50 protein-coding genes and 1 pseudogene are annotated in these 56675 nt (G+C 73.4%); 28 read left to right on the top strand and 23 right to left on the bottom strand.

The annotated features are described in order from the left end of the window. From ABEA77_RS23760 to hmgA, 3 genes are all read right to left on the bottom strand, one after another. On the bottom strand, positions 1-968 hold a 968-nt coding region (locus ABEA77_RS23760), incomplete at its 3' end, for a type ISP restriction/modification enzyme (protein ID WP_345651316.1). Positions 969-1109: 141 nt separating this feature from the next. Continuing rightward, positions 1110-1895, bottom strand: a complete 786-nt coding sequence (locus ABEA77_RS23765; protein WP_345651180.1) for a GntR family transcriptional regulator — start codon at positions 1893-1895, stop codon at positions 1110-1112. Further along, the gene (gene hmgA, locus ABEA77_RS23770; RefSeq protein WP_345651182.1) at positions 1892-3268 is read right to left on the bottom strand and encodes a homogentisate 1,2-dioxygenase; all 1377 of its coding nucleotides are present in this window, start codon (positions 3266-3268) and stop codon (positions 1892-1894) included. Before hmgA ends, ABEA77_RS23765 begins: the two co-directional genes overlap by 4 nt. A 290-nt stretch (positions 3269-3558) precedes the next feature. Between hmgA and ABEA77_RS23775 the strand changes: the two genes are divergently transcribed. After that, entirely contained in the window at positions 3559-4971 is a 1413-nt protein-coding gene (locus ABEA77_RS23775) for an aldehyde dehydrogenase family protein (RefSeq protein WP_345651319.1), read from the top strand. Between the two features lie 41 nt (positions 4972-5012). Here ABEA77_RS23775 and ABEA77_RS23780 read toward each other — a convergent pair whose 3' ends face one another. Continuing rightward, positions 5013-5432 (bottom strand): hypothetical protein, encoded by a 420-nt coding sequence (locus tag ABEA77_RS23780; protein WP_425588373.1) that lies wholly within the window; start codon positions 5430-5432, stop codon positions 5013-5015. Here ABEA77_RS23780 and ABEA77_RS23785 point away from each other — a divergent pair. After that, positions 5332-5922 (top strand): annotated as a pseudogene (locus ABEA77_RS23785) (acyl-CoA dehydrogenase family protein); the annotation flags it as partial. The gene ABEA77_RS23780 and the pseudogene ABEA77_RS23785 overlap by 101 nt on opposite strands. A gap of 74 nt (positions 5923-5996) precedes the next feature. Here the strand turns inward: ABEA77_RS23785 and ABEA77_RS23790 are convergent. Then, entirely contained in the window at positions 5997-6617 is a 621-nt protein-coding gene (locus ABEA77_RS23790; RefSeq protein ID WP_345651185.1) for an acetate uptake transporter, read from the bottom strand. 365 nt (positions 6618-6982) lie between these two features. On the opposite strand from ABEA77_RS23790, the gene ABEA77_RS23795 reads away from it, so the two are divergent. After that, a complete protein-coding gene (locus tag ABEA77_RS23795) occupies positions 6983-7612 on the top strand; it encodes a TetR/AcrR family transcriptional regulator (RefSeq protein ID WP_345651188.1) in 630 nt (209 codons plus the stop codon). Between the two features lie 18 nt (positions 7613-7630). On the opposite strand, the gene hypB is transcribed toward ABEA77_RS23795, so the two are convergent. Then, on the bottom strand, positions 7631-8464 hold the full coding sequence (hypB, locus tag ABEA77_RS23800) for a hydrogenase nickel incorporation protein HypB (protein ID WP_345651191.1): 834 nt from the start codon (positions 8462-8464) through the stop codon (positions 7631-7633). 65 nt (positions 8465-8529) lie between these two features. Further along, positions 8530-8859 (bottom strand): hydrogenase maturation nickel metallochaperone HypA/HybF, encoded by a 330-nt coding sequence (locus ABEA77_RS23805; protein WP_345651193.1) that lies wholly within the window; start codon positions 8857-8859, stop codon positions 8530-8532. A gap of 354 nt (positions 8860-9213) precedes the next feature. Between ABEA77_RS23805 and ABEA77_RS23810 the strand changes: the two genes are divergently transcribed. The 13 genes from ABEA77_RS23810 (at position 9214) to ABEA77_RS23865 (ending at position 23050) form a co-directional block, all read left to right on the top strand. After that, on the top strand, positions 9214-10269 hold the full coding sequence (locus ABEA77_RS23810; protein WP_345651195.1) for an NADH-quinone oxidoreductase subunit B family protein: 1056 nt from the start codon (positions 9214-9216) through the stop codon (positions 10267-10269). 125 nt (positions 10270-10394) lie between these two features. Beyond that, complete coding sequence (locus ABEA77_RS23815; RefSeq protein ID WP_345651198.1) at positions 10395-12167, top strand: nickel-dependent hydrogenase large subunit; 1773 nt, start codon at positions 10395-10397, stop codon at positions 12165-12167. Position 12168: 1 nt separating this feature from the next. Continuing rightward, the gene (locus ABEA77_RS23820) at positions 12169-13119 is read left to right on the top strand and encodes a NifU family protein (protein WP_345651200.1); all 951 of its coding nucleotides are present in this window, start codon (positions 12169-12171) and stop codon (positions 13117-13119) included. Then, a complete protein-coding gene (locus tag ABEA77_RS23825) occupies positions 13116-13769 on the top strand; it encodes a DUF5947 family protein (RefSeq protein WP_345651202.1) in 654 nt (217 codons plus the stop codon). The genes ABEA77_RS23820 and ABEA77_RS23825 overlap by 4 nt, the downstream gene beginning before the upstream one ends. Further along, complete coding sequence (locus ABEA77_RS23830; RefSeq protein ID WP_345651205.1) at positions 13766-14428, top strand: DUF6084 family protein; 663 nt, start codon at positions 13766-13768, stop codon at positions 14426-14428. The genes ABEA77_RS23825 and ABEA77_RS23830 overlap by 4 nt, the downstream gene beginning before the upstream one ends. Further along, complete coding sequence (locus ABEA77_RS23835) at positions 14425-16023, top strand: hypothetical protein (protein ID WP_345651207.1); 1599 nt, start codon at positions 14425-14427, stop codon at positions 16021-16023. The genes ABEA77_RS23830 and ABEA77_RS23835 overlap by 4 nt, the downstream gene beginning before the upstream one ends. Then, positions 16020-16139, top strand: coding sequence for a DUF6893 family small protein (locus ABEA77_RS34030; protein WP_425588374.1), 120 nt, complete (start codon positions 16020-16022; stop codon positions 16137-16139). Before ABEA77_RS23835 ends, ABEA77_RS34030 begins: the two co-directional genes overlap by 4 nt. Further along, the gene (locus ABEA77_RS23840) at positions 16136-16750 is read left to right on the top strand and encodes a hydrogenase maturation protease (RefSeq protein ID WP_345651210.1); all 615 of its coding nucleotides are present in this window, start codon (positions 16136-16138) and stop codon (positions 16748-16750) included. Before ABEA77_RS34030 ends, ABEA77_RS23840 begins: the two co-directional genes overlap by 4 nt. A gap of 3 nt (positions 16751-16753) precedes the next feature. Continuing rightward, complete coding sequence (gene hypF / locus ABEA77_RS23845; protein WP_345651213.1) at positions 16754-19591, top strand: carbamoyltransferase HypF; 2838 nt, start codon at positions 16754-16756, stop codon at positions 19589-19591. Positions 19592-19772: 181 nt separating this feature from the next. Next, the gene (locus ABEA77_RS23850; RefSeq protein WP_345651216.1) at positions 19773-20108 is read left to right on the top strand and encodes a HypC/HybG/HupF family hydrogenase formation chaperone; all 336 of its coding nucleotides are present in this window, start codon (positions 19773-19775) and stop codon (positions 20106-20108) included. Then, entirely contained in the window at positions 20105-21208 is a 1104-nt protein-coding gene (gene hypD, locus ABEA77_RS23855; RefSeq protein WP_345651219.1) for a hydrogenase formation protein HypD, read from the top strand. The genes ABEA77_RS23850 and hypD overlap by 4 nt, the downstream gene beginning before the upstream one ends. Further along, a complete protein-coding gene (gene hypE, locus ABEA77_RS23860) occupies positions 21205-22326 on the top strand; it encodes a hydrogenase expression/formation protein HypE (RefSeq protein WP_345651223.1) in 1122 nt (373 codons plus the stop codon). Before hypD ends, hypE begins: the two co-directional genes overlap by 4 nt. Before the next feature lies 1 nt (position 22327). Continuing rightward, on the top strand, positions 22328-23050 hold the full coding sequence (locus ABEA77_RS23865; protein WP_345651226.1) for a DUF6390 family protein: 723 nt from the start codon (positions 22328-22330) through the stop codon (positions 23048-23050). Positions 23051-23166: 116 nt separating this feature from the next. On the opposite strand, the gene ABEA77_RS23870 is transcribed toward ABEA77_RS23865, so the two are convergent. From ABEA77_RS23870 to ABEA77_RS23880, 3 genes are all read right to left on the bottom strand, one after another. Beyond that, positions 23167-23631: a MaoC family dehydratase gene (locus tag ABEA77_RS23870; protein WP_345651229.1), complete on the bottom strand. Its 465-nt coding sequence runs from the start codon at positions 23629-23631 to the stop codon at positions 23167-23169. A 283-nt stretch (positions 23632-23914) separates the two neighbouring features. Further along, the gene (locus ABEA77_RS23875) at positions 23915-24526 is read right to left on the bottom strand and encodes a hypothetical protein (RefSeq protein WP_345651232.1); all 612 of its coding nucleotides are present in this window, start codon (positions 24524-24526) and stop codon (positions 23915-23917) included. A gap of 265 nt (positions 24527-24791) precedes the next feature. Next, positions 24792-26057, bottom strand: a complete 1266-nt coding sequence (locus ABEA77_RS23880; protein ID WP_345651234.1) for an exo-beta-N-acetylmuramidase NamZ family protein — start codon at positions 26055-26057, stop codon at positions 24792-24794. A 197-nt stretch (positions 26058-26254) separates the two neighbouring features. Between ABEA77_RS23880 and ABEA77_RS23885 the strand changes: the two genes are divergently transcribed. From ABEA77_RS23885 to ABEA77_RS23900, 4 genes are all read left to right on the top strand, one after another. After that, the gene (locus ABEA77_RS23885; protein ID WP_345651237.1) at positions 26255-27028 is read left to right on the top strand and encodes an SDR family oxidoreductase; all 774 of its coding nucleotides are present in this window, start codon (positions 26255-26257) and stop codon (positions 27026-27028) included. Continuing rightward, complete coding sequence (locus ABEA77_RS23890; protein ID WP_345651240.1) at positions 27025-28686, top strand: class I adenylate-forming enzyme family protein; 1662 nt, start codon at positions 27025-27027, stop codon at positions 28684-28686. Before ABEA77_RS23885 ends, ABEA77_RS23890 begins: the two co-directional genes overlap by 4 nt. A gap of 30 nt (positions 28687-28716) precedes the next feature. Next, positions 28717-29313, top strand: coding sequence for a TetR/AcrR family transcriptional regulator (locus ABEA77_RS23895; protein ID WP_345651243.1), 597 nt, complete (start codon positions 28717-28719; stop codon positions 29311-29313). A 144-nt stretch (positions 29314-29457) separates the two neighbouring features. Further along, positions 29458-30249 carry a hypothetical protein gene (locus ABEA77_RS23900; RefSeq protein WP_345651246.1) on the top strand — a complete coding sequence of 264 codons (792 nt, stop codon included), beginning with the start codon at positions 29458-29460 and terminating at the stop codon, positions 30247-30249. Positions 30250-30312: 63 nt separating this feature from the next. Here ABEA77_RS23900 and ABEA77_RS23905 read toward each other — a convergent pair whose 3' ends face one another. Together ABEA77_RS23905 and ABEA77_RS23910 are read right to left on the bottom strand one after the other, a co-directional pair. Beyond that, positions 30313-31527, bottom strand: a complete 1215-nt coding sequence (locus tag ABEA77_RS23905) for an acyl-CoA dehydrogenase family protein (protein ID WP_345651248.1) — start codon at positions 31525-31527, stop codon at positions 30313-30315. A gap of 6 nt (positions 31528-31533) precedes the next feature. After that, entirely contained in the window at positions 31534-32571 is a 1038-nt protein-coding gene (locus ABEA77_RS23910) for a phosphotransferase family protein (protein ID WP_345651251.1), read from the bottom strand. Between the two features lie 131 nt (positions 32572-32702). Between ABEA77_RS23910 and ABEA77_RS23915 the strand changes: the two genes are divergently transcribed. After that, a complete protein-coding gene (locus tag ABEA77_RS23915; protein ID WP_345651254.1) occupies positions 32703-34007 on the top strand; it encodes a glucarate dehydratase family protein in 1305 nt (434 codons plus the stop codon). Positions 34008-34058: 51 nt separating this feature from the next. Here ABEA77_RS23915 and ABEA77_RS23920 read toward each other — a convergent pair whose 3' ends face one another. Further along, positions 34059-34970 carry an MBL fold metallo-hydrolase gene (locus ABEA77_RS23920; protein ID WP_345651257.1) on the bottom strand — a complete coding sequence of 304 codons (912 nt, stop codon included), beginning with the start codon at positions 34968-34970 and terminating at the stop codon, positions 34059-34061. A gap of 173 nt (positions 34971-35143) precedes the next feature. Then, positions 35144-35701 (bottom strand): NUDIX hydrolase, encoded by a 558-nt coding sequence (locus ABEA77_RS23925; protein ID WP_345651260.1) that lies wholly within the window; start codon positions 35699-35701, stop codon positions 35144-35146. A 121-nt stretch (positions 35702-35822) separates the two neighbouring features. Here ABEA77_RS23925 and ABEA77_RS23930 point away from each other — a divergent pair, with 121 nt between their 5' ends. The 3 genes from ABEA77_RS23930 (at position 35823) to ABEA77_RS23940 (ending at position 38996) form a co-directional block, all read left to right on the top strand. Next, a complete protein-coding gene (locus ABEA77_RS23930; protein ID WP_345651263.1) occupies positions 35823-37478 on the top strand; it encodes an FAD-binding dehydrogenase in 1656 nt (551 codons plus the stop codon). Between the two features lie 179 nt (positions 37479-37657). Next, positions 37658-38347: a molybdopterin-dependent oxidoreductase gene (locus tag ABEA77_RS23935; protein ID WP_345651322.1), complete on the top strand. Its 690-nt coding sequence runs from the start codon at positions 37658-37660 to the stop codon at positions 38345-38347. Beyond that, positions 38289-38996, top strand: a complete 708-nt coding sequence (locus tag ABEA77_RS23940) for a cytochrome b/b6 domain-containing protein (protein ID WP_345651266.1) — start codon at positions 38289-38291, stop codon at positions 38994-38996. The genes ABEA77_RS23935 and ABEA77_RS23940 overlap by 59 nt, the downstream gene beginning before the upstream one ends. Before the next feature lie 101 nt (positions 38997-39097). Here the strand turns inward: ABEA77_RS23940 and ABEA77_RS23945 are convergent, their stop codons facing one another. Both ABEA77_RS23945 and ABEA77_RS23950 read right to left on the bottom strand, forming a co-directional pair. Next, positions 39098-40495 carry a GntT/GntP/DsdX family permease gene (locus ABEA77_RS23945; protein WP_345651269.1) on the bottom strand — a complete coding sequence of 466 codons (1398 nt, stop codon included), beginning with the start codon at positions 40493-40495 and terminating at the stop codon, positions 39098-39100. Between the two features lie 12 nt (positions 40496-40507). Then, positions 40508-41020, bottom strand: coding sequence for a gluconokinase (locus ABEA77_RS23950; RefSeq protein ID WP_345651272.1), 513 nt, complete (start codon positions 41018-41020; stop codon positions 40508-40510). A gap of 140 nt (positions 41021-41160) precedes the next feature. Here ABEA77_RS23950 and ABEA77_RS23955 point away from each other — a divergent pair, with 140 nt between their 5' ends. From ABEA77_RS23955 to ABEA77_RS23965, 3 genes are all read left to right on the top strand, one after another. Next, positions 41161-41862 (top strand): FadR/GntR family transcriptional regulator, encoded by a 702-nt coding sequence (locus ABEA77_RS23955; RefSeq protein ID WP_345651275.1) that lies wholly within the window; start codon positions 41161-41163, stop codon positions 41860-41862. Positions 41863-41950: 88 nt separating this feature from the next. Further along, on the top strand, positions 41951-43036 hold the full coding sequence (locus ABEA77_RS23960; RefSeq protein WP_345651277.1) for an S-(hydroxymethyl)mycothiol dehydrogenase: 1086 nt from the start codon (positions 41951-41953) through the stop codon (positions 43034-43036). Continuing rightward, on the top strand, positions 43036-43665 hold the full coding sequence (locus tag ABEA77_RS23965) for an MBL fold metallo-hydrolase (protein ID WP_345651280.1): 630 nt from the start codon (positions 43036-43038) through the stop codon (positions 43663-43665). The genes ABEA77_RS23960 and ABEA77_RS23965 overlap by 1 nt, the downstream gene beginning before the upstream one ends. 54 nt (positions 43666-43719) lie before the next feature. Here ABEA77_RS23965 and ABEA77_RS23970 read toward each other — a convergent pair whose 3' ends face one another. Continuing rightward, entirely contained in the window at positions 43720-44679 is a 960-nt protein-coding gene (locus ABEA77_RS23970) for a pseudouridine synthase (RefSeq protein WP_345651283.1), read from the bottom strand. A gap of 114 nt (positions 44680-44793) precedes the next feature. Here ABEA77_RS23970 and ABEA77_RS23975 point away from each other — a divergent pair, with 114 nt between their 5' ends. Continuing rightward, the gene (locus ABEA77_RS23975; RefSeq protein ID WP_345651286.1) at positions 44794-45666 is read left to right on the top strand and encodes a DMT family transporter; all 873 of its coding nucleotides are present in this window, start codon (positions 44794-44796) and stop codon (positions 45664-45666) included. 58 nt (positions 45667-45724) lie between these two features. Here the strand turns inward: ABEA77_RS23975 and ABEA77_RS23980 are convergent, their stop codons facing one another. The 6 genes from ABEA77_RS23980 to aroA form a co-directional block, all read right to left on the bottom strand. Further along, positions 45725-47410, bottom strand: a complete 1686-nt coding sequence (locus tag ABEA77_RS23980) for a class I adenylate-forming enzyme family protein (RefSeq protein ID WP_345651288.1) — start codon at positions 47408-47410, stop codon at positions 45725-45727. A gap of 43 nt (positions 47411-47453) precedes the next feature. Further along, positions 47454-48695, bottom strand: coding sequence for a beta-ketoacyl-ACP synthase II (gene fabF, locus ABEA77_RS23985; RefSeq protein WP_425588375.1), 1242 nt, complete (start codon positions 48693-48695; stop codon positions 47454-47456). Positions 48696-48815: 120 nt separating this feature from the next. After that, positions 48816-51035: an oxidoreductase gene (locus ABEA77_RS23990; RefSeq protein ID WP_345651293.1), complete on the bottom strand. Its 2220-nt coding sequence runs from the start codon at positions 51033-51035 to the stop codon at positions 48816-48818. A 35-nt stretch (positions 51036-51070) separates the two neighbouring features. After that, positions 51071-51907 carry a 1-cyclohexenylcarbonyl-CoA reductase gene (gene chcA, locus ABEA77_RS23995; RefSeq protein WP_345651296.1) on the bottom strand — a complete coding sequence of 279 codons (837 nt, stop codon included), beginning with the start codon at positions 51905-51907 and terminating at the stop codon, positions 51071-51073. Continuing rightward, the gene (locus ABEA77_RS24000) at positions 51904-53079 is read right to left on the bottom strand and encodes an acyl-CoA dehydrogenase family protein (protein ID WP_345651299.1); all 1176 of its coding nucleotides are present in this window, start codon (positions 53077-53079) and stop codon (positions 51904-51906) included. The genes chcA and ABEA77_RS24000 overlap by 4 nt, the downstream gene beginning before the upstream one ends. Positions 53080-53229: 150 nt before the next feature. Further along, a complete protein-coding gene (gene aroA / locus ABEA77_RS24005; protein ID WP_345651302.1) occupies positions 53230-56223 on the bottom strand; it encodes a 3-phosphoshikimate 1-carboxyvinyltransferase in 2994 nt (997 codons plus the stop codon). Between the last annotated feature and the right edge of the window lie 452 nt (positions 56224-56675).

Here is a 56675-nt window from a genome sequence, read left to right on the forward strand (position 1 = left end):
TCGAGCAGTTCGGACGTCCAGGTCTGCGGCCACACCGCGGGCCCGATCGCCGCCAGCGTCCCGTCCTCGGCGTGCACGGCCCGCCGCTCGAACCACAGCTCCAGCATCCGCACCCCGCCGACCCGGTACTCCCACGCCCCCTCGGGCACCGGCGCGACCCGGCCCGCCTCGCCCAGGCGCAGCGTCTCGTCCTTCGCCGTGTAGGCGATCGTGCCGGGGCGCGCGGGCAGCGCGGCGCGGACATAGGGCCTGCGGCCGCCCGGCAGCCGCGGCCGCCCGCCACCGCGCGCGCCGCGCAGCTGGATCCGCACCAGTTCGCCCCCGAGCGCCACGCCCTCCGCCCACAGCGCCGGGTCGGCGGGCAGCGGCACGGCGCAGCCGGCCGCTCCGCTCGCGGCCGCCGCCGCGGCCGAGGCCAGCACCTCGTCGGGGCCGACCTCCTGCCCGTAGCGCGCGGACAGCAGGCCCGTGAGGCCGGGGGCGAGGTTCGGCTCGGCGCCGCCCGGCCTGCGGTACAGCGGCCGTACGCGCCCCGGGCGGCCCGCGGGGGAGTGGCCGTCCGGCAGCGGCGCCGAGACGAGCAGCGCGGGGCCCGCGGCGCCCGGCACATGTCCCTGCTCGACCGCGAAGACCTGCGCCGCGTCCGCGACCCGCCACAGCTCGGGGCGTGCCGCGTCGATCAGCCGGTGGTCGGGGATCAGCCACTGCTCGTCGAACGGGCCGTGTGCCACCCGCCGCGGCTCGGGGCAGGGCCCGTCCTCCCGGGCGAAGCGCGCGGTGCCGCCGGCGCCGCCGGGCAGCGCCGCCACCGCCGTGTGCTGGGTACGGGCCCTGGTCGGCGCGAACAGGGCGTCGCGCTCGGCGCCCTCGGCCCGTACGAGCCGGTCCCAGCGGGCCGTGAGCGAGGCCGCGTCGGGAGCGAGGACCCACTCCCTGCCCAGCCGCAGCGGCGCGACCGACCACGGCATCAGGTCGGCGAGCAGCGGAGTCCCGGCGGGCGCGGCGGTCGTCTCGGCCACCCCGTACCCCCTCCTCGTCGGTAGCTTCCGCGGGCGGTGACGTCCTCGCGTCCCCCGAAAAGCGTAACGACCCGGGCCCCGCGCCGTTCCTCACGCCTCCACGGAGACCGAGAAGGCGAACCGGTCGCCGCGGTAGCGGATGCGCGCCACGTCCACGACCCTGCCCCGCCCGTCGTACGTCACGCCCGTGTAGTGCAGCACCGGGCTGAGCAGCGGCACCGCGAGCAGCTCGGCCGTCGCCGGATCGGCCAGCGTGGCGCGCACGGTGTCGGTGATCCGCCCGATCGCGACCCCCGCCGTGTCCCGCAGCAGCTTCGTCATCGGCGCCCCTTCGAGCGCCGCGGGAGCGATGCGCGCCGCGACCTCGGGGCGTACGGCGTTCTCCGCCCAGCTGACCGGCTCGCCGCTCTCCCGGTCCCTGCGGAGCCGCGTGTAGGAGACGATCTCGGCCAGATCGGGGAAGTATTCGGCCAACTCGGCGGTGACTTCGGCGGGCCCGTGGCCGAGGACCTCCGTCAGGTCCCCCGACTGCTGTGCCACCACCGCGTCCACCGAGCCGAGCAGCCGCCGCGGGGCGCCGCGCCCCGCCCCCGGCTCGATGAAGGTGCCGTGCCGCCGCCGCCTGCTGATCAGTCCCTCGGCCGCCAGCTCCTTCAGCGCCCTGCGCATCGTCAGGACGCCCACGCCGTAGTGGGCTGCCAGGTCCTCCTCGGTCGGCAGGCGCAGCGGGGCGCCGGGGTGGCGGCCGAGTATCGAGGCGCGCAGCGACTGCGAGACCTGGTACCACAACGGCAGCCAGCGGTGGCGGGTGAGTGGCGCGGGCGCGAAGGCGGGGGCCCGTCCGCCGCCGTCCGCCGCCCCTGGGCCGGCGCTCATGCCGGGAAGTGGCGTTCGAGGCCCTGCCACACGCGGTCGTAGTCCCGCTGGAGGTGGCCGGCGCCCGCCGCCTGCGCGGTCGCAGTGACCGGCCACCGGGTCTCGAACATGAACGCGAGCCCGTCGTCGACCTTCTGCGGCCGCAGCTCGGCGGTGCTGGCCCGCTCGTAGGTGGCGCGGTCCGGTCCGTGCGCCGACATCATGTTGTGCAGCGAGCCGCCGCCCGGCACGAAGCCGCCCTCGCCCGCCCGCTTGGCGTCGTACGCGCCCTCCACGAGGCCCATGTACTCGCTCATCACATTGCGGTGGAAGTACGGCGGGCGGAACGTGTCCTCGCCGACCAGCCAGCGCGGCGCGAACACCACGAAGTCCACGCCCGCGAGGCCCGGCGTGTCGGAGGGCGAGGTGAGCACGGTGAAGATCGACGGATCCGGGTGGTCATAGCTGATCGACCCGATGACATTGAAGCGCCGCAGGTCGTAGACGTACGGCAGGTGGTTGCCGTGCCAGGCGACGACGTCGAGGGGCGAGTGGCCGAGCTCGGCGGCCCAGAGGTTCCCGCAGAACTTGTGCACCACCGTCACCGGGCCCGCCGTGTCCTCGAAGGCCGCGACCGGTGCCCTGAAGTCCCGTGCGTTCGCCAGGCCGTTGGCGCCGATCGGCCCCAACTCCGGTAGCTCGAACGGGCGTCCGTAGTTCTCGCAGACGTACCCCTTCACCACCGCGTCCAGCGGCTCGACCCGGAAGCGCACCCCGCGCGGGATCAGCGCCACCTCGCCGGGGGCCGCCGCGAGCAGCCCGAACTCGGTGCGCAACAGCAGCCCGCCCTGCTGCGGCACGATCAGCAGTTCGCCGTCCGCGTCGCCGAACACCCGGTCGGACATGGGAGCGTCGGCGGCGTAGAGATGAATCGCCATGCCGACCCGCTGCGCCGTGTCGCCGTTGCCGCCGAGCGTCCACAGCCCGGCGAGGAAGTCCGTTCCGGGCGCCGGGTCGGGCAGCGGGTCCCAGCGCAGCCGGTTGGGGTCGGGCACCGTCTCGGTGAACGGGGCGCCGCGCAGGCTCCCGTTGTCGATCCTGGTGTACGCGGGGTGCGCGGCGGACGGGCGGATGCGGTAGAGCCAGGAGCGGCGGTTGCGGGCACGCGGCTCGGTGAAGGCGGTGCCGCTGAGCTGCTCCGCGTAGAGCCCGAGCGGCGCGCGCTGGGGCGAGTTGCGCCCGTCGGGCAGAGCGCCGGGTACCGCCTCCGAGCTGTGCTCGTTGCCGAAGCCGCGCAGCTCGGCGAGGCCCGCCGCGGCCTTCCTCGCCCGGTCGGTCGCGCCGTCCGCGCCGTCCGTGCCGCCTGCGCCGGTGCTGGTCGTCCTGCCGCTCATCGCCACTCCCTCGTGAGGATCTCCGGTCCCGCGTCTTCAATCCTATGGTTGACCGAAGGAATGAGCCCGTCAACGGGGGCGGGGAACCGGGCGTCCGTCCCGCCTGGCGTGCGAAGAGGGCCGCAAACGGGCCGGAAATCCCTGAAAGGGGCTCGAAAATGCTCCCTTTTGTGCCGACTTGATGCTTGGCGCGGCAAATCCCCCTCGCTAGTTTGTCCAGACACGATGTGTGCGGACGACGCGCGTCCGCGCGTCGTCAAGCCGCACCGGCTGTCCTGGAGAGGATGTCGATGAAGGCACACGACGGTATGTACATCGGCGGGCAGTGGCGCCCCGCCGCCGCGGCGGAGACCATCGCCGTGGTCAACCCGGCGGACGAGCGGATCATCGCCGAGGTCCCCGCGGGTGTGGAGGAGGACGTCGACGCGGCCGTACGGGCCGCCCGCGCCGCGCTCCCCGGCTGGGCCACGACCCCGCCCGCGGCGCGCGGCTGGTCGCTGCGCGTCCTGCACGACGAACTGGCCGCCCGCAAGGAGGAGATCACCGCGACCCTCGTAGCGGAGCTCGGCGCGCCCGCGCGGTTCGCCGCGGCGGTGCAGACGGCCGCGCCCATCGCGGCTCTTGAGGCGTACGCGGAGCTGGCGGGCACCCACCCGTTCGAGGAGCGGATCGCCAACTCGACGGTCCTGCTCGAACCGGTCGGCGTGGTCGCCGCCATCACCCCCTGGAACTACCCGCTCTCGATGATCGTCAGCAAGGTGGCGCCCGCCCTCGCGGCCGGCTGCACCCTCGTGCTCAAGCCCGCCGAGGACACGCCGCTGACCGCGCAGCTGTTCGCGGAGTGCGTGGACGCCGCGGGGCTGCCCGCCGGCGTCCTCAACGTCGTGACGGGGTACGGGCACGCCGCGGGCCGGGCGCTCGCCGCGCACCCCGGCGTCGACCATGTGTCCTTCACCGGCTCGACCGAGGTGGGCCGCAGGATCGGCGCCCTCGCGGGCGGCGCGGTCAAGAGCGTCTCCCTCGAACTCGGCGGCAAGTCGGCCAATGTGATCCTGCCGGGTGCCGACCTGCCCCGCGCGGTCGCCGCGGGCGTCGGCCATGTGATGGCCAACTCCGGTCAGACCTGCTATGCGTGGACGCGCATGCTGGTCCAGGAGGACCAGTACGAGGAGGCCGTCGGCCTCGCGCGCGAGGCGCTCTGCGAGTACGTCGTCGGCGATCCGGCCGCCGACGCCACCCGGGTCGGGCCCGTCGTCAGCGCCAAGCAGCGCGAGCGCGTGCGCGGTTACATCGCCCAGGGCGTCGCGGAGGGCGCGCGGCTTGTCGCGGGCGGCACCGAAGCGCCGCGCGCCACCGGCTACTTCGTGGAGCCGACCCTCTTCGCCGACGTCACGACGGACATGACCATCGCGCAGGAGGAGATCTTCGGCCCGGTGCTCGGCATCCTGCGGTACGAGGACGAGGAGGACGCCGTACGCATCGCCAACGACACCGTCTACGGCCTGCACGGCGGGGTGTGGGCGGCCACCGCGCAGGAGGCGGTCGCCTTCGCGCGCCGGATGGACACCGGCCGCGTCGACATCAACGGCGCCGCCTTCAACACCCTTGCCCCCTTCGGTGGTTACAAGCAGTCGGGGGTGGGCAGGGAGATGGGCGCGTACGGCCTGCGGGAGTACCTGCAGACGAAGTCGATCCAGCTCTGATCCCGTGAACGCCACTGCTTCACAAGGGCACTGACGTACCGTCAGGAGCCGTGAGCAGGGCCGCCGCGCGCCGTCCCGCCGAGGCCGCGGCGGCCGTACTCCAGGCCGAGTCCTTCGAGCAGGGCGCGCAGGCCCGTCTCGAAGGCGCCCTCGTCGACCCGCCGCCGGTGCTCCGCGAGCAGATGGGCCTGGCCCAGGTGCGGGTAGTCGGCCGGGTCGTAGGTCTCGCGGTCGTCCACGAACCCGCGGGCGAAGGACGACAGTGCGGAACCCGTGACGAAGTAGCGCATCAGCGCGCCGATCCTGGTCGCCTGCGCGGGCGGCCAGCCCGCCCTGACCATCGCGCCGAAGACGGCGTCCGCCGACGCGCCTGGTCTGACCCGCCGCACCCTCCACGGCAAGCTGGGGCTGCGCGGCCAGGCCACCGCGGAACTCTCCTTCGACGGGGTCAGGGTGCCCACGGGCGCGCTGCTCGGCCCCGAGGGCAAGGGCTTCTCCGTCGCCATGTCCGCGCTCGCGAAGGGGCGGATGGCGGTCGCGGCGGGCAGCGTCGGCGTCGCGCAGCCCGCGCTCGACGCCGCCGTCGGATACGCGGCCGAGCGCGAGCAGTTCGGCACCACCATCGCCCATCACCAGCTGGTGCAGGAGCTGATCAGCGACATCGCCGTGGACGTGGAGGCGGCCCGGCTGCTGACCTGGCGGGTGGCTGATCTCATCGACCGGGGCCGGGAGTTCGCCACCGCAGCGTCCCAGGCCAAGCTGTTCGCCTCGGAGGCCGCCGTGCGGGCCGCCAACAACGCGGTCCAGGTGTTCGGCGGCTACGGCTACATCGACGAGTACCCCGTCGGCAAACTCCTGAGCGACGCCCGGGTGACGACCCTGTACGAGGGCACGAGCCAGATCCAGAAACTGCTCATCGGCCGTGCCCTGACCGGGGTCTCGGCCTTCTGACGGACCCCGCCCGCACGGGCGGGTGCCCCGCCGCGCGGCGGGGCACCCGTGGTGTGAGGGGGAGGGCGGCGCGCTCAGGCCAGCGGCCACACCGGCAGGACGACCCTCTTCCATGTGCTGTTGGCGGCCGTCGCGCACGACGCGTACCAGGCGGCCGCCGCGGTCACGTACCCGGTCCAGCCGCCGACCTTGTCGATGCCCGTCGACTGCGCGAACGCCCCGATGGTCAGCAGGATGAAGGTGACGGACAACAGCACGATCACCGCGAGGACGGCCCCGCTGGTGCGCAGCGCGGGGATGATCATGTACGTGGTGAAGACGGCCCAGGCGAGCAGGAACAGCCCGGTGGCCTGGTAGGCGTGGGCCGGCGGGAGCTTCGGCGCGATGTGGGAGATGTAGTAGGCGAAGGCGAGCCAGAAGGCGCCGTACGAGCTGAACGCCGTGGCGGCGAAGGTGTTGGCCCTGCGGAACTCCCACATTCCGGCGAGGAGTTGGGCGAGCCCGCCGTAGAACAGGGCGAGCGGGAGTACCACGGTCTCCAGGGTGTCGCTGAGCAGCCCGGTGTTGAAGGTGCTCAGGACGAAGGTGGTCATCGCGAACCCGGCGAGCCCGAGGGCGCCAGGATCGGCGATGCTCGCGGCCGGTGAGGCGGTGGGTTCGATGGGCGCCGCGCTGTTCGGTTCTGCTGTTGCCACGGGTGGGTCCTCTCCGCGAGATGCGCCTGACGGTCACCGGCGCGTCCCTGGCGGCGGAGGAGCCCCGCCAGGGTGTGCCGGCCGCGGGGTGGGGAAGTCGGAACGGTCCGTGGTCGGCACTGCGCTCCGGGTGAAGGATCATCATCTTGGCCCCGTGTCATGAAGCGGTCAAGGAGCCCGGAGCCATTCGTTGCACCTTCGAATCCCGCGTTCGAAATCCGGTGCCGCCCGAGGTCGCCGCGGGTGTGCCCGGCGGTAACCCCGGAGCCCTCCCGCCGGACTTCCTAAGCGCTTGCTCACCTTCGGAGGTATGGTGTTCGTCCTGCCCTGCGGCAGTTCACCACCCGGACGGAAGGGGCGCATCCATGGCTACGGCCGAATCGGTCGGCGACGGCGGGAGCGGCGCGGCATGGGCCGGGGTCGCCCCCGAGGCCGCGCGGCGGCTGCTGGTGGCGGCCGTCGACGCGTTCGCCGAGCGCGGCTACCACGCCACCACCACCCGGGACATCGCGGGCCGCGCCGGCATGAGCCCCGCCGCCCTCTACATCCACTACAAGACCAAGGAAGAACTCCTCCACCGGATCAGCAGGCTCGGCCACGACCGTGCGCTCGACATCCTGCGGCGCGCCGAGTCCGGCGCCGGCACCTCGGCCGAGCGGCTCGCCGAGGTGGTCAGGGCGTTCGTGCACTGGCACGCGGAACAGCACACCACCGCACGGGTGGTGCAGTACGAACTCGACTCTCTGGCACCCGAACACCGCGCCGAGATCGTCGCGTTGCGCCGGCAGAGCGACGCGGTGGTCCGCAGGATCCTGGAGGACGGCGTCCGGGACGGCGAGTTCGACGTGTCGGACATCGGGGGCACCACCCTCGCCGTGCTCTCGCTCTGCATCGACGTGGCCCGCTGGTTCAACGAGGAGGGCAGCAGGTCTCCCGACGAGGTGGGCGACCTGTACGCGGGCCTGGTCCTGCGGATGGTGCGGGCCGGAGCCTGACGGGAGCGGGCCGGGGCCTCAGCGGGCCGCGGCGGAGACCGCGGCGTCCGGCCCGTACTGCCGCGCGACCCAGGCGTACCACTCCGCCATCCCCTCGCCCGTCGTCGCGGAGACCGGCAGCACCCGCACGCCGGGGCTGACCGACCGCGCGTGCTCCGCGCACCGGTCGAGGTCGAAGTCGACATACGGCAGCAGGTCCACCTTGTTGACCAGCACCAGGTCGGCCGCGGCGAACATGTACGGGTACTTCAGCGGCTTGTCCGTGCCCTCGGTGACCGAGATGATCACCACCCTGCTGCGCTCGCCCAGGTCGAAGAGGGCCGGGCAGACCAGGTTCCCCACATTCTCGACCAGGACCAACGAGCCCTCGCCAGGGGCGAGTTCGGTGAGCGCGTCGCGCATCATCGCCGCGTCGAGGTGGCAGCCGGCGCCCGTGTTGACCTGGACCACCGCGCACCCCGCACGCTGGATGCGGTCGGCGTCGAGCATCGTCTCCTGGTCGCCCTCCACGACGGCGACCTCCCGGCGCCCCGCGAGGTCCCGCACGGTCCGCTCCAGCAGGGTCGTCTTGCCCGCGCCGGGAGAGCTCATCAGATTGACGGCGACGACGCCCCGCGCGGCGAGCCAGGACCTGTTCTCCTCCGCCAGCAGGTCGTTCTTGGCGAGGACCCGCTGCTCCAGCGTCACCGTCTCCCCGTCGTCCCCGGCCCTGCGGTGGTCGGGGTCGGGGACGTGGCCGTGCCCGGCGTCCTGATCCGCGTGGCCGTGACCGTGCGCGTGCCCGCCGGGCCTGTCGTGCGCGTGGTCCGGACGGCCGTACGGGTGGCCGTGTGCCCCCGCCCCGCCGGGCACGCCGACGCGCACCCCCCGACCGCCGTCCGCTCCGTCACCGCAACCGCAGGTTCCGCACATCCGGTTCAGCCCACTCTCATCGAGACGATCTGGAGTTCCCGCCCCGAGACGACCTGCACGTCGGCGCTGCCGCAGGGACACAGCAGCACCGGGCCGTCGAGCGGGAAGTCGGCGGCGCACGCGCGGCAGCGGGCCGCGCCCGCGGGCTGGTCGATCTCCAGCCGCGCGCCCTCCGCCACCGTGCCCGCGGTGACGAGGTCGAAGCAGAATCGCATGGCATCGGGGACCACGGCGGTGAGCACGCCGACGCGTACCGTCACCGCTTCCACATGGCGGCCCTCCGCCGCCTCGCAGACCGCGTCCACGACACCCTGCGTGAGGGCGAGCTCGTGCATCCCGTGCCTCCGGTCCTTTCGCCCGTCGCCGTAGGGCGCATCTATCCGGCAGGGGCCGCCCCGCGCCACGCACCGCCGCGGAGCGTCGGCCGCGGACCCGCCGGAATCACCCGGACGGAGCAGCCGGCGGGCTGCGGCGTCCACGACGGTATAGATGCTGTTCGGAGGCGCTTTGCGGGCACCGGGGGAGCGGTGCTGCCTTGGTGCCTTCCGGTGGCGCCCTGCGTTGCCGGACCGTCCAGGAGGCCGTCAGATGGTAGCAATGTGACCGGCGCCACACGTGTGGCGCGACCTCGTGCACCTGTGACGCTCCGGACACAGCCACACAGCCCCTCCTCGGAAGGCGGCAGAGCCATGCCGACAGAAGCCGCGGTCAAAGCGGAAGAAACGCTGATCCATGTCCTGTGGATCAACGCAGGCCTCAGCTGTGACGGCGACTCCGTGGCGCTGACGGCCGCCACGCAGCCGAGCATCGAGGAGATCGCCCTCGGCGCACTCCCCGGCCTGCCCCAGGTGGCCGTGCACTGGCCGCTCATCGACTACGAGTGCGGCCCGAACGGCGGCGCCGACGACTTCCTCGAATGGTTCTTCAAGGCGGACCGCGGGGAACTGGAGCCGTTCGTCCTGGTCGTGGAGGGCTCGATCCCCAACGAGCGGCTGCACGCCGAGGGTTACTGGTCGGGCTTCGGCAACAAGCCCGGCACCGACCAGCCGATGACCACGAGCGAGTGGCTCGACCGGCTCGCGCCGAAGGCCACCGCGATCGTCGCGGCCGGCACCTGCGCGACCTACGGCGGCATCCACGCCATGGCGGGCAACCCGACCGGCGCCATGGGCGTGCCCGACTACCTGGGCTGGGACTGGAAGTCCAAGGCGGGCATCCCCATCGTGTGCGTGCCGGGCTGCCCGATCCAGCCGGACAACCTCTCCGAGACGCTGACGTACCTGCTCTACATGGCCACCGACCAGGCCCCGATGATCCCCCTCGACGACGCGCTGCGCCCCACCTGGCTGTTCGGGCAGACCGTGCACGAGGGCTGCGACCGGGCCGGCTACTACGAGCAGGCCGACTTCGCGACCGAGTACGGGTCGCCCAAGTGCATCGTCAAGCTCGGCTGCTGGGGCCCCACGGTCAAGTGCAACGTCCCCAAGCGCGGCTGGATGAACGGCATCGGCGGCTGCCCCAACGTCGGCGGCATCTGCATCGGCTGCACCATGCCGGGCTTCCCCGACAAGTTCATGCCGTTCATGGACGAGCCCCCCGGCGCGAAGCTCTCCACCACCAGCGAGGGCCTCTACGGCGCGACGATGCGGCGCCTGCGGAAGATGACCACCCACACGCTCGACCGCGAGCCCCGCTGGCGCAGGCCGAGCACCGAGCTCACCACGGGCGCGAGCCGCACCTGGTGACGCGCGGGCCCGGCGCCCCCGCGGCGCCGGGCCCGTACCGCTGCACCCGCACTCCCACTCGTCGGCCGGCGCTGTCCTGCCGGTGACCCCTTCCCGACCCACACCGAGACAGATGAGGCGGCGCAATGACGGCGACGAGCCAGGGCAAGAGCGAACTGGTGGAGATGGCGTGGGACCCCATCACCCGCATCGTGGGCAGCCTGGGGATCTACACGAAGATCGACTTCAAGCAGAAGACCGTCGCCGAGTGCCACAGCACCAGCTCGATCTTCCGCGGCTACTCGGTCTTCATGAAGGGCAAGGACCCCCGGGACGCCCACTTCATCACCAGCCGCATCTGCGGCATCTGCGGCGACAACCACGCCACCTGCTCCTGCTACGCGCAGAACATGGCGTACGGGGTGAAGCCGCCGCACCTCGGCGAGTGGATCGTCAACCTCGGCGAGGCCGCGGAGTACATGTTCGACCACAACATCTTCCAGGAGAACCTGGTCGGGGTCGACTACTGCGAGAAGATGGTCGCCGAGACCAACCCCGGTGTGCTGGAGCGCGCGAACCGCACCGAGTCGCCGCACGCCGAGGCGCACGGCTACAAGACCATCGGCGACATCATGCGCTCGCTGAACCCCTTCACCGGCGAGTTCTACCGCGAGGCGCTCCAGGTCAGCCGCATGACCCGGGAGATGTTCTGCCTGATGGAGGGCAGGCACGTGCACCCGTCCACGCTCTACCCTGGCGGTGTCGGCACGGTCGCCACCGTCCAGCTGATGACGGACTACATCACCCGCCTCCAGCGCTACGTCGAGTTCATGAAGAAGGTCGTGCCCATGCACGACGACCTCTTCGACTTCTTCTACGAGGCGCTGCCCGGCTACGAGCAGGTCGGCAACCGCCGCATCCTGCTGGGCTGCTGGGGCTCCTTCCAGGACCCGGAGCACTGCAACTTCGAGTACAAGGACATGACCGGCTGGGGACGGAAGATGTACGTCACCCCCGGTGTGGTCGTGGACGGGAAACTCGTCACCACCGACCTGGTGAAGATCAACCTCGGCATCCGCATCCTCCTCGGCTCGTCGTACTACGGCGACTGGGAGGACCAGGAGATGTTCGTCACCCACGACCCGCTGGGCAACCCGGTCGACCGCAGGCACCCCTGGAACCAGCACACCAACCCCCGGCCGCAGAAGCGCGACCTGGAGGACAAGTACAGCTGGGTGATGTCGCCCCGCTGGTTCGACGGCAAGGACTACCTCGCGCTCGACACCGGCGGCGGCCCGCTCGCCCGGCTGTGGACCACCGCGCTCGCCGGCCTCGTCGACATCGGCTACGTGCAGGCCACCGGGCACAGCGTGAAGATCAACCTCCCGAAGACGGCGCTCAAGGGCCCCGTCGAGCTGGAGTGGCACGTCCCGAAGTGGAGCAACACCCTGGAGCGCAACCGCGCCCGCACCTACTTCCAGGCGTACGCGGCGGCCTGCGCCCTGCACTTCGCGGAGAAGGCCCTCGCCGAGATCCGCGCCGGACGCACCAAGACCTGGGAGAAGTTCGAGGTCCCCGAGGAGGGCGTCGGCTGCGGCTTCACCGAGGCCGTGCGCGGTGTGCTCTCGCACCACATGGTGATCAGGGACGGCAAGATCGCCAACTACCACCCGTACCCGCCGACTCCGTGGAACGCGAGCCCCCGCGACACCTTCGGCACACCGGGACCCTACGAGGACGCGGTGCAGGGCCAGCCGATCTTCGAGGAGAACGACCGGGAGCACTTCAAGGGCATCGACATCATGCGCACCGTGCGCAGCTTCGACCCCTGCCTGCCGTGCGGTGTGCACATGTACCTCGGCGGCGGCAAGAAGCTCGAACTGCTGCACTCCCCGACCCAGTCGGCGGGCAGTGAGTGACGTGACACAGCACACCGCACCACACTCCGAGGACCAGGGCATCGGGGACCCGCAGGACTGGCGCGACACCGGCGAGCGCGTCGAGGCGCTGATCGCCGCGAGCGCCGTCCACGGCACACCGGCCAGAGAGCGCAGCGAGGAACTCGTGCGCCTGATCACCGACTTCTACGGCGCGGGACTCGAACGCCTCCTCGGCCTCGTCCACGACCACGGCGCGCTCGACGACCGCCTCGCCGCCGCGCTCGCGGGCGACGACCTGGTCGCCAGCCTGCTGCTCGTGCACGGCCTGCACCCGTACGGCGTCGAGAGCCGCGTCGAGCGCGCGCTCGACGGCGTACGCCCCTACCTCGGCAGCCACGGCGGCGACGTCCAGCTCCTCGGCGTCACCGCGGAGGGCACCGTACGGCTGCGGCTCCTCGGCAGCTGCGACGGCTGCCCTTCCTCCGCGGCCACGCTCGAACTCGCCGTGCGCGGTGCCGTCGAGGCGGCCGCACCCGAGGTCACCGCCATCGAGGTGCAGGCCCCCGCGGCGGACGGCCCCGCCGCGGCGGTCGTGCCCGTCGACGCCCTGTTCTCCCGGGTGCACGAGGCGGAGCAGGCCGGCGGCTCCTGGGCGGCCGTGCCCGAACTCACCGCGCTGGAGCCCGGTGCCGTCACGGACCTCACCGTCGGCGGCACCCCGGTGCTCGCCTGCCGGATCGGCACCGACCTGTACGCCTTCCGGGACGCCTGCGGCCGGTGCGCCGCCCCGATGCGCGGCGCCACGCTCGCCAGGCGGCTCGGCGGTGCCCCGGGCGAGGGAGTGCTGCGCTGCCCGGCCTGCGGCGCCCACTACGACGTGCGGCGGGCCGGCGCCTGCCTCGACGAGGACGGCATCCACCTGGACCCGCTGCCGGTGCTCACCGAGGGCGCGGCCGTCTGCCTGGCGGTGCCCGCGGGAGCGGCGACATGACCCCGCAAGGCCGTACGGCGTCGCCCGCGGCGGCACTGCTCAGGCTCTCCCGCACCCGGCCGCAGGCACCGGCCGAGGAGCGCTGCGACCTGTGCGCCGCGCCCCTCGGCGACGAGCACCCGCACGTGGTGAACCTGGAGAGCCGGGGCCTGATGTGCAGCTGCCGCGCCTGCTATCTGCTGTTCACCGACGAGGCCGCCGACCTCCGCTTCCGGGCCGTGCCCGAGCGTTTCCTGAGCTTCGGGGGAGCGGTCCTCGACGCGCGCACCTGGGACGAGCTGCAGATCCCGGTCGGCCTCGCCTTCCTGTTCCACAACTCGGCACTGGGGCGCACCATCGCCTTCTACCCGGGTCCCGCGGGCGCCACCGAGTCCGAACTCCCGCTGGAAGCATGGCAGTCCGCCACCGAACGGCATCCGGAGCTCACCACCCCGCGCCCCGACGTGGAGGCTCTGCTCGTACGCCGCGCCGAGGACGGCGCGAACTCCTGCCACCTGGTGCCCATCGACGTCTGCTACGAACTCGTCGGCACCCTGAGGTCGGTGTGGCGCGGCTTCGACGGCGGGCGCGAGGCGCACGCCGCGATGGACGCGTTCTTCGCCCGTGTCGGCGGGCGCAGCAGGCCGTACACCGGGGACGGTGCGCCGTGACGGAACCCGCCGCCGCCCAACTCGCCTTCACCGTGCTGGACATCGCCGCCGACCCGTACAGCGCGGCGCCGCGGCTCACCGCGCGGCTGCGCGTCGAGGACACCAGCGGCGAGCGTGTCCACGCGATCGTGCTGCGCTGCCAGGTCCGGGTCGAGCCGCAGCGCCGCCCGTACGACGAGGCCGAACGCGACGGCCTGATCGGCGTGTTCGGCACCGGCGAGCGGTGGAGCGACACCCTGCGGCCGTTCCTGTGGATGCAGTGCGACACCACCGTGCAGGGCTTCACCGGCAGCACCGAGGCCGACCTCGCGCTGCCCTGCACCTACGACTTCGACGTCGTCGGCTCCCGCTACCTGCACGCGCTCGGTTCCGGCTCCGTACCGCTCGACCTGCTGTTCTCCGGCACGGTGTTCACCAGGGGAGCGGACGGCAGGGGTTTCGCGGTGCGGCAGGTGCCATGGGACTGCGAGGCACGGTACGCGATGCCCGTCGCCGTGTGGCGGCGGCTGATCGACGCGCACTTCCCGCACACCGGCTGGATCAGGCTCGACCGGGACACACTCGCCCGGCTCGCCGACGTCCGCGCCCGGCGCGGGCACATCAGCTGGGACGAGACGGTGGAGACGATGCTGGACGAGATCGGCCAGGTGGCACCGTGACCGGCGGGGCGGGGCTCGACCCCGTGCGCGCGATCGCCGACGCGGTGCTCTACGAGGGCTACCTGCTGTACCCCTACCGGGCCAGCTCCCACAAGAACCGCTCCCGCTTCCAGTTCGGCGTCCTCGGGCCGCCCGAGGCGGAGCCCGCGAGCTTCGCCGAGGACCCGCGCATGTCGGCGCAGGTCCTGCTCGACGCGCACGGGCAGGGCGCGCCGGCCCTCGACGCCCGCCTGCGCTTCCTCCAGCTCCAGGTGCGCGAGGTGCAGCGCAGGGATCCTGACGGCGGACACACCCCGGTCGGCGCGCTCACCGTCGACGGCGGCTCCGTGCTCAGCTGGGACGAGGCGGTGGAACACGAACTCGCCTTGCCGGCAGTCGACGTGACGGGACAGGTGGACGAGGTCCTGGAGGTCCCGGGCGGCGAGACGACCGAACCGCTCACCGACGCGGGCGGCGCACCGGTCGGGCGGATCGTCCGGCGCAGGACGCCGCTGACCGTCCGCGTGCGCCTGCGCATGGAGCCCGCGGACCGCGCGGAGGGGCCGCTCACCCGGCTCACGGTCGAGGTGGCGAACGAACACCCCGCGCGCGTCGCGGACAAGGACGCCGCGATCCGCGCCTCCCTCGTCGGGACCCACCTCCTGCTGCGGGCCGGGGGCGCCGGCTTCGTCTCCCTCGTCGATCCGCCACCGGCCGCCGCGAGCGCGGCGGCCGCGTGCCGCGGGCACCGCTGCTGGCCGGTCCTCGCGGGCCCGAAGGGCAGCGCGGACACCGTCCTGTGCGCGCCGATCATCCTCTACGACCACCCGGAGATCGCCGAGCAGAGCCCCGGCGCGCTCTTCGACTCCACCGAGATCGACGAGATCCTCACCCTTCGCGTGATGACCATGACGGAGGAGGAGAAGGCCGAGGCGCGGGCCACCGACCCGCGGGCCCGGGAGGTCATCGACCGCTGCGACGCCCTGTCCCCGGCCGAACTCCAGCGGCTGCACGGCCTGGTGCGCGAGCCGCACGCCCCCGCGGACCCGGGCGCGGGCCCGCGGCGGTCCGTTCCCGCCATGGACCCGTACGTGCCCGGCAGCGGGCCGTCCGGCCCCGCCGTGGACCTGTACGGCCTCGGCGCCCGGCCCTCAGGACCCGCCGTGGACCCGTACGGTCCCGGCGCGGGAGCACCCCTCCCAGGTGCCGGTGCCGGTGCCGGTGCCGACGCCGACGACGTGCGGAACCTGCCGGAGGCGCCGTTCGACACCGGCGGTGCCCCCTGGTGGGACCCGGCGGCCGACGCGGCCGTGCGGCCCGCGGCTGACGCCGTCGTCATCGACGGTGTCAGCGTCGCCAAGGGCAGCCTCGTGCGGGTCCGCCCGGCACGCCGCGCCGACGCGCAGGACCTCTTCTTCGCCGGGCGCGTCGCGCGGGTCACGGCCGTGGTGTCCGACGTCGACGGCGGTGTGCACGTGGCGCTTGTCCTCGTGGACGACCCCGCGGCCGACCTGCACGACTGGTACGGCCGGTACTTCTACTTCGCCCCCGACGAGCTCGAACCCCTGCCCGCAGGGGCGGACACCCACGAACACACTGAGGAGAGCCGATCGTGAAGACCCTGGGCATGATCACCGCGGGCTTCGCCGCCGCGCTCGCGGCGGTCGCCGTGGCCGCCGGAGTGCAGTCGATCCCCGACATCCGCAGGTACCTCAGGATGCGCTCGATGTGAACACCGGCGGCAACGAGACCATGCCCCCCGCGCCCGGTGGCCCGACAGCCGGCGGCCCGGGCGGCCGGGTGCTCGTCGCGGGCATCGGCAACCTCTTCCTCGGCGACGACGGCTTCGGCCCCGAGGTGGTGCGGCGGCTCGCGGACCCGGCGGGGCGTCCGCCGGGGGTCCGTGTCGTCGACTACGGCATCCGCGGCATGCACCTCGCCTACGACCTGCTCGACGGGTACGCGGCGCTTGTGCTGGTCGACGCCTGCCCCGGCGAGGGGCCGCCCGGCACCGTCACCGTGCTCGAAGTCGGCGCCGACGACCTCGGCGAGGGTGAATTCGACGCACACGGGATGAATCCCGTCGCAGTGCTGGCAAACCTGGGCCAACTGGGCGGTACGCTTCCCTCCACCTTCGTCGTCGGCTGCGTCCCCGCGGACCTCGGCGAGGGTATCGGTCTCAGCGCCGCGGTCGCCGCCGCGGTCCCCGAGGCCGCCGACGCGGTGCGCGCGCTGCTCGGCCGCATCCGGCAGGGCGGCGCCCCGCCGGGCGCCGGGCGCGTGTCCCCGCCCCCTTCCGCACCCGCGGCGCGGAGTGCGGCCAGCGAGCCCCGGAGGGCCTGAATCGTGTGTCTTGGCATCCCCGGTCGAGTGGTGGAGCTCGTCGACGGCTACGCGGGGCAGCTCGCCCTGGTGGACGTGGAGGGCGCACGGCGCCGCGTCAACGTCGGCATGCTCGACGCGCAGCCCGCCCCCGGCGACTGGGTGCTGCTGCACATGGGGTTCGCGGTCGAGCTCATCGACGAGGACAGGGCCGCGCAGGCGCTGTCCGGCCTCGAACTGATGGGGCGCGGGCGGGACGGGGACGACCCGGACGGCGCGGGGCCCGACGGTGACGCGGCCCGCTCCGCACGGTCCGGGCCTGATCCGGGCCCCGCGCCCGGCACCGGGCAGGCCGAACCGCCGTACGCCGCGGTGCCGCCCGTGTCCCCGCCCGCACTCCCGCCCGCAGGAACAGCGCCCGCGCCGGGGCAGGCAACCGCTCCATGGCCTGCTTCCGCGCCCGCGCCGGGCGGCGCGGCGGTGCTCGAAGCCGCGCCGCCGCGGGACGCGGCCGGAGGCGCGTGTCCGGCCGCCGCACCAGGCGTGGACGGCGCTCCGCGGGTCCGCCGCAGCTTCGAGGTGCGCGGGGTGGTCCAGGGGGTGGGCTTCCGGCCGTTCGTCCACGGCGCTGCGGGCGAACTCGCCCTGGCAGGCTCGGTGGTGAACACCGGTGAGGGAGTGGTCGCCGACGTGGAGGGCCCGGCGGGGGCGGTGGCCGAGTTCGGGCGCAGGCTGCGCACCGGGGCGCCGCCCCTCGCGGTGGTGGAGAGCGTCGAGGAGCGGGAGCACGCGCCGCGCGGCGGCAGCGGCTTCACCATCGGCGACTCGGAACCGGCGGGCCGGGCCCGCACCCTCGTCCCCCCGGACACCGCGACCTGCGCGGACTGCCTCGCCGACCTGGCGGACCCCGGCAACCGCAGATACCGGCACCCCTTCGTCTCGTGCACCCACTGCGGGCCCCGGTACACCGTCGTCACCGGACTGCCCTACGACCGGGCCACCACCACCATGGCCGGCTTCGCGATGTGCGCCGACTGCCGAGCCGAGTACGAGGACCCGCGCGACCGGCGCTTCCACGCTCAGCCCATCGCCTGCCACGCCTGCGGGCCTCGGCTCGAACTCGTCCTCCCCGGACGGCCGGACGGCGTCCCGGCCCCGCGCGACGGCGACGCGCTGCGGGCCGCGCGCGAGCTGATCGCCGCGGGCGCTGTCGTCGCGGTCAAGGGCCTCGGCGGCTACCACCTCGCCTGCGACGCGTACGACGCAGAGGCGGTCGCCGCGCTGCGGCGGCGCAAGCGGCGCGGCGGCAAGCCGTTCGCGGTGATGGCGAGGGACCTCGCCACGGCCCGGCGGCTCGCACCCGTGGGCGTGGCGGAGGAGCGGCTGCTCACCGGCGCCGCGCGGCCGATCGTGCTGCTGCCGCGCGACGGCGACACCCTGCCGGACGCCGTCGCCCCCGGCGCCCCCGACCTCGGGGTGCTGCTGCCCTACACCCCCCTGCACGTCCTGCTGTTCGGGCTCGAAGGCGACCCCGAGGGGCCCGACGCGCTCGTCATGACCTCGGGCAATCTCTCGGGCGCGCCGATCGTCACCGACGACGCGCGGGCGCTGACCGCGCTCGCGCCGCTCGCCGACGCCTGGCTGCGCCACGACCGGCCGATCCACCTGCCGTGCGACGACTCGGTGAGCCGGGTCGTCGCGGGCACGGAGCTCCCGCTCCGCAGGGCCAGAGGGCAGGTGCCGCTGCCACTCGCGCTGCCGTTCGACGTGCCCCCGCTGCTGGCCGCGGGCGGTGACCTGAAGAACACCTGCGCGCTCGGCGAGGGCCGGCGGGCGTGGGTCAGCCAGCACCTCGGTGACCTGGACGACCTGGCCACCCTCGACGCCCTCACCCGCACCGAGGCGCACCTCGAACTCCTCACCGGGGTCGCCCCCGAGCGCCTTGCGGCCGACCCGCACCCCGGCTACCGGTCAGGCGGCTGGGCGCGCGCGCGGGCCGGCGCGCGCCCCGTCGCCGCGGCGCAGCACCACCACGCCCATATCGCCTCGGTGATGGGGGAGCACGGCCTCGGCGGGGACGCCGAGGTCATCGGTTTCGCGTTCGACGGCACGGGCCACGGCTCCGACGGCGCGGTGTGGGGCGGGGAGGTGCTGCGCTGCGGCTACCGGTCCGCGCGGCGGCTGGCCCACCTCGGGTACGTCCCCCTCGCGGGCGGCGACGCCGCCGTGGCGCGCCCGTACCGGATGGCGCTCGCCCACCTGCACGCCGCCGGGGTCGGATGGGATCCGGAGCTGCCGCCGGTCGCCGCCTGCCCGCCAGCAGAACGCGCCGTGTTGCTGCGGCAGTTGACCACCGGCTTCGGCTGTGTGCCCACCTCGTCCATGGGCCGCCTCTTCGACGCGGTGGCCGCGCTCGCCGGGGTGCGCCAGGAGGCCGCGTACGAGGCGGAGGCGGCGATCGCCCTCGAAGGGGCGGCCCGCGGGGCGGTCCGGGGGGACGGCGCGGCCTACGCCTTCGGCCTGGTGCCCGCGTCGGACGGGCCGCTCGTCGCCGACCCGGGGCCGGTGATCCGCGCGGTCGCCGCGGACGTACGGGCCGGAGAGCCGGCCGGCGCGGTCGCGGCACGCTTCCACGCCGCCGTAGCCGCGCTCGTCGTGGAGCTCGCCGAGCGCTTCCGGGAGGCGACAGGGATCGGCGCGGTCGCGCTCGGCGGCGGGGTGTTCGGCAACGCCGTCCTGCTCGAAGCGGCCCAACAGGGCCTTGAAAAGCGGGGGTTCACCGTGCTGCGGCCGCGCGTGCTGCCACCGGGCGACGGAGGCCTCGCCCTCGGCCAGCTGTTGATCGCGGCCGCCTCCGGCTGAGGCGGACCCCGCGCCCGGCCCCGCCCGCCGCGCCGACGGCGCCGGAGGCCCCACCCCGGGAAGCCGCCCAGAAGCCCTCCGAAGCCGCGGGGACCCACAGCCCGCGGTCCTCCGAAGCTGCGGGAACCCGCAGCCCCGAGAACCCGCAGTGTCGCAGTGTCACAGAAAAGGAATGACGCCCATGTGTCTGGCAGTTCCGGGGCGGGTGCTCAGCACCGCCGAGAGGGACGGCACCGTGATGGCCGAGGTGGACTTCGGCGGGGTGCGCAAGGAGGTGTGCCTCCAGTACATCCCCGACGCCGCGGTCGGCGAGTACGTCATCGTGCACGTCGGCTTCGCGATCCAGCGCCTCGACGAGCGGTCGGCGCTCGACACCCTCGCCCACTTCGACCGGCTCGGCATGCTGGAGGAGGAGTTCGGCGACGGTTTCGAACAGGCCGCCCTCCAGGCGGGCGGCCCGCCGCGGGCCGCGGGCGGCGCACCGCGCGCACAGTCCCCGGGGGAGGCCGCCCGATGAAGTACCTCGACGAGTTCAGCGACCCCGCCCTGGCGCGCAAGCTGCTCGACCAGATCCACGCCACCGTCACCCGCCCCTGGGCGCTGATGGAGGTCTGCGGCGGCCAGACCCACTCGATCATCCGGCACGGGATCGACCAACTCCTGCCCGAGGGCGTGGAGATGATCCACGGCCCAGGCTGCCCGGTCTGCGTGACACCGCTGGAGACCATCGACAGGGCCCTCGCGATCGCCGCCCGACAGGGCGTGATCTTCTGCTCGTTCGGCGACATGCTGCGGGTGCCCGGCAGCGGCCGCGACCTGTTCTCCGTCAAGAGCGCGGGCGGCGACGTGCGGGTCGTGTACTCGCCGCTGGACGCGCTGCGGCTGGCGAGAGAGCATCCGGACCGCGAGGTCGTCTTCTTCGGCATCGGCTTCGAGACCACCGCGCCGGCCAACGCGATGGCGGTGCACCAGGCCGCGCGGCTCGGCGTGCGCAACTTCTCGCTGCTGGTCTCGCACGTCCTCGTGCCCCCGGCGATCGCCGCCATCATGGAGTCCGCCACCTGCCGGGTGCAGGGCTTCCTCGCCGCCGGCCATGTGTGCAGTGTGATGGGCACGGGCGAGTACCCGGCGCTCGCGGAGAGGTACCGGGTGCCGATCGTCGTCACCGGCTTCGAGCCGCTCGACATCCTCGAAGGGGTGCGGCGCACGGTCCTTCAACTCGAACAGGGCCGGCACGAGGTGGAGAACGCCTACCCGCGCGCCGTGCGCGACGAGGGCAACGCCCCCGCCATGGCGATGCTGCGCGACGTGTTCCAGGTCACCGACAGGACCTGGCGCGGCATCGGCCCCATCCCGCGCAGCGGCTGGCGGCTCGCCGACACGTACGCCGAGTTCGACGCCGAGCGGCGCTTCGACGTGACGGGCATCCGCACCGCGGAGTCCGCCCTGTGCCGCTCGGGCGACGTACTCCAGGGGCTGATCAAGCCCCACGAGTGCCCGGCCTTCGGCAAGGAGTGCACGCCGCGCAATCCGCTCGGCGCGACGATGGTCTCCTCCGAGGGCGCCTGCGCCGCCTACCACGCCTACCGCCGACTCGACCTCGTGGACGCCAAGTGACCGACACCACGCCCCTCGCCCCCGCCGCCGTCCCCGCGCCCGGAGCGGCACCGGCGCCCGCCGGGGGACTCGACTTCGAGAGCTGGACCTGCCCCGCGCCGCTGCGCGACACCCCGAACGTCGTGATGGGGCACGGCGGCGGCGGTGCCATGTCGGGCGAGCTCGTCGACCACCTGTTCCTGCCGGCCTACGGCGCCGCCGCGGCTGCGGAGCTGGGTGACTCCGCCGTCCTCGACGTCCCGGCCGGGGCCCGACTCGCCTTCTCCACCGACTCGTTCGTCGTGAAGCCGATGTTCTTCCCCGGCGGCTGCATCGGTGACCTCGCGGTCAACGGCACCGTCAACGACCTCGCCATGTCGGGCGCCGTACCGCTGTTCCTGTCGACGGCGTACATCCTCCAGGAGGGCACCTCGCTCGCCGCGCTCGACCGGATCGCCCAGGCGGTCGGCGCGGCGGCGCGCGCCGCCGGGGTGCGGCTCGTGACCGGTGACACCAAGGTCGTCGACAGCGCGGGCGGCGACGGCGTCTACGTCAACACCTCCGGCATCGGGGCGGTCCCCGAGGGCGTCGACATCGGCCCCCGCCGTGCCCGGCCGGGCGACGCCGTCCTCGTCAGCGGGGACATCGGGGTGCACGGCGTGGCCGTGCTCAGCTGCCGCGAGGGCCTGGAGTTCGGCACGACCGTCGAGAGCGACACCGCGGCCCTGCACGGCCTCGTGGCCGACATGGTCGCGACCGGCGCCGACCTGCACGTGCTGCGCGACCCCACCCGCGGTGGTGTCTCCGCCTCGCTCAACGAGATCGCGCGCGCCTCCGGCGTCGGCGTGGAGCTGGTGGAGCGCGACCTGCCGGTCCCCGAGACGGTGCGCGACGCGTGCAGCATGCTCGGCCTCGACCCTCTCCAGGTCGCCAACGAGGGCAAGCTCGTGGCCGTCGTGCCCGGCCAGGACGCGGAGGAGGTGCTCGCGGCGATGCGGGCGCACCCCCTCGGCGCGGGCGCCCGCCAGATCGGCACCTGCACGGCGGAACACCCGGGGACGGTCGTCGCGCTGACCGGCCTTGGCGGGACCCGGGTCGTGGGCCTGCCGATCGGCGAGCAGCTGCCGAGGATCTGCTGAGATGAGCGACGAGGGAGCCCTGCTGTTCGCGCGGTACGCCTACCCGCCCAACGAACTCGGCTACTGCGGGCCGCCCGACGCCTCCGCCCTGCTGCGGGCCGATGTGCCCGGCGGGATCGCGCGCAGGGCGAGGGAGTTCGAGGGCGCCTGGTGCTACCTGGAGTTCCTCGCCGAGACCGCGGGCGTCGCCGACCCGCTCGACCCGTATGTCGTCGAGGCGTACTGGGTCGGCAACGGGCTCCTTGAGCGCGCCGACCCGGCCGCGCTCGTCCAGCGGATGCGGGAGCGGTTCCGCGGCCAGTCGTGCGGCACCTGGCGGGAGGCGGGGGACGCGGCGCGCGCCCACCACAGCTTCCAGGTCTTCGACGTCTACCCGTGGGCAGGCCTGCTGGGGCCCGCGGGCAACCCGACTGCGCTGAACGTGCTCGACCGGTGCCGCGTCAGGACGGGCGAGGTCCGCGCGGTCCAGGGGGAGGGCGCCGTCGTCCGCTCCCGCCCGCTGGTCTGGGACCCGGACCGGGCGGCGGTCGCCCCGGGGCCCGCGCTGTGCGAGACGGTGCGGTGGTCGATCGGCGGCAGGTCGCTCATCCCTGCACCCGCGCCCGGGGACCTGGTGGCGCTGCACTGGGACTGGGTGTGCGACGTGATCACCGAGGAGCAGCGGGCATGGATCGAAACGCTGGAGCGCCACCGCCTCCGGCAGCTGCCCGCGCCCGCCGGGTGACCCGCGCGGGCCGGGGCGCGGGCAGCCGCGCGCCCCGGCCCGCGGTCCCAGAAGTACGTGGCCCCGGAGGCACTTGCGGTCCCGGAGGTACCCGCGGCCCCGGAGTGGCCGTGGTCCTAGAAGTAGTAGCGGGAGACCGACTCCGCCACGCAGACCGGCTTCTCCCCGCCCTCGCGCTCGACCGTGACGCGGGCGGTCACCTGCACCGCGCCGTCGCCCGCCGCCGCCACGTCCGTCAGCACGGCGGTCGCACGGAGCCGGGACCCCACCGGCACGGGGGCGGGGAAGCGCACCTTGTTCGTCCCGTAGTTGACGGCCATCCGCACGTTCTCCACGCGCAGCACCTGCGGCAGGAAGGACGGCAGCAGGGACAGGGTGAGGTAGCCGTGCGCGATGGTCGTGCCGAAGGGGCCGGCCGCCGCCTTCTCCGGGTCCACATGGATCCACTGGTGGTCGCCCGTGGCATCGGCGAACAGGTCGATGCGCTGCTGGTCGACCTCCACCCACTCGCTGTACCCGAGCTGTTCGCCGGTCCCGGCGCGCAGCTCCTCGGCGGAGGTGAAGATCCTCGGCTCGGTCATTCCCCGGCTCCCTGGTGTCGTACCGATCGGTATGTGCCGGGCGCACGACACCGGCCGCCGTGGCCGCGCACGCGCTGCCCAAGCGCTTGCTCAGGATGATCGGGTCCGGCCGCGCCTGTCAACGAGCGCCGGGCGCCGAGCCGGCAGGGGGAAGGGGCGCCGCGCTCCCGGCGCGGGGCCCGCTGCCGCGCGGGTGCCGCCGGATGCGGGGCGGCACCGTCGCGCCGTTCGGTACGTACCGGGGGCGGACGTGTACCCGCGCTCCGCGCGGGGACCCCGCGGGTCACGCGGCGGTGAGCGTCCTGCCCCTGGCGTGCTTGGCCTGCGCCAGTGCCTCCGAGGTGAGCACCGGCTGCGGTACGACGATGCCGCAGCCCGTGCAGACGGGTCCCGACCACGGCTCGTTGGACAGATCGGGGCGCCAGACGATCTCGCGGGCCGCGCCGCAGACGGGACAGGCCTCGCCGGGGCCGGACTCAAGGCCCGCGATCAGCCTGCGCAGTACCTCGGCGAGCGAGTCGGAGGGGTGCACCCGGGGGTCGTCGCAGCGGGCCACGCCGTTGCCGCCCCAGGTGAGCCGGTGCCAGTCGTCGAAGCTGCCGGGCCTGCGCAGCCCGTCGTGCTTCTCGCGCTTGCGGCGCTCGGCGAAGTCGACCTCGTACTGGAGCCAGACCGCCCGCGCCTCTTCGAGTTCGTCGAGCGCCGCGACCAGCCGCGCGGGCTCGGGCGAGCGGTCCTCGGGTTCTATGCCGTGCCGCGCGCACAGGTGGTCCCAGGTGGCCCGGTGGCCGTAAGGGGCGAAACGCTCAAGGCACTTGCGCAGTGAATACCGCCGCAAGGCGAGATCGCAGTGCGGATCGCGGACTTGTCTCGCGAGGCTTCTGAATCCGGCCATCACATGCCACCTCCGTCAGTGGATCCCGGAACTCCGGCGTTGTGGAATGGACGTACGCCTGCCCCATTCGGCTCCATCAAAAAGAGGATGGGTACGGCGGATATCCGATCGCCGACGTTTTTACCCGGGGATTACGCCCATGAGCTGCGGCTTTACCGGCGCATGACGACTGGCGTGCGAAAACTCCCCCCTTCGTCCACGGCATCTGTGCGGCCGGGACCGCCGCTTCCGCGCACCGCCGTGCGAGCAGCGCGGCCCCGGCCCCTCAGCGGTAGACGAGGTAGCGGCGCCGGACGGCGCGGAAGGCGGCCAGCTCCTGCTGCCAGGCGGCGACCACCTGGTCCGTGCCCGCCCCCGCGTCGATCATCGTGCCCACGCGGTCGGAACCGGTGAGCGTGGCGATGTCGTTGTCCGCCCGCCAGGCGAAGTCCTTGTAGAGGCGCTTCGCGGTGATCAGCAGGGCGATGCCGGTGCGCACCGCGTCGAAGGCGTCCCTGTCGTACACGTGCAGCTGCACGCCGCCCACGGTCCTGCCGCTGAACTTCGAGAAGGCCGGCGCGAAGTACGCCTCGCGGAAGCGGACGCCCGGCAGGCCCTCGGCGCCCGCCGCGCGCGCCCACGCCGCGTCGAGCCCTTCCGCGCCCAGCAGTTCGAAGGGGCGGGCCGTGCCACGGCCCTCCGAGACGTTGGTCGCCTCGAACATGCAGGTGCCCGGGTACACCAGAGCGGTGTCGGGCGTGGGCATGTTGGGGCTCGGCAGCACCCAGGGCAGCCCCGTCTCGTCGAAGTGCATCGAGCGCCGCCAGCCCGTCATGGTGACGGCCGTCAGCTCCGCCTTCTTCGCGAGGAACTCGCCGTTGTAGAGCGCGGCGAGCTCCGCGACCGTCATCCCGTGCTGCTGCGAGATCGGCTTGCGGCCCACGAAGGAGGCGAACTCCTCGTGCAGCACGGGGCCCGTCGCCTCCCGCCCGGTGATCGGGTTGGGCCGGTCGAGCACCACGAACCGCTTGCCGGCGAGCGCCGCCGCCTCCATACAGTCGTAGAGCGTCCAGATGTACGTGTAGAAGCGGGCGCCGGCGTCCTGGATGTCGAAGACGACCGTGTCCACGCCCGACCTGGTGAAGACGTCCGCCAGCGGCTGCCCGCTGACCTGGTACGTGTCGTACACCGGGAGCCCGGTCGCGGGGTCCTTCGCGGTGCCCTCGCCGCCGCCCGCCTGCGCGGTGCCGCGGAAGCCGTGCTCGGGCCCGAACACCGCGGTCAGCTCCACCCGGTCGTCGGCGTGCATCACGTCCACGATGTGCCGCACGTCCGGCGTGACGCCCGTCGGGTTGGTGACGACGCCCACCTTCTGCCCGGCGAGCAGCCGGTACCCGTCGGCGCTCAGCCGGTCGAAGCCCGTCATGACCCGGGCCGCGCCAGGACGGTGCGGCGCGCCCCGCTCGGTCCCGGCGCCCGCGGTCCCGGCGCCCGCCGCCGCCGTGCCCAGGGCGCCGCCCGCCGCGAGCAGACCTCGTCGGGACAGGTTCATGCCGCCACCTCCGTACCGCGTGGAACGATCACTGGTGTCATGCCCACGCACCGTAGCCCGCGGTGTGGCCGGACGGAACGAGGCAGTCCGGGCGGATGGGACCCGGCCCTTCCCCGATCACATACCGACTGGTTAGTCTGCCGAGGTCGGCAGTGCGGCCGACACACAGGGGACGAGCAGCCGAGAGGCAGGTGCCGATGGAAACCGTCGAGGGGGCGCGGGTCGTGGTGACCGGAGGGGGTGGCGGCATCGGGGCCGCGCTCGCCCGCAGATTCGCCGCCGAGGGCGCCCGGGTCGCCGTCAACGACCTGGACGCGGCCAAGGCCGCCGCCGTCGCGGCCGAGATCGGCGGCATCGCCGTGCCGGGCGACGCCGCGGCCACCGTCGAGGACGCGCGGGCCGCGCTCGGCGGCCGGGTCGACGTCTACTGCGCCAACGCCGGCGTCGGCACGGGCGGCGACCCGATGACCGACGACGCCGCCTGGCAGACCGCGTGGGACGTCAACGTCATGGCGCACGTGCGGGCCTGCCGCGCGCTGCTGCCCGAGTGGCTGGAGCGCGGGGCCGGGTGCTTCGTGCCCACCGTCTCGGCCGCCGGGCTGCTGACCATGCTGGGTGCCGCCCCTTACAGCGTCACCAAGCACGGCGCGCTCGCCTTCGCTGAGTGGCTCTCGCTCACCTACCGCCACCGCGGCGTGCGCGTCCACGCCATCTGCCCGCAGGGCGTGCGCACCGACATGCTCGCCGCCTCGGGCGAGGCGGGACGGCTGATGCTCGCATCCGACGCGATCGAGCCCGGCGCCGTCGCCGACGCGCTGTTCGCCGCGATGGCCGAGGACCGCTTCCTCGTCCTGCCGCACCCGGAGGCCGGGCGCTACGCGCAGGCCCGCGCCGCCGACCCCGACCGGTGGCTCACCACCATGAACCACTACCAGCAGGAGCTGGAGACACGCGAGGGGAGCGCGCGGTGACCGGGTCGATCTACGAGGCCAAGCCCTGGCTCACCCTCCTCGACGAGGCCCAGCGCGCGCCCGTCCACCCCGCGGCCAGTGTGGTGCACGCCTTCCGTGCGTCCGCCGCGCGCACCCCGGACCACCCGGCCGTCGCCTACTTCGACGGGCGGCTCGGCTACCGCGAGGCCGACGAGCTCAGCGACTCCGTGGCGGGCCACCTCGCCGCCCGCGGCCTGGCCCGCGGGGACCGGGTCGCGATCATGCTCCAGAACAGCCCGCAGTTCGTCCTCGCCTTGCTCGGCGCGTGGAAGGCGGGCGCGGTCGTCGTCCCGCTCAACCCCATGTACAAGTCGGCGGAGGTCGGCCACGCCCTCACCGACGCCGGGGTGGCCGCGCTGATCTGCTCCGACCGCGCCTGGGAGGCGTTTCTGCGCGAGTGCGCCGCCGCCGCGTCCGTGCGGATCGCCGTGACCGCCTGCGAGCGCGACCTCCAGACCCGCGACGACCCCCGCGTCCTCGGCTTCGAGCGTCCGCCGCGCGCCGAGGACGCCGACGACCTCCTCGCCGTCGCCCGCCGGGGCCTGCCCGCGCCCGGGGGACGCGAGGCGGGCCCCGGCGACACCGCCCTCATCAGCTACACCTCGGGCACCAGCGGCCGGCCCAAGGGTGCCATGAACACCCACGGCAACATCATGTACAACGCCGAGCGGCAGGTGACGGGCCAGCGCGTCCCGCCGGGCTCCGTCTACTTCGCGCTCGCGCCCCTCTTCCACATCACCGGCATGGTCTGCGAGCTCGCCGCCTGCTTCGCCAACGCGGGCACCCTCGCCCTCACCCACCGCTTCGAGCCCGGCGTGGTGCTCGACGCCTTCGCCGAGCACCGGCCCGCCTACACGGTCGGCCCCTCCACCGCCTACATGGCGCTCGCCGCCCATCCCGCCGCGACCCCCGGCCACTTCGCCTCCTTCCGGCAGCTCAGCTCGGGCGGGGCGCCGCTGCCGCCCGCGCTGGTGGAGAAGTTCCGCGCCGCGCTCGGCCTCTACCTGCACAACGGCTACGGGCTCACCGAGTGCACCGCCCCCTGCGCCTCCGTGCCGCCGGGCGTCGAGGCGCCCGTCGACCCGGTCTCGGGGACGCTCGCGGTCGGCGTGCCGGGACCCGACACCGTGGTGCGCGTCCTGGACGAGGCGGGCGCCGAGGTGCCCTTCGGAGAGCAGGGCGAGATCGCCGTGCGCGGGCCCCAGGTCGTCCCCGGCTACTGGCGGCTGCCCGAGGCCACGGAGGAGACGTTCCCCGGCGGCGAACTGCGCACGGGCGACATAGGCTTCATGGACGCCGAAGGCTGGCTCTACGTGGTCGACCGCAAGAAGGACATGATCAACGCCTCGGGCTTCAAGGTGTGGCCGCGCGAGGTCGAGGACGTCCTCTACACGCACCCCGCGGTCCGCGAGGCCGCGGTGGTCGGCGTGCCCGACGCGTACCGGGGCGAGACGGTGAAGGCGTATGTCAGCCTGCGGCCCGGGGCCGCGGTGGACGGCGACGGGCTCGGCGCGTACTGCAGGGAGCGGCTCGCCGCGTACAAGTACCCGAGGACCGTCGTGGTCCTGCCCGAGCTGCCCAAGACGACGAGTGGGAAGATCCTCAGGAGGGAGTTGCGTTCCCAGAGAAACGACTAGCGGCGCGGTGGGAAAGGGCGGTGGCGGGACATGGCCAGGACGACGGGGGGCGGCGGCGCGGCTCCGGTGCCCCAGCGGCTGCTGGCCGCCGCCACCCGCCTCTTCGCCGAGCGGGGCTACGACCGCACGTCGGTCCAGGAGATCGTGGAGGCGGCCGGGGTCACCAAGGGCGCGCTGTACCACTACTTCGGCTCCAAGGAGGACCTCCTCCAGGAGGTCTACGCCCGGGTGCTGCGGCTCCAGCAGGAGCGCCTCGACGCCTTCGCGGACGCCGACGCGCCCGTCGAGCGGCGGCTGCGGGACGCGGCGGCCGACGTCGTCGTGACCACCATCGAGAACCTCGACGACGCGTCGATCTTCTTCCGCTCCATGCACCACCTCAGCCCCGAGAAGAACAAGCAGGTGCGCATGGAGCGCCGCCGCTACCACGAGCGCTTCCGCGCCCTGGTCGAGGAGGGCCAGCGCACCGGTGTGTTCTCCACGGCGACCCCCTCGGACCTCGTGGTCGACTACCACTTCGGCTCCGTCCACCACCTCTCCACCTGGTACCGCCCGGACGGGCCGCTCGGCCCGCGCGAGGTGGCCGACCACCTCGCGGACCTGCTGCTGCGGGCCCTGCGCCCCTGACCCGTACGCCCGGCGCGGCCGTGCGCCGCCGCGCACGCCGGGCGGGGCCGCCGCCTATCATCAGGCATACGCCTTATTGGTCTTTTCGGGTATTTTCCCGGCCGCGGGGGCGTTACGGGGGGTCGTGCGCGAGTTAACGCCCGCATGGAACCACGTGAATACTGGGACCGGAACTCGGCCCTGGCCGAGGCCTTCTGCGCCTGCGACGAAAAGGTACGGGAAGCACAGGCGCTCCTGGACGAGCGCCAGGTGGAGCGCAGCCGCACCCTCGCCGCCTTCGCCGTCACCGTCGGCGACGACGGCACGGTCGCGAACCTGATGGGGCTCGGAGAGCGCGAGGTGCGCCTCGCGCGGCGCACGGTCGGCAAGACCGACGCCCGCGAGGTGGCGCAGGAACTCCTCGCCCGCACGCCCCAGGCGATCCACCGGGAGCTCGGCGAGGCGCCCAGGCCCGCGGCCCTCCAAGCGCCCGAGCAGGCCGAGCCGCCGGCGCTCGCGCAGTCCGTCCACGCGCCGCCCCAGGAGCCGCCGGCCATGGCGGAGCCCATGCCGTCCGTCGCGCTGCCGCACCAGCGCAGGGAGAGCCTCGCCGCGCCGCCCCCGGACCCGCACCTTGACCCCCAGCCCGTCCACGAGACGGACGCGGACGGTGGCGTGCAGTGGTCGCCGAGCATGGACTCCGTGCTGGTGTGGAGCTGGAGATCCAACCTCGACCTGCACACCGTCGCCGCCGAACTCGGCCTCGACCTGCGGACGCTGCTGCTGCGCACGCAGACCCTCGCGCAGGAGGGCAGGCTCGGCGCGGAGTACGAGGCGGTCACCGCCGAGCCCCCGCACGTCCCCCACAGTGACGACGCGCAGCAGGGCAGGCACCGCAGGCACTACACCGAGGGCTACGCCACCTTCGCCCACACCGCCTTCCCCGCCTACGCCTGAGCCGCGTGCCCCATCCTGGGCCCAGGCGCCCGGCGGCGCGCCATCCCGCCGCCGGGCCCTCCGCTACGCGTACGGCGCCAGCTCTCGGCGGGCGAGCGACCGCTGGTGCACCTCGTCGGGGCCGTCCGCGAGGCGCAGCGTCCTGGCGTGCGCCCACAGTTCGGCCAGCGGGTAGTCCTGGCTCACTCCGCCCGCCCCGTGCAGCTGGATCGCCCGGTCGAGGATCTCCAGCACGGCGCGCGGCGTAGCGATCTTGATGGCCTGGATCTCGGTGTGGGCGCCCCGGTTGCCCACCGTGTCCATCAGCCAGGCGGTCTTCAGCACCAGCAGCCGCAGCTGCTCCACGGTGACCCGGGCGTCCGCGATCCAGTTCCGCACCACGCCCTGGGCCGCGAGCGGCCTGCCGAAGGCCGTGCGCGACACCGCGCGCTCGCACATCAGCGCGATGGCACGCTCCGCCATCCCGATCAGCCGCATGCAGTGGTGGATGCGCCCGGGGCCGAGCCGCGCCTGTGCGATCGCGAAGCCGCCGCCCTCCTCGCCCACCAGGTTGGCCGCCGGCACCCGCGCGTGGTCGAAGACGATCTCGGCGTGGCCGCCGTGGTGGCCGTCGTCGTAACCGAACACGCGCATCCCGCGGCGCACCTCGACCCCGGGGGTGTCCCGCGGCACCAGCACCATCGACTGCTGGCGGCGCACGTCGGGCTCCTCAGGGTCGGTCTTGCCCATCACGACGAAGACCGCGCAGCCGGGATTCATCGCCCCGGAGATGTACCACTTGCGGCCGGTGACGACGTACTCGTCGCCTTCCCTGGCGATGCGCGTCTCGATGTTCGTCGCGTCGGAGGACGCCACCTCGGGCTCGGTCATCGCGAACGCCGAGCGGATCTCGGCGGCGAGCAGCGGTTCGAGCCACTGCTTGCGCTGCGCCGCGTCGCCGAACTGCGCGAGCAGCTCCATGTTCCCGGTGTCGGGCGCCGCGCAGTTCAGCGCCGCGGGGGCCAGCAGCGGGGAGCGTCCGGTGATCTCGGCGAGCGGGGCGTACTGGAGGTTCGTCAGCCCCGCGCCGTACTCCGTGCCCGGCAGGAAGAGGTTCCACAGGCCCTGGCCGCGCGCCGCCTCCTGGAGCTCGCGCACCACGGGCGGGACCGCCCACGGGTCGGCCGCCGCCGCGGTCTGCTCGCGCAGCACGGGCTCCGCCGGGTACACGTGTGTGTCCATGAAGGCGAGCAGCCGCTCCCGCAGCTCCTCGGTGCGGGCGTCGTAGGCGAAGTCCATGGTGGGTCAGCCTTCCTTGAGGGTGGTGAGGCCATGCCTGATGAAGAGGGGGACCAGGTCGCCGATGCGGTCGAAGCCGCGGCCCACGGTGCTGCCCAGGGTGTAGCGGTAGTGGATGCCCTCAAGGATCACGGCGAGCTTGAACCACGCGAACGCCGTGTACCAGGCGATCGCCGAGGCGTCGCGGCCCGAGCGGCGGGCATAGCGCTCGACCAGCTCCGCGGGGTCCGGATGGCCGGGGGCACCGGCCGCTGTGCTGACGGGGGAGCCGGGCACGTCCAGTCGGACGCTGTACATGACCAGCAGGCCGAGGTCGGTGAGCGGGTCGCCGAGCGTGGACATCTCCCAGTCGAGCACCGCCCTGATCCGGTCGTCGCCGTCGAGCAGGACGTTGTCGAGGCGGTAGTCGCCGTGGACCACCGTGGGTGCGGGGGAGCGGGGCAGCGCGGCGCCGAGCGCGGCGTGCAGCTCGTCGATGCCGGGCAGGTCGCGGCTGCGGGACGCGTCGAGCTGCTTGCCGAAGCGGCGCAGTTGCCGGTCGAGGAAGCCGTCCGGCCTGCCGAAGTCCCCGAGGCCCACCGCGGCCGGGTCCACCGCGTGCAGGTCGACCAGCGTGTCCACGAGGGCGAGCACCGCGGCCCTGGTCCGCTCAGGCCCGAGCGGCACCAGCTGCTCCGCCGTGCGGTACGGGGTCCCCTCGACGAACTCCATGACGTAGAAGGGCGCGCCCGTCACCGACTCGTCCTCGCACAGCAGCAGCGTCCGGGGCACCGGCACGGGCGTGGGGTGCAGCGCGCTGATCACGCGGTACTCGCGCCGCATGTCGTGCGCGGTGGCGAGGACATGGCCGAGCGGCGGCCTGCGGACCACCCAGCGCCCGGCCCCCGGCGGCGCGCCGGTGTCGGAGACCGCGTACGTGAGGTTCGAGCGGCCCCCCTCGCACATGCGCGCCTCAAGGGGCCCGCGGACCAGGCCCGGCAGCTCGCGGTCCAGATGGGCGCGCAGCCGGCCGAGGTCGAGCCCCGGCGGGGGGACGTCGTTCACAGTCCGCTCCTTCGTGTGGTCGCGTGCCGGTGCGGCACGGCCCGGTCGCCTCTCATGATGCCGACCGGTCGGTATGCCGTCCAGTCCGGGGGCCCTGGCGGCTGGATCCTCCACATGAATAGAGTTCACGTATGGATTCAGCGCTCACCGTCGACCAGGTCCGGCTCACCCCGATACTCATCGCCGATCCCCCGCTCCTCAACACCCAGGGTGTGCACCAGCCCTACACGCCCCGGCTGATCGTCGAGGTGATCACCGCGGGTGGCGTCGTCGGCCTCGGGGAGACGTACGGCGACGGGAAGTACCTCCAACTGGCGAAGCCACTCGCCGACGCGCTCCCCGGCCACCGGATCACGGACGTGAACGGCCTCTTCGCCCTCGCCGACCAGGTGTGCGGCGATTCACACCACACGGACACCGGGGTCGACGCGGGAGGGCTGCGCGGCGCCCAGACCCTCGACAAGCTCAGGCTCTCCGTGGTCTCCGCCTTCGAGGTCGCCTTCCTCGACGCGCTCGGCAGGCACCGCGGCGAACCAGTGCACGAACTCCTCGGCGGCAAGGTGCGCGACGCCGTCGACTACAGCGCCTACCTCTTCTACCGCTGGGCCGCCCACCCCGCGGGCGCCCACCGGGACGCCACCGTGGACGACGGGTGGGGCGAGGCCGTCGATCCGGCGGGCGTCGTCGCCCAGGCGCGCCGCTTCGCCGACACGTACGGCTTCCGCTCCTTCAAGCTCAAGGGCGGTGTCTTCGCGCCCGACGAGGAGATCGCCGCGATCCGCGCGCTCGCCGAGGAGTTCCCCGGACAGCCGCTGCGCCTCGACCCGAACGGCGCCTGGTCCGTGGAGACTTCGCTGTACGTCGCAGACCAGCTGGGGGACGTCCTCGAATACCTGGAGGACCCGGCGACCGGCACGGACCTGATGGCGCGCGTCGCCGCGGGCACCTCCGTGCCGCTCGCCACCAACATGTGCGTGACCGCGCTGCCGGAGATCGCCGAGGCCTTCCGGCGGGACGCCGTGCAGGTCGTGCTCTCCGACCACCACTACTGGGGCGGGCTGCGCCGCACCCAGGAACTCGCCGCCATCTGCCGGGCGTTCGGCGTCGGCCTGTCCATGCACTCCAACACCCACCTGGGCATCAGCCTCGCCGCGATGACCCAGGTCGCCGCGACCGTGCCCAACCTGGACTACGCCTGCGACAGCCACTACCCCTGGCAGACCGAGGACGTGATCACCGCCCGCCACACCTTCGAGGGCGGCGCGCTCACCGTCTCCGACGCGCCGGGCCTCGGTGTGGAACTCGACCGGGACGCGCTCGCCGCGCTGCACCGCCGCTGGGCCGAGGACGACGGCACCATGCGCGAGCGCGACGACGCCGCGGCCATGCGCAAGGCGCACCCCGACTGGCAGCGCCCCGCCCTGCCCCGCTGGTGAGCGCCGCCCCCGCGCGCCGGGGGCAGGGCGGCGGACCGCCCCTGACGCGCCTCAGGCGTGGCAGGCCACCGGCTGCCCGCCGTTCGTGGTCACCATGTCGCCGAACACCATCAGCGGGTCGAGCTCCGCGCCCTCCGGCAGGCCGTCGAGCTCCGCGTACGCGCGGTGCAGATTCGCCACCAGCCGCTCCCGCTCGGGCAGCGCGGCGAACTCGCCGAGGTCCGTGGCGTGCGCGAGTTCGAGCGGGGTCAGCCCCTTCGCGTGCCCGGCGCGCGCCACCTCGTCGACGAACCGCAGATAGCGCTCCGTCGCGTCGTACGCGGACGGGTCGGTGACCGGGCCGTGCCCCGGCACCACCACCTCCGCGTCCAGCGAGCGCAGCACGTCGAGCGCCCGCAGCGAGCCCGCGAGCGAGCCGTTGAAGAGGAACGGCGTCCCGCCGTTGAAGACCAGGTCGCCGGTGAACACCACGCCCTGCGCGGGCAGGTGGACGACCGAGTCGCCCGTCGTGTGGGCCGGGCCCGGGTGCAGCACCCGCACCTCGACGTCCCCCGCGTACAGGGACATCCGCTCGCTGTACGTGACCGACGGCGCGACCAGCGGCACCTCGCCGAACTCCGTCTCGGGCCACACCAGATGGAGCTGGTGGCCGGCTGCTATCTGCTCGCTGCGGCACGTCTCGTGCGCGACCACCCTCGCCTCGGGCGTGAAGACGCTGTTGCCGTACGTGTGGTCGCCGTGGTGGTGGGTGTTGACCAGGGTGCCGGGCAGCGGCAGCCCCTCCGCGAGCAGCGCGTCGCGCAGCCGCCGCGCACGCCGCTCGGTGACCGCGGTGTCGACGAGCAGCGTGGTGTGCCCGTCGCTCACCACACCGGCGTTGTTGAGGCACCAGCCGCCGTCCGGCTGGACGTACGCGTACGCCTGCGGCGTGACACGGACGAGATAGGGCTCCATTGCGGGCATCGGTGGTCCTTCGGTACGGCGGTCTCAGGGACGGCGGACCGCCCGGCCGCGCCGCCGGGCGGTGGGACAAGCGCGAAGCGGCCGGATCCGGAAGGGCGCCGCCCGCTGCGCAGCTTGCCAGGTCGACGGGGCGGGTGGCCAGAGCCGCCGGCGCCCGCGCCCGGCGAGGGGCATCAGCGGCGCTCGCGCACGAAGCGCTCGTACCGCTCGTAGGCGGCGCGCCCGTCAGGCACGAACTCCCAGGGCTCCGCGGGCCCCGCGCCGCCCGGCGGGACCTCCCCGCGCAGCCGCGCCGCGACCTCGGCGGGCGGCAGGAAGGCGTGCCAGGCGACCTCCTCGATCTGCGGGCGCACCGGCCGCGTGCAGCGGACCTCGTAGACCGCGGACCACCACGAGCCGCGCCCGTCCTGCGCCTCGTACAGGAAGCGGAACAGCGGGGTGGGGCGGGGCAACCCGGAGACACCCAGCTCCTCCTCGGCCTCGCGCAGCGCGCCGTCGTCGTAGCTCTCGCCCGCGCCCAGCACGCCGCCGACGAAGACGTCGTAGAGCGAGGGGAAGACCAGCTTCACCGCCGTCCTCCGGTGCACGAACAGCCGGTCCTCGGCGTCCCTCACCAGCACGAAGGCGGCGCGGTGGCGCAGGCCGCGGGCGTAGACCTCGCCGCGCGGCGCCTGTCCGACGACACGGTCGTCCTCGTCGACGACGTCCAGGATCTCGTCCTCAGGAGCCATGGCGCCATCCAATCAAACGGCCGCGCTCCGCCGTACGGGGGGCCGCCGGGAGGTTGACTTGTTACCGGTGCGTACCGAAGATCGGACGACCGGGCAGGGCGGACTCCGAGGACGGGGAAGCATGGCGTACGACGCAGATGTCATCGTGATCGGGGCCGGTCTCGCGGGTCTCGTGGCGACCGCGGAACTCGTCGACGCGGGACGCCGGGTGATCCTCCTCGACCAGGAGCCCGAGCAGTCGGTCGGCGGCCAGGCGCACTGGTCCTTCGGCGGCATCTTCCTCGTGGACTCCCCGGAGCAGCGCCGCATGGGGATCAGGGACAGCAGGGACCTCGCCCTCCAGGACTGGCTCGGTACCGCGGGCTTCGACCGCCCCGAGGACCGCTGGCCGCGCCGGTGGGCCGAGGCGTACGTCGACTTCGCGGCCGGCGAGAAGCGCGCCTGGCTGCACCGCCGTGGCGTCCGGTTCTTCCCGCTCGTCAACTGGGCCGAGCGCGGCGGCTACGACGCCACGGGGCACGGCAACTCCGTGCCCCGCTTCCACATCACCTGGGGCACGGGACCCGGCGTCGTCAGGCCCTTCGAGCGGCGGGTGCGGGAGGGCGTCGCCGAGGGCCTGGTGACGCTGTGCTTCCGGCACCGGGTCACCGGCCTCTCCGCCACCGGCGGCCACCTCGACACCGTCACGGGCGAGGTGCTCGCGCCCAGCTCGGCGCCGCGCGGCACGCCCAGCAGCCGCACCGCGACCGGCACGTTCGAACTGCGGGCCCAGGCCGTCGTCGTCACGAGCGGCGGCATCGGCGGCAACCACGACCTGGTGCGCAAGCAGTGGCCGCAGCGGCTCGGGACCCCGCCGAAGCACATGGTCACCGGCGTGCCCGCGCACGTCGACGGGTTGATGCTCGGCATCGCGGAGGAGGCCGGCGCGCACCACATCAACCGCGACCGCATGTGGCACTACACCGAGGGGATCCAGAACTGGAACCCCATCTGGCCGGGACACGGCATCCGCATCCTGCCGGGGCCCTCCTCGCTGTGGCTGGACGCGCGGGGCCGGCGGCTGCCCGTACCGCTGTTCCCCGGCTTCGACACGCTCGGCACCCTCGAACACATCGTGCGCAGCGGGTACGAGTACACGTGGTTCGTGCTCGACCGCCGCATCATCGGCAAGGAGTTCGCGCTCTCCGGCTCCGAGCAGAACCCCGACCTCACCGGGCGGTCCGTGCGCGGCGTCCTCGACCGCGCACGCGCCGACGTGCCGGGACCGGTGCGGGCGTTCATGGACAAGGGCGCCGACTTCGTCGTGTCGCGCGACCTCGCGACCCTGGTCAAGGGCATGAACAACCTGACGGAGGAACCGCTGATCGACGCGGCAGAGCTGCGCCGCGAGATCGTCGCACGCGACCGCGAGGTCACCAACCCCTACACCAAGGACCTCCAGATCACGGCGCTGCGCGGGGCCCGCAGGTTCTGGGGCGACCGGCTGATCCGCACCGCGCCGCCGCACCGCATGCTCGACCCCGCGGCGGGCCCGCTCGTCGCCGTGCGGCTGCACATCCTCACCCGCAAGTCGCTCGGCGGCCTGGAGACCGACCTGTCCTCCCGCGTGCTGACCGCGGCGGGCGACCCGCTGCCCGGCCTGTACGCGGCGGGCGAGGCGGCGGGCTTCGGCGGCGGCGGTGTGCACGGCTACCGCTCGCTCGAAGGGACCTTCCTCGGCGGCTGCCTGTTCTCGGGCCGCGCCGCGGGCCGCGCCGCCGCACGGGCCACGGCCTGAGGCGCGGCGGACCCCCGCGGCCAACTGTTTACGGAAGTCTGACGTCCCCGGCCACGGGCCGTGCGCCGGGCCCCCGCGGGTGTTGAATCGGGGGAGTGAACGACGAGTACGGAGACAGCCGGCCGGGCGGCGGACCCGGCGAAGACGAGGGGGCGGCCACGGGCCGCAAGGGCCCTGCCGTGGGACGGCGGGTGCTGCTGGGGACGCTGGCCCTCGGCGCGGGCGGCCTCGCGGCGGCCCCCTACCTCCAAAGCGGCCTGGAGAAGTTCCTCGGCGCCGCCTCCCAGGTCGACCCCACCGGGATCAGCAACCTGCTGCCCAACGGCGGCGGCTTCCGCTTCTACAACGTGGCGGCCTCGGTCCCCACGAAGACCGCGGCCACCTACCGGCTGGCGGTCGGCGGCCTCGTCGAGCGCCCCCGCTCGTACACCCTCGCAGAGCTGAAGGCGCTGCCCCAGGTGCGCACCGACCTCGACGTGCAGTGCGTCACCGGCTGGCGGGTGCCGAAAGTACCGTTCGAGGGCGTGCGGGTCTCGGACCTGCTCGACGCGGCCGGGGTCAGGGCCGAGGGCCGCGCCCTCCGCTTCACCTGCTTCGACGGGACGTACAGCGAGTCCCTGACGCTCTCGCAGGCGCGCAGGGACGATGTGCTCGTCGCGCTGCGGATGCAGGGCAAACCCATCACCAAGGACCACGGCGGCCCGGTCAGGCTGTACGTGGCCCCGATGTATTTCTACAAGTCGGCGAAGTGGCTCTCCGGCATATCGGTCACCGACAAGGTGGAGCCCGGTTACTGGGAGGAGTACGGCTATGACGTCGACGGATGGGTCGGCAGGTCGAACGGCCGCGACGACAGGCCGACCGTCTGACGCGGCGGCATCCGGCGGCATCCGGCGCTTCAGCCGCGCGGAGCGGCTCGTGCACCGCACCACGAGCTGGCTGATGCTCCTGTGCGTGGGCTCCGCCGCCTTCCTGTACGTACCGCAGCTCGCGGAGCTGATCGGCCGGCGCTACCTGGTGGTGACGGTCCACGAGTGGTCGGGGATCCTGCTGCCCGCGCCGTTCCTCGCCGGCCTCGCCTCGCGGGCCCTGCGCCGCGACCTGGAGCGGATCAACCGCTTCGCGCCGTACGACAGGGAGTGGCTGCGCGCGGTGCGCAGGCGGTGGAACTGGGCGGGCGCGCGGCCCGCGGGCAAGTTCAACGCCGGGCAGAAGATCTACGCGTCGTGGCTCGCGGGCGCCACCCTCCTGATGATCTTCACCGGGCTGCTGATGTGGTTCACCGGCCTCCTGCCGCTCGTCTCGCGCACGAGTGCCACGTTCATCCACGACTGGCTGGCGCTCGCCGTCGGCATCGTGCTGTTCGGGCACATCGGCATGGCCTTCAAGGATCCGGAGGCGCGTCGCGGCATGCGGACCGGCTCGGTGGGGCGGGCCTGGGCGCGGCGCGAACACTCCGAGTGGGAGGACGAGATGGCCGCGGAGCGCGCGGCAGAGGTACGGGAGGCGGACCGCTGATCCGCCGGGCGGCCACCCGGCCGTCCATGCGGCGGCCGGTGCGCGCACGGCTTTCCGTACGCGGACCGGCCGCACCGCACCGCGGGCCGGCAGGTCCCCGGCTAGACGACCAGCGAGAGCAGCAGGACGCAGCCGAGGCCGACCACCGAGAGGATGCCCTCCATCACCGACCAGGTCTTGACCGTCTGGCCGACATCCATCCCGAAGTACCCCTTCACCAGCCAGAACCCGGCGTCGTTGACATGGCTGAAGAACAGCGAGCCCGCGCCGACCGCAAGCACCATCAGGGACACGTGGGTGGTGGACATGCCCTGCGAGAGCGGGCCCACGAGACCCGCGGCGGAGATCGTCGCCACGGTGGCCGAGCCGGTCGCGATGCGGATGGCGACCGCGATCAGCCAGGCGAGCAGCAGCGACGGGATCGACCAGTCCTTGGTGACGTCCAGGATCATCTGGCCCACGCCCGCGTCGACCAGCACCTGCTTGAAGCCGCCGCCCGCGGCCACGATCAGCATCACGCCGGCGATCGGGGCGAGCGACTCCTCCAGCAGCACCGAGAGCTTCTCCCGGCCGAACCCGGCCGCGCGGCCCAGCGTGAACAGCCCGACGATCACCGCGATCAGCAGCGCGATCAGCGGGTTGCCGATCACGTCGGCGACCCGCTGGCCGGTGTTGGCCGCGTCGTCGACGACGATGTCCACCAGCGCCTTCACCAGCATCAGCGCGACCGGGAGCAGCATGGTGCACACGGTCGCGGCGAAGGCGGGGCGCTTGTCGAGGGAGTCCGAGGGCCGCTCGGGGACCATGCTCTCCGGCGGGGTGACGTCCACCCAGCGCGCGGCGTACCTGGAGAACAGCGGACCGCCGATGATCACCGTCGGGACGGCCACCACGAGGCCGAGCGCCAGTGTGATCCCCAGGTCCGCGTGGATCGCGCTGATCGCGGCGAGCGGTCCCGGGTGCGGCGGGACCAGGCCGTGCATCGCGGACAGGCCCGCGAGCGCCGGGATGCCGATCCGGATCGCGGAGAAGTTGCCGCGCTTGGCGACCAGCAGCACGACAGGGATCAGCAGCACGAGGCCGATCTCGAAGAACAGCGGCAGGGCCACGATCGCCGCGATCAGGACCATCGCCCACGGCATCGACCTGCGCCCCGCCTTGGCGAGGATGGTGTCGACGATCTGGTCGGCGCCGCCGGAGTCGGCGAGCAGCTTGCCCAGCATGGAACCGAGCGCGATCAGCACGCCGACGCTCGCCACCGTGGCGCCGAGCCCGGTGGAGAAGCTGGTGATCACCTTGTCGAGCGGCGCGGACGCCGTGGCGCCGAGGGCCAGCGAGCCCAGGGTCAGCGCGAGGAACGCGTGGAGTTTGAAGACGGTGATGAGGACGACGAGGACGGCGATTCCGACGAGGACGGCGATACCCAGTTGCGCGTCGCCCGCCGAGGAGATCAGCGGGGGATCTGCGGCAGCCAGCATCTCGACATTGAGACCGGTCATGGGTGCTTCCTTCTACATCCCGGGCAGCGCGCGCAGCGCGGCTACAGCCCTTTCGGCTATTTCGTGGGGGGTACCGGACACGTCGACTGCGACGCCCCGCTCGTCCTCGGCCAGCGGCTGGAGAGTGGCGAACTGCGAGTCGAGCAGCGTGGACGGCATGAAGTGCCCCTTGCGCTCGGCCATGCGCTTCCCGATCAGCTCACGGTCGCCCGTGAGGTGCAGGAAGACCACGCCGGGCGCGGCGGCCCGCAACCGGTCGCGGTAGGCGCGCTTGAGGGCCGAGGAGCTCACGACGCCCCCGTAGCCCGCCCGTTCGTGCGCCCAGCGGCCGATGGCGTCGAGCCACGGCCAGCGGTCCTCGTCGTCCAGGGGCTGCCCCGCCGTCATCTTGGCGATGTTGCGCGGCGGGTGGAACGCGTCGCCCTCGGCGTACGGAACGCCGAGCGCCTCGGCCACCAGGGGGCCGACCGTGGTCTTCCCGGTGCCCGCTACGCCCATCACCACCACTACGTGGGGGCCGTGCATGCCTGCCTCGCTGTCTTCGTCGGCAACGTTGTGTCGCGTCACTGAACCCCATCAGGTATGACGTAATCAAGAGAGCGTGATGCAAACGTAGTACTTATTTTTTTGCGTGAGATGCGGCGTACGCACCGTAAGCTGGGGCCATGAGCGAAGAAGGCCGAGGTCAGCACAGCCGCGTCCTGGACGCCCTCGGCCTCGCCATCACCGCCGGCGAATACCCGCAGGGCGGCGTCGTACGCACCGACGAGGTCGCCAGGGACTTCGACGTGTCGCGCACGGTCGTCCGCGAGGTCGTCCGCGTCCTGGAGTCCATGCACCTGGTCGCCTCGCGGCGCCGCGTCGGTGTGACCGTGCGCCCGGCCGACGAGTGGAACGTCTACGACCCCCGCGTGATCCGCTGGCGCCTCGCAGGCGCCGACCGGCCGCGCCAGCTGCGCTCGCTGACGGTTTTGCGCTCCGCCGTCGAACCGGTCGCCGCGGGGCTCGCCGCCCGCCACGCCACCCCCGAGCAGTGCGCGGGCCTCACCGAGCGCGCCCTCGGCATGGTCGCCACCTCGCGTGGCCGCCGCCTGGAGGAGTACCTGGTCCACGACGTCGCCTTCCACCGCATCGTGCTGACGGCGTCGGGCAACGAGATGTTCGCCCGCCTCGGCGACGTCGTCGCCGAGATCCTCGCGGGCCGCACCCACCACCAGGTGATGTTCGAGGACCCCGACCCGGCCGCCGTCACCCTGCACGTCCAGGTCGCCGAGGCGGTACGCGAGGGCCGCGCGGACCGCGCGGAGGAGCTGACCCGGCGGATCACCGTCGGCGCCCTGGAGGAACTCGACGTCCTGGCGCCCTGAGCGGTGCGGGCGCGCCATACTCACCTGTGGACGAGATCGTTCCGTGCCGCCAGGGGTGGCGGCCGCGGTGAGGAGAGGCGGGTCTGGCATGGCGCAGCGCGTGCGGGGTGTGGTGGCACCGGGGAAGAACGAGCCGGTGCGGATCGAGACCATCGTGGTGCCGGACCCGGGCCCCGGGGAGGCGGTGGTGAGGATCCAGGCGTGCGGGGTGTGCCACACCGACCTGCACTACAAGCAGGGCGGCATCAACGACGACTACCCGTTCCTGCTGGGGCACGAGGCCGCGGGCGTCGTGGAGTCCGTCGGCGAGGGCGTCACCGAGGTCGAGCCGGGTGACTTCGTGGTGCTCAACTGGCGTGCGGTGTGCGGCCAGTGCCGCGCCTGCCTGCGCGGGCGCCCCTGGTACTGCTTCGACACGCACAACGCCCGGCAGAAGATGACGCTGGAGGACGGTACCGAGCTGACGCCCGCCCTGGGCATCGGCGCGTTCGCCGAGAAGACGCTGGTGGCGGCCGGCCAGTGCACCAAGGTGGACCCCGAGGTGTCGCCCGCGGTCGCCGGCCTGCTGGGCTGTGGGGTGATGGCAGGGATCGGCGCGGCCATCAACACCGGCGCGGTGGGCCGGGGAGACTCGGTCGCCGTCATCGGCTGCGGCGGCGTGGGCGACGCGGCGGTGCTCGGCGCGCGCCTCGCGGGCGCCGCCAAGGTCATCGCGGTCGACGTCGACGACCGCAAGCTCGCCAAGGCGCGGGAGATCGGCGCCACCCATACCGTCAACTCCCGGTCCGAGGACGCCGTCGAGGCGATCCGCGAGCTGACGGGCGGCTTCGGGGCCGACGTGGTGATCGAGGCGGTCGGCCGCCCCGAGACCTACGAACAGGCCTTCTACGCACGCGACCTGGCCGGCACCGTCGTCCTGGTCGGCGTGCCGACGCCGGAGATGAAGATCGAGCTGCCGCTGCTCGACGTCTTCGGGCGCGGCGGCTCGCTGAAGTCCTCCTGGTACGGGGACTGCCTGCCTTCCCGCGACTTCCCGATGCTGATCGACCTGCACCGGCAGGGCCGCATCGACCTGGGCGCCTTCGTCACCGAGACCATCGGACTCGGCGACGTGGAGGCCGCGTTCGCCCGCATGCACGAGGGCGACGTCCTGCGCTCCGTGGTGGAGCTGTGATGGGGGCCCGCATCGACCACCTCGTCACCTCGGGGACGTTCTCGCTCGACGGCGGTACCTGGGACGTCGACAACAACGTGTGGATCGTCGGCGACGACACCGAGGCGATCGTGATCGATGCGGCCCACGACGCCGCGGCGATCAAGGCGGCGGTCGGCCGGCGGACGCTGAAGGCCGTGGTGTGCACCCACGCGCACAGCGACCACGTCGACGCCGCCCCCGCCCTCTCCGCGGCCACCGGCGCCCCGGTCCTGCTGCACCCGGACGACCTGCCGCTGTGGAAGCTCACCCACCCCGGCGAGGCGCCGGACGGGCAACTGGCCGACGGCCAGGTCATCACCGTCGCGGGCACGGACCTCACCGTGCTGCACACCCCGGGCCACGCGCCGGGCGCGGTCTGCCTGTACGCGCCCGACCTCGGCACGGTCTTCACCGGGGACACCCTCTTCAAGGGCGGTCCCGGCGCCACCGGCCGCTCCTTCTCGGACTTCCCGACGATCGTCGAGTCCATCAGGGAGCGCCTGCTTGCCCTGCCGCCCGCCACGGTGGTCAGGACCGGCCACGGCGAGGCGACCACCATCGGCGAGGAGGCGCCCCACCTCCAGGAGTGGATCGCCCGCGGCCACTGAGCCGCGCCCACCGGTCCCACACGAGCGGTACGGCCGCCCGCGTGGGACCGGGCCTCACCGCCCGGGCCAGTGGGCGAGCCGCAGCCCGCTGGTGAACCGGTGCTCCTCGCCCGTCAGCGGGTCCGTGAACTCCAGGCGCCTGGCCAGGAGTTGGAGCGGCCTCCGGTAGTCCTCGCCGGCCTCGTCCGGTGCACTGCGGTCGGGACGGGCGTCCCGCGCGTACAGCGGGTCGTGCAGCAGCGGCAGCCCGAGCGCGCTCATGTGGACGCGCAGCTGGTGGGTGCGTCCGGTCGCAGGGACGAGCCGGTAGCCGGCCAGACCGCCGCCGAGCGCCGCGAGCTCGATGAGCGTCTCGCTGTTGGGCGGCGCGCCGGGCACCTCGTACGCCCGCAGCACCCCGCGTTCCTTCTCGATCCGGCTGCGCACCGTGCGCGGCAGCGGCAGCGCCGGGTCGTACGCGGCCACCGCCTCGTACTCCTTGCGCACCCGGCGCTCGGCGAACAGCCGCTGGTACGCGCCGCGGTCCGCCGGACGCGCCACGAACAGCACGAGCCCCGCCGTCAGCCGGTCGAGGCGGTGCGCAGGCTGGAGCGAGGGCAGCCCGAGGTCGCGCCGCAGCCGCGCGAGCGCCGTCTCGCGCACATGCCCGCCGCGCGGGGTGGTGGCGAGGAAATGCGGCTTGTCCGCGACCACGAGCCGCTCGTCGCGGTGGACCACGCCGACGGGGAAGGGCACAGGACGCTCCCGCGGCACGTCCCGGTGGAACCACAGGTGCAGACCCGGCGCGTACGGCGTGGCCCGGGTGATCGGGCGCCCTTCCGCCGTCACGAAGCGGCCTTCCCGCACCATCTCCTCGATCCGCTCCACCCCCGCGGCCGGCCCGTAGCGTGCCGCCAGGTGCTCGCCCACCGTTTCGAAGCGGCCCCCGGGGTCGGCGGGCAGCCGCACCCGCACCGCGTCGACACCGTCGCGCTGCGGAAGCGGTGAGGCCGGGGTCCGGTTTCTGCGCGCCACACCGGAAGCCTACGGTGCCCGGCGCGCGCAGCGGGGCGGCGTCCGCCGGGCCCGGGGGCCGCCCCGCGTGCCCCTGCGTTCGATCTCCACCCCATGTACACGCAAAATGGTCAGGTGATCAGTGTCCTCTTCGCCGTGCTGACGGCCATCAGCAACGGCTCAGCCTCGGTGCTCCAGCGCCGCGCCGCCGCCACGGTCCCCGACAGCGACGCGCTGCACCTCTCCCTCATCCGGCAGCTGCTCAGGAAGAAGGTGTGGCTCGCGGGCATCTGCATGGTGATCGTGGCGGCCGTCTGCCAGGCGGTCGCGCTCGCCACGGGCCCGATCGCCGTCGTGCAGCCGATCTTCGTGATCGAGCTGCCGTCGACACTGCTCATCGCCGGGTACGTCTTCCGCTCCCGGCTCCCCGGCACCGCCTGGTACGGCGTGGCCGCCGTCACCTGCGGCCTCGCGCTCGGCATGGCGTGCGCGGCGCCCGGCGGCGGCTCGGAGACCGTCCGCGGCCTCTCCTGGGTCCCCGCGCTGATCGGCACGGTCCTCTTCGAGGCGGTCCTGATCGGCTTCGCGCAGCGCGCACACGGCAACACCAGGGCCGCGCTGTTCGGCCTCGCCGCCGCGTGCAGCTACGCGCTGACCGCGGCGCTCATGAAGGACGCCATGGCACGGCTCGAAGACGGCGACGGCATCGTGAAGCTGTTCGCCTCCTGGCAGCTGTACGGCACGGCGGTGGCGGGCGTGGGCGCGCTGTTCCTGCTGCAGAACGCGCTCCAGGCCGGTTCGCTGGTGGCCTCCCAGCCCATGCTGACCCTGGGCGACGCGCTGATCAGCATCACGTACGGCGTGACCCTGTTCGGCGAGACCATCCGCACCGGCTGGTGGCTCGTGCCCCAGCTGATCGCCGTGGGGCTGATCGCCGCGGGGTGCATGGAGCTCGCCAGGTCGCCGCTGGCCAGCGGCAGCACCCCGCCGAAGGCGCGGGTGCAGTAGCGGCGGGGCCGGGACGGCACACCGCCCCGGCCCCCTGCCCAGCTCCCCGGCGGCCGTCTCAGCGCGCGACGCGCTCGATCAGCCCGGCCGCCGCGTCCGCCGCCACCTGCTCGCGCAGCCGGTAGTGGATCTTCTTGCCGGTCGCGGTGGTCGGCAGCGCGTCCACGAACCGGTACGCGCGCGGCCGCTTGTACGCCGCCAGCATCGGGTGCGCGCGGCAGTGCTTCTCGCAGTCGGCGACCGTCAGCGCGGGGTCCTTGCGTACCACGTACGCGGTGACCAGCTGGCCCCACTCCGGGTCGGGCAGCCCCACCACGGCGGAGTCCGCCACGCCGGGGTGCTCCGCGAGGACCTCCTCTACCTGCACCGGGTGCACGTTCTCGCCGCCGGAGAGGATCATGTCGTCCTTGCGGCCCACGATCGTCACGTACTCGTCCGCGTCCCAGGTGGCGAGGTCGCCGATGTACAGCCAGCCGTCGCGGAAGTTCGCCGCCTCCTCGTCGGGACGGCCCGTGTAGCCGTAGCCCGACTTGGGGGAGCGGACGATGACCTCGCCGATCTCCTGGCCGTCCTTGGCCGCCAGGTCGTCGGGGGCGGCCCGGCGGCCCTCGTACACCCGCACCACGGCCACGTCGTCGTCGGTCGAGGCGCGGCCCGCGCTGCCCGCGTGGTCCGGCAGGTCGGCGGGGCGCAGGAAGGTGTTCCAGAACGCCTCCGTCGTGCCGTACCCGTTGAAGATCCGCTCGGTGAGGACGCTCTGGTAGCGCAGGCACGCGGCCCGGTCCAGTGGCGCCCCCATCGTCACGATGCCCCGCAGCGACGACAGGTCGCGGGGCTTCGCCTCCTGCGCGTCCGCGAGCCGCTCCAGGTTGGTCGGCGCGCCGATCAGGAAGGTGATACCGCGCTCCTGCACCAGGTCGAGCACCGTGTCGGCGTCGAAGTGGCGCAGCGGGACCGTTTCCCCGCCGGTGTAGAACACCGGGTTCGGCCCGCCCGCGTACAGGCCGCCGCGGTGGAACCACGGCGTCATGTTGAGCGTGCGGTCCTCGGGCGACAGCGGGAAGTGCATGATCACGTCGTGCGCGGAGAGCACCTCGGTGGCGTTGTTCAGCGGCACGCCCTTGGGCATGCCCGTGGTGCCCGACGTGTACAGGCGGGTGGTCTCCGCGTAGATCCCGCCGGACGGCTCGGGCAGCGGGGCGCGGCCCTCGCCCCTGGCCGCGAGCTCCCCGAAGGGGACGGAGTCCGCGAGCGGCGCGTCGCCCGGGTCCCCCGACGCCACGTGCACCACAAGATCCGGCCGGTGGCCCGCGAGGGCGAGCGCCCGGCCCGCGTTCTCCGCGACGGCCGTGTCGTACACGAAGGCGCGCGGTTTGCCGCTCGTCAGCACGTGCGCGGTCTCACCCGGAGCGAGCCGGAAGTTGACCGGCGAGCCGACCGCGCCGAGCCGCTGCGTCGCCAGGTAAAGCAGCGCGAACTCCGGCGTGTTGAACAGCTGGTACGCGACGAGGTCGCCCGCCCGCACCCCGGACGCCGCGAGCCCCGCGGCCAGCCGCTCCACCTCGGCGCCCAGCTCCGCGTACGTCCAGGTGCGTCCGGACGCGGGGTCGTGCAGGGCGGTGGAGCGGGCGTACCGGTGCGTGTTGCGGGAGAAGCCGGCCCAGTAGGTGAACCGGTTCTCGAACACGGCGCGGTAGGCGGCCGGGTCGTAGCCGGGGGCCGCCGCGGGGTCCGGGTTGTTCATGATGCTGTTCCTCTCGGGGAGCCTTCTGCGGCCCCGGCTGCGGTCAGACCGCGCGCAGCACGGCCACGCAGTTCTGGCCGCCGAAGCCGAACGCGTTGACCGCCGCGGCACGCACGTCGGTCTGGCGGGCGGTGTGCGGCACGTAGTCGAGGTCGCACTCCTCGCCGGGGGTGTCCAGGTTGATCGTGGGTGGCACCACGCCGTCCCTGATCGCGAGCGCGCACACCATCGCGGAGAGCGCGCCCGCGGCCCCGATGAGGTGGCCCACCATGGACTTGGGCGAGCTGACGGTCAGATCGTACGCATGCGACCCGTACACCTCGCGAATCGCCCGCGTCTCGGTGAGGTCGTTGATCCGGGTGCTGGTGCCGTGCGCGCAGATGTAGTCGATGTCGCCCGCGTCCGTGCCGGAGGCGCGCAGCGCGCCGCGCATGGCCTCCATGGCCCCCTCGCCGCTCGGGTCGGGTGCGGAGACGTGGAACGCGTCCGAGGTCAGGGCCCCGCCCGCGACCTCCGCGTAGGCGCGGGCGCCGCGCGCCCTGGCGTGCTCCGCCGACTCCAGCACGCACACCACGGCGCCCTCGCCGAAGACGAAGCCGTCACGGTCCGCGTCGAAGGGACGGCTCGCGTGGGTCGGGTCGTCGTTGCGGCGCGACAGCGCGCCCATGGTGGACAGGCCGCTGAACATCACCGGGGTGATCGCCGAGTCCGTGCCGCCCGCGATCACCACGTCGGCCTCGCCCGACAGGATCAGCCTGCGCGCCTCGACCAGTGCGTACACGCCGGAGGCGCAGGCCAGCGCGCTCGCCGTGACCGGGCCCTTGATGCCGAGGTCGATGGCGACCTCGCAGGCCGGCATGTTGGGGATGACCGACGAGACGAAGTACGGGTTCACCTTGCGCGGATCGCTGTGCATGGTGTCCACGGCGTTCTCCACACCGTCCATGCCCGCGACCGCGTTGTTCACGACCACACCGACGCGGCCCGGCTCGACGCCGTCCTCGCCGATGGTGAGGCCGGCGTCCTGCGCGGCCTCGCGGGCCGCGGCGATCGCCAGCTGGGAGAAGCGTGCCGAGCGGCGCTCCCGCTTGCGGTCGAGCAGCTCGGACGGGTCGAAGCCGGTGACCTCGCCCGCGATGCTCGTCGGCATGCCCGTCGCGTTGAACCGCGTGATGGGTCCGATACCCGACTTGCCCGCGAGGAGCGCCTGCCAGGTGCTCTCCCGGTCGTTGCCGACGGGGGTGAGGGCGCCGAAGCCCGTCACCACCACTTGCTGATTGCTCACTGCGCTCCTCCTGCTCGGCTCCGGAGTGCCAGGCATGGGCCTGCCAAACCTTGAACCTCATTCCGGCCGTTGTCGATAAAAGTTCCGGACACCGCGCGATATGCCCGCCTGGTACGCGCCTTATGTCCCACACGCCCCCGCTGTCGCGTTGGTGCACGCCTCGTTTGCCGGTTCCATCCCGTTTCGGCCTGTCGGTGTGACGGCGGCCGTTGCCGAACCGGTACCGTCCGGCCCCGCCCGCACGGCGCCGGGGGCGGCGGCCTCGGCGGGCGCAGCAGCCTTGCCCGAGGTCCTGGCCACCAGCCGGTGCGCGGCCCGCAGCCCCTCGGCGGTGGCGCGCACCGCGTTCAGCCGGTCGGCGCCCGTCACCCCGCCCGCCGCCTCGAACGGCACACCGGCCCGCAGCAGCGCGTGCCGGGCGTCCCGCTCGGGCTCCTGGCCCGCGGCGAGCACCACATGGTCGGCCCGCACCAGCCGGTGCCCGCCCTCGGCGTCCCTGACCACCACGCCTTCGCGGGTGATCTCCTCGTACTCCACACCGACCAGCGTCTCCACGCCCGCAGCGCGCAGTTCGGCCATGGCGACCCAGCGGGTGCTCGGGCCGATGCCCGCGCCGACCCGGCCGCCGCGCCGCATCACCGTCACCGCGCGGGCCGGCCGCGCGGGCGCGGCGGACGGCGAGCCGCCCGTCACCGCGTGCGCCGCGAGGAACTCCTCCGGCGTCGACGTGGCCGCGCGGCCCGCCGTCAGCAGGTGCGCGAGGTCCACGGCGATACCGCCGCCGCCGATCACCGCCACCCGCTCGCCCAGCGCGTCCGGGTCGGCGAACGCCTGTGCGTAGTCGATCACATGGGGCAGGGCGAGCCCCGGCAGCGCCGGCCGCACCGGCAGCACACCGGAGGCGAGCACCACCCCTTCGAAGGCCGCGAGCAGCGCCGCGTCCTTGTGGCCGATACGGTGATTGAGGTGCAACACGGCGCCGTGCTCTGCGAGTTCGGCCACATGGTGCCGCACGGTCTGGGCGAAGTCGCGCTTGCCGGGCACCTGCCCGGCGAGCCGGAACTGGCCGCCGGGCTCGGCCCCCGCCTCGAAGACCTCGACCTCGTGGCCGAGCGCCAGCAGGGTGCGGGCCGCCTGGAGTCCCGCGATGCCCGCGCCGACGACGGCGTACCTGCGCCGCGCCGAGGCGCCGGGGGCGGCCGTGGCCGCGAACTCCGCCTCGTACCCGGCCCGCGGATTGACCAGGCACGACACCCGCTCGGTGCCGAACGACCTGTCGATGCACGCCTCGTTGCAGGCGATGCACAGGTCCACCGCCTCCGCACGGCCCGCGCGCGACGTGGCCACGATCGCCGGATCCGCGAGGAACGGCCTGGCCATCGCGACGTAGTCCACCTCGCCGCCGGCCAGCACCTCGTCGGCCTGCGAGAGCCGGTTGAAGCGGTTGGAGGCGATCACCGGCACCGCGCCGTGGCCCGCGCCGCGCAGCGCGCGCTTCACGTCCTTCGCGAACACCGCCCAGGTGCCCTCGGGCACCTGCGCCTGCACGGTCGGCACCGGCGACTCGTGCCAGCCGACGCCCACCGCGAGCGCGTCGGCGCCCGCCTCGGCGAGCGCCACCGCGAGCGCCGCGGTGTCCTGCGGCGGTGTGCCGTCCTCCACCAGGTCCGCGCCCGACATCCGGAACAGCACGGGGAAGCCGGGCACCGCGGCGCGCACGGCCCGCATCACCTCGACGGGGAAGCGGCGGCGCCGCTCGGCGTCCCCGCCCCACGCGTCCTCGCGCCTGTTGGTCAGCGGCGCGGTGAACTGGTTGATCAGATACCCCTCGGAACCCATCACCTCGACGGCGTCGAAGCCGAGTTCACGGGCGGCCTCGGCGCCCCGCGCGAAGTCCGCGACGGTCTCGGCGATGTCGTCCGCCGACATCTCCCGCGGCGTCGTACGGGAGAACCTGCTGTACACGGCCGACGGCGCGAACGGGGCGCCGCCGTCCGTGCCCGCCACGCCGGGCAGCGCGTACCGCCCGGCGTGGAACAGCTGGAGCGCGATCAGTCCGCCCGCCGCGTGCACCGCGTCCGCGGCGCGGCGCAGCGCCGCGCGGTGGGAGGGATCGCCGACCATGCCGTACCCGGGACCGCCGGCCCCCGCGGGGGAGACCGCCGTGCCGCCGGTGACGATCAGCGCGGCGCCGCCGCCCGCACGCTCGGCGTAGAACGCGGCGAGCGCGGCCCCGCCGTCCTCCAGGGCCTCCAGATTGAGGTGCATGGCACCCATGACGATGCGGTGCGGCAACGTCAGGCCGCCGATGGCACCTGACCGGAAGACATGGTCGAACACGTGCAGTCCCTCTCCGATTCAGTGCGTCCCCGAGGTCAGGATTCCCGCGTGGGACGCGGCGGCAGCTGAAGCTCGGGGCCCGCGTCCGCGAAGAACGGCGGCGCGACCACACTGAGACCGCCGTCGACCACCAGGGTCTGCCCCGTGATGTAGCCGGAGCCCTCGCCCAGCAGGAAGTTGATCGTGTCGGCGACCTCCTGCACGGTGCCGGGCCGGTGCGCCGGGATGCGGTCGAGCACGCCCTGCATGTCCGGCATGCCCTTGACGTTGTAGAAGTACTCCAGCGAGTCCGAGTCGATCAGACCGCCGTTGACCGCGTTCACGTTGATGCCGTACGGCGCGAACTCCACCGCCATGTACCGCACCCACGCCTCGATCGCGGCCTTCATCGCGCCGAGCGTCGCGTACGTCGGGTACGCGCGGATCGAGCCGTACGAGGACAGCGCGACGATCCTGCCGCCCTTGTCCATCAGCTTCACGGCCTCCTGCGCGCCCAGCACGAAGGGCCGCAGGTTCATCGCGTACGACCGGTCCAGGTGGTGCGGGCCGACGTTCACGATGTTCTTGAACGCGCTCGCGGCGGCGTTCGACACGAAGTGGTCCAGGCGCCCGCAGCGCCGCGCCACCTCGTCGAACAGCGCCTGCACGCCCTCGGTGGTCTCGACGTCGGCCTGGACGGCGAAGCCGTGGCCCCCGGCCTCCTCGATGTCGGCGACCGTCTTCTCCGCGAGGTCCGCGTTCTTCTTGTAGTTGACGGCGATCGTGCCGCCCTCACGGGCCAGGGTCAGCGCCAGGGCGCGGCCGATGCCGCGCGAGGCGCCCGTGATCAGCGAGACCCGCTCGGTCTTCCTGGCGTCCTGCGTGCCGCTCATCGGGCGGTCTCCTTCTCGCTCGTACCGGCAGCCTTCGCGCGCTGGAGCAGCTCGCGGAAGACGACCGCCTTCTGCACCTCGTTGGTGCCCTCCTCGAAGCGCTGCGCCCGGGCGTCCCGGTACACGCGCTCGATCTTCTGCGACTTCCAGTAGCCGAGGCCGCCGTGCACCTGGAGGGCCTTGTCGGTGACGTTCGTCAGCATCGTCACGGCGTGCATCTTCGCCATCGAGGACTGCATCGACGCGTCGTCCGCGCCCTCCTCGAAGCGGCGGGCCGCGTGCAGCACCAGCTGCTTGGCGGCCTCGATGTCGGCCTGGTTCTCGGCGAGCATGAACTGGATGGCCTGGCGCTGGGTCAGCGACTTGCCGAACGTCACACGGCCCGCCGCGTACTGGACGGCCAGCTGCTGCGCGCGCTCGGCGAGCCCCACGCAGCTCATCGCGACGGAGATGCGCGAGGGGGTGAGGAAGCCGCCGAGGAAGACCTCGAGGCCCTCGCCCTCCGCGCCGAGCCGGTGATCGACCGGGACCGGGGTGCGGTCGAAGACCAGCGACGCGTGGTCGGTGCCGGTGACGCCCATCGTGTTGGAGGTGTCCTCGACGGTGACACCCGCGGCCTCGCGCGGCACCAGCAGCGCGACGGTGCCCTCGTGGCCCGTGCTGCCCTCGACGCGCGCGGCCAGCAGGTAGTAGTCACACCGCACGCCGAACGTGATCAGGTGCTTGCGGCCCGACAGGTAGTACGTGTCGCCCTCGCGCACCACGGAGGTGGTGATGTCCGCGCCGGTGCCGTTGCCCGGCTCGGTGAGCGTGAACGCGATCTTGATCTCGCCCGTGACGGACGGGATCACGAAGCGCTTGCGCTGGTCGTCGTTCGCGTGGCCGTCCATGGACCGCCAGATGCCGTTGACCACGTGCACGATCATGCGTACGGAGCCGTGCGAGCGGGAGAAGATCTCCATCAGCTCCATCCAGCGCGCGAAGCCGAGGCCCTGGCCGCCGTACTCCTTGGGCGCGGCCACGCGCAGGAACCCGAGCTCGTTCAGCTCGGTCCACAGCTCCTCGGGGACCTCCCCGGTCTCCTCGATGCGCTCGGCCCAGCGCTCGCCGGGCCCCTCCACCCACTCCTCCACCTGGGCCTTGAGCTGGTGGAACCGCTGGTCGTCGGTCATCTGCTGAATCTGCCTTCCGTCATTCCCGAGAGGGTGCCAGGCCGGACGTCGGCCGGGCACCGCGCCCATCCCGCGCGGGAGCCGCCCGTGCGGCGGCCGTGTCCCCACGGCCGCCGCACGCGGCGCGCTCCCGGCGCCAGAGGGCATTGTCTACAGCGCGTCGTGCGGACGCAGACCGCGGGCCTGCGCACGCAGCTCGAACTTCTGCACCTTGCCGATCGGGTTGCGCGGCAGCGCGTCGACCGGTTCGAGGCGCTCGGGCCAGTACTGCTTGGCCACCTGGTGCTCGTCGAGGTAGCGCTGCATCTCCCCGAACTCCAGGGTCGCACCGTCCCTGAACACCACGAAGGCGCAGGCGCGCTCGCCGAGCCGCTCGTCGGGCATGGCCACGATCGCCACGTCCTCGACGGCGGGGTGGCCGAACAGCAGCTGCTCCACCTCGGCGACCGGGATCTTCTCCCCGCCGCGGTTGACGACGTCCTTGACCCGGCCGGTGATGCGCAGGAACCCGGAGGCGTCGATCGTCGCCAGGTCGCCCGTGCGGTACCAGCCGTCCTCGGTGAAGACCTCGGCCGTCAGGTCGGGCCTGTCCAGGTATCCGCTGAACACGGTCGGGGAGTGCAGCTCGAAGTTGCCCTCCTCGCCCGCGGGCAGCACCCGTCCCGCGTCGTCGGTGATGCGCAGCTCGATGCCGTCGAGCGCGCGGCCGTCGGAGCCCCAGCGCTCGCCCGGCTCGTCGCCCGGCGCGGAGAGCGCGCCGAGGCACGTCTCCGTGGTGCCGAACGCGCCGCACACGTCGGCGCCGAGCAGCCGGCCCGCGCGCTCCGCGAGGCCGCGCGGCACCTGGGCGCCCGTGGCCACGAAGATCCGCAGGTTGCGGGGCGTCTCGCCGCTCTCCTCGACCGCCTTGACCAGGTCGGAGAGGAACGGCGTGGCCGCCTGCACGAAGGTCGCGCCGTGCTGGTTGAGCGACTGGAGGGCGCGCCCCGCGTCCCAGTCCGACTGCACGATCTGCGGCACGCCGAGCACCGTCGCGAGCACCATGCCGTACAGGAACCCGGTCTGGTGGGCGAGCGGCGACGGCACCCAGATCGCGTCCCGCGCGCCGAGGCCGAGGTGCTTGATCTCCATGGAGGCGGCGCGCACCAGGTTGCCGGTGGGCTGGGTGACGCCCTTCGGCTCGCCCGTGGTGCCGGAGGTGAACAGCAGCTGCGCCGTCATGTCCGGGGTGGGCACGACCGCGTCGAGCGCCGCCCGGTCCACCTCGGTGGCGGCGAGCGCCGCGTCGAAGTCCCGTACGGTCAGGCCGGTCGTGCCCGCGTCGGGCAGCACGGCGGGGCCGCCCGTGGCCGACAGCACCAGCACGTGCTCGACCGCGGCGCGGTCCTCGTCGGACAGCCCGATCACCTCGTCCGCCGGGCGGCGGGCGCGGTACTCGTCGGCGACGACGAGGACCCGGGCCTTGGAGCGGCGCAGGACGAAGCCGACCTCGCGCTCGCGGAAGAACGGGATGACCGGGCAGCACACCGCGCCGACGCGCAGCGCGGCGAGCGAGAGCACCACGAACTCGACCCGGTTGGGCAGCTGGTAGGCGACGTTCTCGCCCGGCTTCACCCCGAGGTCGAGCAGCAGCGCAGCGGTGCGCTCCACGCGCTCGGCCAGCTCGCCCCAGGTGACGATCTCGTCGTGGTCGGAGCGCACGTCCACCACGGCGGTGTCGTGGGGCCTGGCCTCCGCCCGCCGCCGCAGCCACTCGGGCAGCGTGACCCCGGCCGCGAGCTCCGGCTTGGCGACCTCGCGCTCCAGGCGGCGCGGCTTCGCCTTGCCGACCGCGCCCGCGCCCTCCTCCACCGACATCGGCACGCCGAGGGTGTTCATCGCGTCGAGGAAGGTCGGATACGAGATCCGGTACGCGTTCGGATAGGTGAGCGTGGAGTGGCCGCTCGCCCGCGAGGAGGCGATGGCGAGGGACATCAGCACGCGGTGGTCGTTGAACGACGAGAGCTTGGCGCCGACGAGACCGCCCACGCCGCGCACCCGCAACGTGTCGCTGGTCAGTTCGAGCTCGCCGCCCATGGCGTTGAGCTGGAGCATCGCGGCGGCGCGGTCCGACTCCTTGAGGCGCGTGTGGGCGATGTTGCGGAACACCGACTCGCCGTACGCGAAGGTGCCGAGCGTGGAGAGGATCGGCAGCATGTCCGGCACGTCGCGGCAGTCGATGTCGACGCCCTTGAGCATCGGGCGGTCCTGCTGGATGCGGACGCCGCCCGCCGACTCGTCCACCTCCATCGGCACGCCCATGGCGCGTGCGATGTCGAGGAAGTGGAACTCGGGGTGGTCGGCCGGCCCGCCCTCCAGCGAGGTGATACCGCGCAGCAGCACGTCGGACGGGTGCAGCGCGGCGGCGGCGACGCCGAACGCGGCGGAACCGATGTCGGGCGGCAGCGTCAGCTCGACCGGGTGGGCCTCCTGGTTCGGCTCGATGTCGAACCTGCGCCAGTCGTCGGAGACGGTGACCTCAAGGCCGAACTGCCGCATCATCGCGACCGTCAGCTCCAGGTACGTACGCTCGTTCAGCTCGCCCTGCACCTCGATGGTGGTGTGCCCGGTGGCGAACGGCGCGAGCAGGATGAGCCCTGAGATCCACTGCGAGAGGGTGCCCGCGATGGTGACGTGGCCGCCGGCCGGCCGGCGGCCCGTCACCTGGATCGGCGGGCAGTCGTCCGCCGACTCCACGCCCACACCCATCTGTTCGAGGGCGCGCAGCAGCGGGCCGACCGGACGCCGCCTGAAGTACTTCTGCCCGGTGACCGCCACGTCGCGGTCGGAGAGCGAGGCGAGTCCGATCATGAAGTACAGCGTCGTGCCTGAGCTGCCTGCGGACACGGCCGCCCGGCGCGGCTTGTAGCGCCCGCCGAGGCCGTGCACGACGAAGGTGTCACCGTCGCGTGTGATCTTCACACCGAGGCCGCGCAGCAGCTGCACGGTGTACTCGACGTGCCGGGCGTCGGAGAGCCCGTGCACACGGCTCTCGCCGTCGGCGAGCGAGGCGAGGATCAGCGCGCGGTGCGCGTGGTACTTGGAGTTGGGGACGAGGACCTCACCGGTGAGCGGGTGCTTGATCCCTTTGACGAGAAGGTGCATGGGGGCTTGCTACTCCCTGGCCTGGCGGGCACACCGGGCCGCGGTCTGCTGGGCGGGGGCGGCGCCGTCGTCGCGGCGCGAAGGCGCCTGGACACCACGGACGCGGCCCCGGCCGCTGAGGCCGTGGCTCGGTGACGGAGCCGTCCGTGGGACGGCAGTGGTCACGTGATGGAAGCTGGGGCGGGCAGGCATGCGACATCGCCGGTCGGACCGCGGTGCGGTCCTTGCGGGGAACGACGGCCGGCCTGCGGGCATGGACGCGGGCACGGGACCGACCGTATCGCGAAGTGGCGCGAGCGCTGGGGGAGCGCCCACGGGGGTCAGTCACTCCGCGCGGATCGCGGCATCCGATGACGCGTGGAACAGATCGGACGGCTGTCATGGCGTGGAGCCCACGCGGCGGGGCCCTCCGGTCGTGGCAGGAGCCGAGGTGCGCTCGTGCGGCCCGGAAC

It is taken from the genome of Streptomyces tremellae, from assembly GCF_039540215.1.
Classification (GTDB): domain Bacteria; phylum Actinomycetota; class Actinomycetes; order Streptomycetales; family Streptomycetaceae; genus Streptomyces; species Streptomyces tremellae.

What these genes read in the sequence shown, in the direction of transcription:
- ABEA77_RS23765 (WP_345651180.1), bottom strand. Translation starts at nt 1,895, where the DNA reads ATGAGCGCCGGCCCAGGGGCGGCGGACGGCGGCGGACGGGCCCCCGCC.
- hmgA (WP_345651182.1), bottom strand. Translation starts at nt 3,268, where the DNA reads ATGAGCGGCAGGACGACCAGCACCGGCGCAGGCGGCACGGACGGCGCG.
- ABEA77_RS23775 (WP_345651319.1), top strand. Translation starts at nt 3,559, where the DNA reads ATGAAGGCACACGACGGTATGTACATCGGCGGGCAGTGGCGCCCCGCC.
- ABEA77_RS23795 (WP_345651188.1), top strand. Translation starts at nt 6,983, where the DNA reads ATGGCTACGGCCGAATCGGTCGGCGACGGCGGGAGCGGCGCGGCATGG.
- ABEA77_RS23805 (WP_345651193.1), bottom strand. Translation starts at nt 8,859, where the DNA reads ATGCACGAGCTCGCCCTCACGCAGGGTGTCGTGGACGCGGTCTGCGAG.
- ABEA77_RS23810 (WP_345651195.1), top strand. Translation starts at nt 9,214, where the DNA reads ATGCCGACAGAAGCCGCGGTCAAAGCGGAAGAAACGCTGATCCATGTC.
- ABEA77_RS23815 (WP_345651198.1), top strand. Translation starts at nt 10,395, where the DNA reads ATGACGGCGACGAGCCAGGGCAAGAGCGAACTGGTGGAGATGGCGTGG.
- ABEA77_RS23825 (WP_345651202.1), top strand. Translation starts at nt 13,116, where the DNA reads ATGACCCCGCAAGGCCGTACGGCGTCGCCCGCGGCGGCACTGCTCAGG.
- ABEA77_RS23850 (WP_345651216.1), top strand. Translation starts at nt 19,773, where the DNA reads ATGTGTCTGGCAGTTCCGGGGCGGGTGCTCAGCACCGCCGAGAGGGAC.
- hypD (WP_345651219.1), top strand. Translation starts at nt 20,105, where the DNA reads ATGAAGTACCTCGACGAGTTCAGCGACCCCGCCCTGGCGCGCAAGCTG.
- ABEA77_RS23865 (WP_345651226.1), top strand. Translation starts at nt 22,328, where the DNA reads ATGAGCGACGAGGGAGCCCTGCTGTTCGCGCGGTACGCCTACCCGCCC.
- ABEA77_RS23870 (WP_345651229.1), bottom strand. Translation starts at nt 23,631, where the DNA reads ATGACCGAGCCGAGGATCTTCACCTCCGCCGAGGAGCTGCGCGCCGGG.
- ABEA77_RS23875 (WP_345651232.1), bottom strand. Translation starts at nt 24,526, where the DNA reads ATGGCCGGATTCAGAAGCCTCGCGAGACAAGTCCGCGATCCGCACTGC.
- ABEA77_RS23880 (WP_345651234.1), bottom strand. Translation starts at nt 26,057, where the DNA reads ATGAACCTGTCCCGACGAGGTCTGCTCGCGGCGGGCGGCGCCCTGGGC.
- ABEA77_RS23885 (WP_345651237.1), top strand. Translation starts at nt 26,255, where the DNA reads ATGGAAACCGTCGAGGGGGCGCGGGTCGTGGTGACCGGAGGGGGTGGC.
- ABEA77_RS23895 (WP_345651243.1), top strand. Translation starts at nt 28,717, where the DNA reads ATGGCCAGGACGACGGGGGGCGGCGGCGCGGCTCCGGTGCCCCAGCGG.
- ABEA77_RS23900 (WP_345651246.1), top strand. Translation starts at nt 29,458, where the DNA reads ATGGAACCACGTGAATACTGGGACCGGAACTCGGCCCTGGCCGAGGCC.
- ABEA77_RS23905 (WP_345651248.1), bottom strand. Translation starts at nt 31,527, where the DNA reads ATGGACTTCGCCTACGACGCCCGCACCGAGGAGCTGCGGGAGCGGCTG.
- ABEA77_RS23915 (WP_345651254.1), top strand. Translation starts at nt 32,703, where the DNA reads ATGGATTCAGCGCTCACCGTCGACCAGGTCCGGCTCACCCCGATACTC.
- ABEA77_RS23920 (WP_345651257.1), bottom strand. Translation starts at nt 34,970, where the DNA reads ATGCCCGCAATGGAGCCCTATCTCGTCCGTGTCACGCCGCAGGCGTAC.
- ABEA77_RS23925 (WP_345651260.1), bottom strand. Translation starts at nt 35,701, where the DNA reads ATGGCTCCTGAGGACGAGATCCTGGACGTCGTCGACGAGGACGACCGT.
- ABEA77_RS23930 (WP_345651263.1), top strand. Translation starts at nt 35,823, where the DNA reads ATGGCGTACGACGCAGATGTCATCGTGATCGGGGCCGGTCTCGCGGGT.
- ABEA77_RS23940 (WP_345651266.1), top strand. Translation starts at nt 38,289, where the DNA reads ATGACGTCGACGGATGGGTCGGCAGGTCGAACGGCCGCGACGACAGGC.
- ABEA77_RS23945 (WP_345651269.1), bottom strand. Translation starts at nt 40,495, where the DNA reads ATGACCGGTCTCAATGTCGAGATGCTGGCTGCCGCAGATCCCCCGCTG.
- ABEA77_RS23950 (WP_345651272.1), bottom strand. Translation starts at nt 41,020, where the DNA reads ATGCACGGCCCCCACGTAGTGGTGGTGATGGGCGTAGCGGGCACCGGG.
- ABEA77_RS23955 (WP_345651275.1), top strand. Translation starts at nt 41,161, where the DNA reads ATGAGCGAAGAAGGCCGAGGTCAGCACAGCCGCGTCCTGGACGCCCTC.
- ABEA77_RS23960 (WP_345651277.1), top strand. Translation starts at nt 41,951, where the DNA reads ATGGCGCAGCGCGTGCGGGGTGTGGTGGCACCGGGGAAGAACGAGCCG.
- ABEA77_RS23965 (WP_345651280.1), top strand. Translation starts at nt 43,036, where the DNA reads ATGGGGGCCCGCATCGACCACCTCGTCACCTCGGGGACGTTCTCGCTC.
- ABEA77_RS23980 (WP_345651288.1), bottom strand. Translation starts at nt 47,410, where the DNA reads ATGAACAACCCGGACCCCGCGGCGGCCCCCGGCTACGACCCGGCCGCC.
- chcA (WP_345651296.1), bottom strand. Translation starts at nt 51,907, where the DNA reads ATGAGCGGCACGCAGGACGCCAGGAAGACCGAGCGGGTCTCGCTGATC.
- ABEA77_RS24000 (WP_345651299.1), bottom strand. Translation starts at nt 53,079, where the DNA reads ATGACCGACGACCAGCGGTTCCACCAGCTCAAGGCCCAGGTGGAGGAG.
- aroA (WP_345651302.1), bottom strand. Translation starts at nt 56,223, where the DNA reads ATGCACCTTCTCGTCAAAGGGATCAAGCACCCGCTCACCGGTGAGGTC.